We start from the raw sequence: 46,130 nt of genomic DNA, 5'->3' as shown, positions 1-46,130 counted from the left end.
GTCGGTGAGTTCATGTCGTCGCACCATACGAAGCCACTTCCCACCCGACCAAAAGATCCACCCAGCACACCAAGAGCCATCAGAAACGGCCTAGCGGAGTAGGACAGTTTGGCCTTGGACCTTAGCGTTCCGGTGGAGATCAGCTTGAACGAGACGAAGCGGGGTCTGTAGATGGTGGGATCGCGGAAGTGGGCACCCTCTGGGGAGACCCTTGTGTCGAAGTTGTTGACGTTGTAGGACAGGGTCCATCGGTCTCCGGAGGCCAGGGAGGGGTGGACGTGCGCGTTGTAGGAGAAGCACCTGCCGTCTTCTTCCTTACCTGCGGCCACGCAGTCCCCGAAGGGCACGGGGCCCCCTTCGGGCATCCGGTAGACCTCGTCATGACCTACCCATGATCCGAACGGCCCGTATGGGTCGCAGCCTTGCCACATTCTAATTTTTCCGCTGAATGCTTCGGTGCTGTCCTGGCTGACCAAGATGAAGTTGCCCTTGTGCGGGGTCACGCTGTATTCGTTAGCGATTCCGACCGTTGTGTCGTTCCCTTCTGTCTCGCCGTACATCCACGCGCCCTTTTCGGTGTTGAGATATTGCCACTTGCTGGCGTCGGCAATGTTGCTCCCCTTGACGCGGGCGACTCTCATCTTCTTGTTCAGCGGTGCGTCATTGACGCCGTATATGTACGTGTAGCCGTCGTCGCTTTGCTCGGGCGACATGACTGCAGCACCCCACTGCACGTCGGCTCTGGAGGGAAGGGGCGCTATGGACTCCGGAGACGATAGGTCGCCGGAGTCGAAGGTGGCGACCAGTGCCCGATAGAAGCCGAAGTCCCAGGCGCCGTCGCCGAACTTGTACCACTCGTGGAACACAACTTGCAGCTTTTTCTTTCCTCCCACTTCGGCCACGAGGGCGTCCCCCAGCCAGTACCAGTGGTTGTCTGCCGGCGGTGGCATGAGCGCAGTTGGATTGCTGGTCGTGCCGCCCGTGATCGTTTCCAGGTTGTCGCCGACTTGGCTGACGATCGAGCTGTTGATGAAGGGGGCGTTCGTGGGTCTTGTGCCGTCGGCCTTCAGGGGCCCCAGCCACGTGTCGGAGAACAGCCAGAGTCGGCGTCCGTCCGGGAGGGTGACGCTGTAGGTCGAGTCACCGCCGGTCCAACCGCGTGCGGTAGTCGAAGCGTATTTATTGAACATGTCCTGTGGATACGCCGCGGTTTCCACTTGCTTCGCTTCCACCAGGGCGGAGTCTTCACAGCTGCTGTACTTGACGGGGGCGGCAACTCCGCTAGGTGCACCGGCGCCCTGGTATGGGCTGCCGTCTGCTGCGAGCACATCGACGTAGAATTTGTCCTGCTCGATGATGCGCTGGCTATTGTAGAAGGCGTTGAGGTGCTCGCCACCCACTCGGTTTTGTTCCCGGTCGATGACTTCGACGGAGAAGTGCTTAGTGGCCGAGCTGCCGACGGATGAGCCTTGCCAGGTCGACTGGAAAGGGTACTCATCGCACTGTTTGGTGTTTCCCTGCGAATATCCCCTGCCCCAATATTCGCGACAATAGCGTGCAGACTTGTCGTTGTTGGCCTTCTTGGATGCGGCATTGGTGAGACGTTCCAAGGGCTTCCCGGTCTTCCGGGACCCCGGGATGGACTTGCCATCTGGCGAGATGGGGAGAGTGAGGCCTGACTGGTGCTGGGCCTTCCAAACGTGATTCGCTTCCTCTATCACATCTGGAGTGGCCTTCAGCCAGAACTGTGAGATGACGTCAGGGAAAACACATCCGTGGTAGTTAACCGAGGGGGACGAGTCGCAACGGAACCCGCTTTCCGGGCCGAAGATGAGACTGTCTGTATTCGCAGGGTTTCCCAGGACTTGAGATGTCAATGTGAAGTCGCCGTAGGCAATCCGTTCCGTGTCCGTGGCGGTGCCCGGCGGGAGGGTGAAGTCGATGTTGGTGCTGAGCCCACCAAATCGCGACCAGTCACCCAGAGTGAAAGTGTCCCCGGTCTCAGGTCCGGGTTTGCACGTGGTGTTGCTGTTCGTCGTGGAGCAGTCCGGGGCGAACCGGAGCCGCTTGGTCAGATCGGGGGGTGGCGTTGACACTACGGCCTGGTCGAGCATGACCCAGGCGCGGATTTTGCGATCTGCCGTTGCACTCGATCCCTGGTTGCCCATCCCCATCATGGACATGCGGAAGCTAACAGATCCCACAGTCTTGCAGCCGGACTGGTCGCATCGAACGTCTTCTGTGGTGAAGATCCCGACCTTGCACCAGGTGAAATGAGTGAGGGTTTCCTCGCCGCCTGTTGACGGCGCCATCGCGTCCCAACATTCGCTCATGTTCACCGAGTTTGCTGCACGGGTTCTTTGGGGGAGCGTCTTCACGTAGTCGGTGCGGCGCTTCGCCTCTGCCGGACTCTCTGGGCTGACATGCCCCCGCTTCTGGGCCCCTGGCTGAGGGGAGTAAGCGCCTTGGGGCATAGTGAATTGAGTTCTGGTGAACTCGCGCACATCGTCTGTCACGGCACTGGCCGGAAGAGCTGTCAACATCATTGTGGCGACCGTGACCAGCGCCGCGACCCAACGGTATCTTCGCAATCTCCATCCCTTCATCGCAGGCAGGTCGAGCACTGCCCTCGGTCCCGGCGTCAAGTGGCGCCTTTTAGCTGGCGCTTGACTGCATGTGGGGGGATGAAAAGATCATTCAGCGAGGCTGAGTCGGTGCATACGCGAACCCGTGCCGGTGCCAGATGTGGGGGAGTTCGGGACCCGGCGCCTCTGGAAACACCTAGCCACCTAGCGACGTACGGGTGTGCCGCAGGTAGGCGTGCTTTACAGATTACGTGTACAAGTCAAATTCGAAATGGCTGTACGTCAGCTTTGACTAGAACACGCGGGTTGGCTTGAAGTGGTCGCCCTGCCTCTCTCGCCGTCTGCCCACCGCGATTCGCTCGAGCGCTGTCGCGTTGGTCAGCATGCGGAGTACCTGCAGGTTGACGCCGAAGGCCGTCGTGCCGGAGCGCTGGGTGAACAAGGCATTTGGAGGACATCAGCTGAATCTCGCGCAGGTCGGTGCGGACCGTGCAGATGATGCGCTCGGGATCGGCCGACTCGGTGCAAGTGAGCGGCGGGGGCGTTGATCGGCCTGCTCGGCGACCCGAATGGGGCCGTCCGGGCCGAACTGGAGCCGGTGTTCCAAATGCCTGCACCAAAAGCGAGTTGGCGGAGACGACCTGTGCCCCGCCGTGCTGATCCGGGTGGTTTTTGACGGCATCTGAGGGACCTGGCGCCTGAGACGGCCGGTTCCGGCGTATCGGTCTTGGCGAAGGTTCATGGTGGGGCTGGCCTGCTGATGCCGGTGCGGCCACTGGGTGAGGAGCTCATCTGTATCTGCGGAGGCTAAGTTCGGGCAATTGGCAGGCTACGGTCCGGGATGGTGCGGGCAGGCGCTTCTCCGCGACGTACCCGTCGAAGGTGCAGGCCCGTGCCTGGGGTATCGAGCGAGAGGCGAGTCTGTGCATTCGTGGCCGTCGGGATCCGAGGGGAGCGCGGTCAGCTTTCGGGACTGGCACACACGTTGGTGGAACGCGAGGGTGGTCGCCCCGCGGACGCTGCGGGGTGACGAGTCCGCCCTGAGGAACCATGTTTTGCCGTACTGGGCGGACTGGCAGCTGAGGGACATCCAGCGCCTCGATGTGCAGATGTGGATTCGTCTGCTCTCCGACAAGGGGGTGGGGCCGTCCGCTGTTAAACGGTCTTACCAGCTGACGTCGTCGTTGCTGCGCGCGGCCGTCGACGATGACCTACTTGTGATCAGTCCATGCCGACGCATCACGCTGCCGCGCCTTCCGGCCCGCCCGCCGCAATGGTTCACGCCCAGTCAGGCGCAGAGTGTGCTGCGCTCACTCCCGTCGGCCTGGCGCACCATGTGCTTGCTGGGCTTCTACACCGGACTGCGCTGGGGCGAGCTCACCGGGCTCCGCTGTCGCAGCGTCGACCGTCATCGATCCCGCTTGCTTGTCGCTGACGTCAACACGGGCAACGGCGTCCAGCCGTACCCGAAGACGACGAAAAGCCGACGTGAAGTCCCGCTCCCGCCCTACGTCCTCGACGCCCTCGAGTGCCACATGCGCGGACTCGCTTCCGATGACCTGGTCTTCACCACACTCACCAAGGGCCGTGCCGGACGACCGTAGAACGACGGGAACTGGCGCCGCTACACCTGGTGGCCGGCCCTGGACAACGCCTACTACCTCGACGTTGCCGGTGAGCAGCGGCTCGTACCGCATTACTCGCCGCACACCATGCGCCATACGTGCGCCTCCTGGCTCGTCCAGACAGGGGTCTCGCTCTATGAGGTCCAGCACTTGCTCGGGCACGCGAACTACCAGACAACCGAGCGCTATGCGCATCTCCAGCCGGGAGCCCACGAAGCGGTACTTGATGCGTGGGAAAGCATGGATGCCCGCCTGACCCTCGTCGCGTAGTCCGTGGGTAAAGGGCTCTGGATACCGGACTCCACGACGAGGGGGAGCCTGCTGCCGTGCCCACTTTGGAGGGCGAATGTCAGGTGGCCCCCACTAGGTGCGGTGTGCAAGTGGCTGTCGGCTGTACCGGTGGGCCCCTCACTCTGGTTGCCCCCGTCCGTCGAGATCGACGGTGAGGTCCGTAGCCCGTTCGGTCCTGAGGGGCTGGTTAGACGTAGTCGCCTGACGCTCGTTTGACGCTCCAAGGGGGTTTCGGATAGGTGGATGGGGCCGAAAATGCGGTCTGACCTGGGGTTGTGTGATAGTCCGATATTGCGACATCTTTTCGATGACGCATCATGTTGAATGCGTCGCGATCCTTGAGCCCGCTGAGAAGGGCCGCTGACCTGCTGTTTCGTCGAGTGTGCATTATGTGCGCTGTGGGCGTTACGGGCGATATCTTGACGCACGAGCGACGCACGTGACGCACGTATGACGCACGGTTGGCGCACGCCCCTGATGGGTCATCAGGGGCGTGCTTTCGCAGGTCACGGTGCGCCAGACGCGGTCCGCAAAAACACCTCCTCGGCTCTCTCTTGGTGAAGCTCTGCCGGTTATGGCCGGCTTTGGGGTTCAGTGGGGGTGAGATTCGTAGGTGCTTCGGTTGCCCAGGAATGGTTCAAGAATCCTGTGGCCCAAGTGGGGTACGGGGAACACAACTTGTGGGCCCGTCAGGCCACCCGACCACTAGATGTAGTGATAGCTGCGAATCCTTCAGGCTACCCGCAGCCACTGACAAAGGTCGGCGTAACGACTCTGGCCTGGAGCTGCTTTGGGGGGATTGATCATGGCTCCGTAAGCTTCCGGCGCGTCGGGCACACAGGCGCTCGGTGAGGCTGCGGGCGGCCGCGGCCGGGGTGATGAGAAGCGACGGGAGATGTTGCCGACGGCCCCAGGGGCCTCGCGATCGTGGCGGTCACCACGGTGTAGAGGATCAGGTCGAGGCGCATCACCGGCAGGCCGGCTGCCCGTGCCGTCTCACGATCGAGGCTGACGGCGATCAGGCCCTTGCTCAGGAGCAGAACGACCGCCCGTGCAGGCCGGGTTGCGTGTCCGGTATGCCACCGTTACGCGCCAGTAAGTGGAGGAGGTGGCCTCACGTTCGTTCTCCCCAGACTTCCACCTGGGGTTGTATGGACCCGGTCAACTCCCCCAAACCACAAGGTCAGAGATGCAATTCACCACTCGTCCCACCCTCCAGGGGACATACGGCATGGTGTCCTCCACGCACTACCTCGCCTCCCAGTCCGCGATGGCGGTCCTGGAGGACGGCGGCAACGCCTACGACGCCGCCGTCGCCGCGGGCTTCGTCCTGCACGTGGTCGAGCCGCACCTCAACGGCCCCGCGGGCGAGGTGCCGATCATCCTCGCCCCGGCAGGCGGCGACGTGCGGGTGCTGTGCGGCCAGGGCGTCGCCCCGGCGGGCGCCACCGTCGCGCACTACAAGGACGAGCTCGGACTCGACCTCGTCCCCGGCACGGGCCCGCTCGCCGCCGCGGTGCCCGGCGCCTTCGACGCCTGGATGCTGCTTCTGAGGGACCACGGCACGAAGTCGCTCGCCGACGTCCTGAAGTACGCCATCGGGTACGCGGAGGACGGCCACGCCCCCGTCGAGCGCGTCGGCGAGACCGTCGAGACGGTACGCGAGCTCTTCGAGAGCGAATGGCCCTCGTCGGCCGAGGTCTACCTGGTCGACGGCAAGGCCCCGGCCCCCGGCGAGCTGCTGCGCAACCCGCGGCTCGCCGCCACCTGGAAGCGGGTCGTGGCGGAGGCCGAGGCGGCGGGCCCCGACCGCGCCGCGCAGATCGAGGCGGCCCGCCGCGTCTGGCGCGAGGGGTTCATCGCGGAGGCGCTCGTACGCCAGGCCGGGCAGCCCACCAAGGACACCAGCGGCGAGCGCCACACCGGCACCCTCACCCTCGCCGACCTGGCCTCCTGGGAAGCGACCTACGAGGCCCCGGCGACGTACGACTGGAACGGCTGGACGCTGTGCAAGGCGGGCGGCTGGAGCCAGGGCCCCGTCCTCCTCCAGCAGCTCGCCGTCCTCCCGCCCGAGCTGCCCGCCTACGGGTCCGCCGACTACGTCCACCTGCTCATCGAGGGCTGCAAGCTCGCCATGGCCGACCGCGAGGCCTGGTACGGCGACGCCGCGGACGTCCCCGTGGACGCGCTGCTGTCGGACGACTACAACGCCGCGCGGCGCGCCCTCGTCGACCCCGGCAAGGCCTCCCACGAGCTGCGGCCCGGCAGCCCCCTCGGCGCCGCGCCGCGCCTGAGCGCACACGCCACGGCGGTCGCCGCCGGAGAGCCCGGCTTCGACGCCATGGGGGTCGCGGGCGCGGGTGAGCCCACGGTCGCCAAGAGCCCCGCGTCCCCGGTGCCCGGCGAGCCCGACGTCGGCAGCGACGGCCTGACCCGCGGCGACACCTGCCACCTCGACATCGTCGACCGCTGGGGCAACATGGTCGCCGCGACGCCCTCCGGCGGCTGGCTCCAGTCCAACCCGGTCGTGCCCGAGCTCGGCTTCCCCCTCGGTACGCGCCTGCAGATGGCCTGGCTGGAGGAGGGCCTGCCGAACTCGCTCACCCCGGGCCGCCGCCCGCGCACCACGCTGACCCCGTCGCTCGCGCTGAAGGACGGCGTCCCGGTGCTGGCCTTCGGCACCCCCGGCGGCGACCAGCAGGACCAGTGGCAGCTGCACTTCTTCCTGGCGGTGGCGCTGCGCGGGGCGGTCCGCGGCGGGCTCGACCTCCAGGGCGCCATCGACGCCCCGAACTGGCACAACGACTCGTTCCCCGGCTCCTTCTTCCCGCGCGGCATGCGCCCCGGGTCGGTCACCGTCGAGTCCCGGATGGACGAGGAGGTCGTCGCCGAGCTGCGCCGCCGCGGACACGACGTGACCGTCGCCGACGCCTGGTCCGAGGGCCGCCTGTGCGCCGTCGCCCGCGACCCGCGCACCGGCGTCCTGTCGGCTGCGGCCAACCCGCGCGGCATGCAGGGCTACGCCGTCGGCCGCTGACCCACCGCCCCGGCCGGTGGAATCGCCGTTTTCATGGCGATTCCACTCGCCGTTCAGCGGGCCGGTGCGCGTTGTCAGTGCGGCATGTTTCCATGGAGACATGATCGAAACAGCAACAGAAAGCATCGACGACTTTCTGACCCGCAATGTCACCCACCAGCTCCTGACCGACGTGGAGCGGACCGTCCGCGCCGCGGCCGCCGCCGAGATCACGCCCCGCTTCCGGCAGCTCGCCGCCCACGAGATCGAGCAGAAGAGCGCCCCGCACGACCTCGTCACCGTCGCCGACAAGCGCGCCGAGGAGTATCTGACCCGCGAGCTGACCGCCCTGCTGCCCGGATCCGTCGTGGTCGGCGAGGAAGCGGTCGCCGCCGACCCGACGACGTACGAGGCGGTCCGCGGCGCCGACCCGGTCTGGATCGTCGACCCGGTCGACGGCACCCGCCAGTTCGTCCACGGCGACCCCGGCTTCTGCACCCTCATCGCCCTCGCGCTCGGCGGCGTGGTCCTCGCCTCCTGGACGCACGCGCCCGCGCTCGGCGAGTTCGCCGTGGCGGTCCGCGGCCGGGGCGCCCGGCTCGACAGCCGGCTCCTGCCCGCGGGCGCCCCCGTACCCGGCCGTGACCTGCGCGTCGCGACCTCCCACCCCGACTTCACCACCGACGAGCAGAAGCGGACCCTGCTGGGCCTGCGCACCGACGGGGTCGCCCCGCGGCCGTGCGGCTCGGCGGGCTTGGAGTACCTCGCCATCGCCCGCGGCGACCTCGACGCGGTCGCCTTCGGCTGGGAGCTGGCCTGGGACCACGCCGCGGGGCTGCTCCTGGTCGAGGAGACGGGCGGCGCGCACCTCACCCGCGACGGCGTCCCGTTCTCGATCACCGGGGGCAACGCGCTGCCGTTCACGGCGGCCCGCGACGCGGCGACGGCGCGCCGGATCGCCGGTCTCCTCGCGGACGGCGCCTGAGCGGGCGCACGGTACCCGCGCCAAGGGCTGCCCGCGGTACCCGCGCCAAGGGCTGCCCGCGCCGCGGCATATCCTGTGCGGGCAGTGGCCGCCGGCTGACGAAGGAGTCCGAAGGTGCCGTCGATGCTCGATGTCGTCGTCGTGGGTGCGGGACCGAACGGGCTGACTGCCGCGGTCGAACTGGCCAGGCGGGGCCTGTCCGTGGCCCTCTTCGAAGCCGAGCCCACCGTCGGCGGCGGCGCGCGCACCGAGGAGCTGACGCTGCCCGGCTTCCGCCACGACCCCTGCTCGGCGGCGCACCCGCTGGGCGTCAACTCCCCGGCGTTCAGGGCGATGCCGCTGGAGCAATACGGACTGCGCTGGGACCACCCCGAGCTGCCCATGGCCCACCCGTTCCCCGACGGCACGGCCGCCGTCCTCTCCCGCTCCGTCGCCGAGACCGCCGCCTCCTTCGGGCCGCGCGACGCGGGCGCGTACCGGCGCCTGATCGAGCCGCTCCTGCCGCGCTGGGACGCCCTCATGCGGGACTTCATGTCGCTGCCGCTCAGCGCCCTGCCCCGGGACCCCGTCACCCTCGGCCGGTTCGGGCTGCTCGGTCTTGTGCCCGCGACGTGGCTGATGCGCCGCTTCCGCGACGAGCGGGCGCCCGCCCTCTTCGCCGGGCTCGTCGCCCACACCATCGCCCCGCTCGGCGGCTTCGCGACGTCCGCGATCGGCCTCGTCTTCGCCCTCGCCGCGCACGCCCGCGGATGGCCCGTGGCCCACGGCGGCACCCAGTCCCTCTCCGACGCTCTCGCCGCGTACCTGAAGGACCTCGGCGGGGCGATCCACACCGACTACGAGGTGAAGCGGCTCGACGACCTGCCGCCCGCCCGCGCCTACGTCTTCGACACCTCGCCCACCGCGCTCGCCCGGATCGCGGGGCTCGGCCGCTACTACGACCGGTTCCGCTACGGACCCAGCGTCTTCAAGATCGACTACGCGCTCGAAGGCCCGGTGCCCTGGACCGCGAAGGAGGCCAGGACCGCGGGGACCGTGCAGGTCGGCCCGTACCGCTCCGACATCGGCAAGGCCCTGCACGCCGCCTCTGCCGACGGCCGGGCCCCCGAGACACCGTTCCTCATCACCGTGCAGCCGAGCGTCGTCGACCCGACCCGCGCACCCGCGGGCAAGCACACGTTCTGGGCGTACGGGCACGTCCCCAACGGCTGGGACGGGGACCTGACCGACGCCATCGAGCGGCAACTGGAGCGCTTCGCGCCGGGGTTCAGGGACCTCGTCCTCGCCCGCGCCACCGCGGGCCCGCCCCAGCTGGCCGTGCGCAACGCCAACTACGTGGGCGGTGACATCGCCTGCGGGTCGGTCGGCGGACTCCAACTGCTGCTGCGCCCCAAGCTCTCCCTCTCCCCGTACACGACCCCGCACCCGGCCGTCTTCATCTGCTCGTCGGCGACGCCGCCGGGGCCCGGCGTGCACGGCATGTCCGGGCACAACGCGGCGAAGGCCGTCTGGCGAAGGCTCCGGGCGGCATGAGCCCCCGTCTCGTCCTCGTCCGGGGCGACCTCACGAAGCAGGACGTGGACGCCGTGGTGAACGCGGCGAACTCCTCGCTGCTCGGCGGCGGCGGAGTCGACGGCGCCATCCACCGGAGCGGCGGCCCGGAGATCCTCGCCGCCTGCCGCGCACTGCGCGCCTCGCACTACGGCAAGGGGCTCGGGACGGGGCAGGCCGTCGCCACCACCGCGGGGCGCCTCCCGGCCCGGCACGTCATCCACACCGTCGGGCCCCGCTGGTCGGCCACCGAGGACCGGTCGGAGCTGCTCGCCTCCTGCTACCGGGAGTCACTGAAGGCCGCCGCCGGACTCGACGCCCGTACGGTGGCGTTCCCGGCGATCTCCACGGGCATCTACGGATGGCCGCTGGACGACGGCGCGCGGATCGCCGTCGAGACGGTCCGCGCGGCCGCCGCACCACCGGTCGAGGAGGTACGGTTCGTCGTCCTCGACGACCGGGGGTACGAGGCGTTCGCCCGGCACCTTCCCTGACCTGGTGCGGCGCCGGTCCGGCGCGGCCGCCCTCACCAGGCGACGGGCAGCTCCCGCAGGCCGTAGACGATGTTGTGCGGGGTGTACGCGAGGTCCGTCTCCGGCACGGCGAGACGCAGCGAGGGCACCCGGCGCAGCAGCGTCGCGAGGATCGACCGCAGTTCGACGCGGGCCAGCGTCTGGCCGAGGCACTGGTGCACGCCGAACCCGAACGCCAGGTGGCGGCGGGCGTCGCGGCCCAGAGCGAGGGTGTCGGCGTCGGCGCCGAACAGCTCCGGGTCCCGGTTCGCCGTGGACAGCATGCAGATGACGCCCTCGCCGGCCGGGACGGTGACCCCGCCCACCTCGACGTCCTCCGTCGCGGCCCGGGCGAGTCCCAGGTGGATGATCGTCAGATGGCGCAGCAGCTCCTCCACCGCGCCGGGGATCAGGGCCGGGTCCGCCCGCAGGCGTGCCGTCTGCTCGGGGTCGCCGAGCAGGGCGCGTACGGAGACGGCGGTCATGTTCGCCGTCGACTCGTGTCCCGTGACCAGGAGCAGGAAGCCGAGCGAGGCGACCTGTTGCGGGGTGAGATCGGGGCGGGCCGCGAGCCGGCTGAGGATGTCGTCGCCGGGTGCGCGGGTCTTCAGCCCGGCGAGGCGTTCCAGGTACGACGTCAACTCGGCGTGGGCGGCGCCGACTTCACTGTGTGAGGCGGTGTTGTCCAGCAAGGTGCGGCTGAGCGACTGGAAGCGGTCGTGGTCCGCGTAGGGCACACCCAGCATCATGCAGATCACCAGCGAGGGGATCGGCAGCGCGAAGTCCCGTACCAGGTCGGCGGGTTGGCCGCCCGCGAGCATCACGTCGAGCTGTTCGTCGACGATCCGGTCGATGCCGGGACGCAGCTCCTCCACGCGGCGCACCAGGAAGTCCTTGGCGACCATGCGGCGCAGACGCGCGTGCTCCGGGTCGTCCATGCGGATGAAGCTCGGGCGAGCGGTGGCCAGTTCACGCTGGCCGGGGGAGAGGAACGGGAAGCCGGGCGCCCGCGCGTCCGCGCTGAACCGGGCGTCGGACAGCACCGACCGCACCTCCTGATACCCCGTCACCAGCCAGCAGGGCGAGCCGTCGGGCAGCGCGGCCCGGGAGACCGGCGCCTGACCGGCCGCCTCGGTGTAGGCCGGGGGCGGCGTGAACGGACAGGCCCCGTACGGGGCGGGCAGGGTGAGCGGGGCAGGTGGGGCGGAGGTCATGACGGGGAAACGCCTTCCATGGGCCGGGCCGCGTCCGGAACCGGAGCGTCGGCGTCGGTAGGTGCGGGTGCGGGTGCGGGTGCGGGTGCGGTGAGGTGGATCGCGCCGCTGGGGCACAGCGCGGCGGCGAGGCGCAGCCGGTCCGTCACGGCAGGCCGGTCCTCGACGAGCGTGACCAGCCCGTCCTCGTCGTGCGCGAACACCTCGGGGGCGGTGGACACGCACTGGCCGGCGCTGCAGCAGCGCGCGGCGTCGATGCGCACGGTGGGCCCGCCTGCGGGCGTGTGCAGCGTGTTCAGCGTCGTGCACGCCATGGCGCACTGACCTACGAGGACGAGGAGTTCGAGCAGTTCGGGCGCGGTGAACAGCCCGGACAGCTCGTGCCACAACGGCTCCGGCAGCGGGGTGGCCACCGCGAGCAGGTCCACCGCGCGCAGCACGGCCGCCTCCCGCGTGCTCCAGTCGTACGCGGCCCGGTCCGCGGCCGTGTCCGGAGCGGGGAGCGGGGCGGCGGTCGCGGCGACGGCGGCCGGTGGGACGCCGAGGTCCCGTGCGTGGCCCTCGTGACGGGCGCGCACGTAGGGGCAGCGCAACCGGTGCGAGGTGCGCAGCATCACCAGCTCGCGCAGTCGCGGCTCCAACAGGCCCTCGTGCGTGAGGACCTGGGCGAGGTGCAGCCAGGCGCCGGCGAGCGGTGGATGGTGGGCGAGCGTACCGAAGAGGTTCTCGCGGCCCGGGCCGTCCCGGCGCGAGACGTGCAACAGCTCGCGCAGCGCGGGCGGCCACGCGTCCGGGGGCAGCGGGGCGATGCGCGGCGTCACCACGAGCACACCACCACCCCGGCGCTCGCCCCGCTCGCGAACCCGAACAGGCCGACCAGGTCGCCCCGTTGCAGGCGCCCCGACTCCAGCGCCGTGGCCAGCTGGAGTGGGATGGTGTTCGTGGCGACGTTGCCGTGTGTCGGGAACGTCGGCTGGATCCGGTCCACGTCCACGCCCACCCAGTCGCACGCCACCTTCGTGAACGCGACGGACGGCTGGTGGATGCAGACCAGGTCCAGGTCGGCCATGGAGACCCCGATGGAGCGCACGGCGGCCCGCAGCCGCTGCGGCAACCCCGCGAAGGACGCGACGAGCCGGGCCGAGTCGATGTGCAGGTGGCCCAGGGCGCGGTGGCGCGCGTACGGGTTCGGGAGGGTGGCGGCGGGCCAGCCCCACGAGTTGGCGAAGAAGCGCGAGCCGAGCACACCGGGCCGCTCGGACACCTCCATGAGCAGGGCGGACCCCATGTCACCGGTGCTGAGGCTGGGCAGCGCCGTCAGCACGTCGTCCTGGGCGTCGACCGACCACCGGCTCTCCCGGGTCGAGACCTCCGCCGTGGTGATCAGGACGCGCCGGTACTGGCCCGCCTTGATGAACGCGTCGGCGACCTCGATGGCGTTGAGGACACCGTTGCAGGCATTCTTGAGGTCGAACACCGGGCAGTTCAGGCCGAGTTTGTCCGCGACGACATGCGCGGTGGCGGGCTCCTCCAGGTCGGCGAGGATCCCCGTGAAGATGAGCAGATCGATGTCAGGGGCGGCGACGCCCGACCGTTCGAGGAGCGACCGGGCGGCGTGCGCGGCCAGGTCCGACGGCTGCTCGTCGGCGTCCGCCACGGTCCGCTCCAGCAACCCGTACATGTGCTGGAGGACGCCGCGGCCCAGGGTGACGTCCGGGCTGTGGGAGCGGAAGCGGTCCTCCGCCTCGCTGACGGTCTGGCGACCGGGCGGCACGTGCACGGCCGCATGGGAGAGGGTGCTGTACGCGGTCAAGTGGATGCGCTCTTTCGTACGGAGGGCACGGCGGGCGGCGTGACACGGCCGACGGCGTGGCGCGGCGGACGGCGTGACACGGGGGCGCTCATGCCGGGACGAACGCGAGCACGACGTTGTGCCCGCCGAATCCGAAGGAGTGGCTGACGGCGGCCCGCACCCGCTGCGCCCGGGGCTGCCCGGTCACGCAGTCGAGGGGGAAGGCGACGTTGTCCGGGGCCAGGTTGGCGATCGGCGGCACCGTGCCGTGGTGGATCGTCAGCGCGGTGACGGCCGCCTCGACGGCCCCGGCCGCGCCCAGGCTGTGACCCAGTACGCCCTTCGGCGCGGTCACGCTGGGACCGTGCGGCAGGACGCGGCCGATGAGTTCCGCCTCGGTCCGGTCGTTGAGCGGGGTGGACGTGCCGTGCGCGTCGACGTGGTCGACGTCGGCGGGGGAAAGACCCGCGTCCGTGAGGGCCGCGCGCAGTGCCGTCTCCGCGACGACGCCGCCCGGCGCGGGCGCCGTCGGGTGGTGGGCGTCGGTCGACTGGCCGGCCCCCGCGAGCAGCGCGTAACCGCGCCGGCCGCGGGCCCGGGCGTCCGCCGCACGCTCCAGGACACAGATCGCGGCGCCCTCCGCCATGACGAAGCCGTCCCGGTCGGCGGCGAACGGCCGTGACGCGGCGGCGGGTTCGCCGCACCGCGCCGACAGCGCGCCCATGCGCTGGAAGCCGGTGGTGACCACCGGGGTGACGGCGGCCTCCGAGCCGCCCGCGACGGCGATGTCGCAGGCTCCGCTCAGCAGCAGGTCGCGGGCGACGACCAGGGCGCCGGCCCCCGAGGCGCAGGCGGACTGGGTGGCCAGCGACGGGCCGCGCGCGGCGAGGTCGAGGGCCACCTCGCCCGCCGCCATGTTGGAGATCAGCATGGGTACGAGGGTGGGCGCGACCAGTTCGGGCCCGCCCTGGTGGAAGCGGAGCGTCTGGTCCTCCAGGTGCCCGGCGCCCGCGAGCCCCGAGCCGATGACCACGGCCACGCGCGCGCCGTCCCAGCCGTCCCCGGGGCTCAGCCCGGCGTCGCCGACGGCCTCCCGGGCGGCGAGCACCGCGAGCCGGGTGAACCGGCCCATCCGCCACGCCTTGCCGCCGCCGATCCGGCCCACGGCGGGCGGGAGTTCGGGGACCCGGCAGGAGAAGTCGACGGGGCAGCCCTTGAGTTCGACGTCGCGGGCGGCGACGGACGTGCCGCGCAGCAACCCGTCCCAGGTGGCCCGGCGACCTGCACCGGCCGGGGTGATGAGCCCGAGACCGGTGACGGCGACGGAACGCTCGGCTGCGGTCACCGGGCCGCTGCCGAGGTGTACTTGGCGGTCAGGGTGTCGGTCAGCCCGGCGACGGTCGTCGCCTTCGTGGCCTCGGCCTCGGTCACCGGTACGCCCAGGCGCTCCTGGAGGACGAGGGCGAGTTCGGCGAGGGCGAGGGAGTCGAGGTCGAGGCTCTCCAGCGTGGCGTCGGGGTGGACGCGGGCCGGGTCGATCTCGAACTTCTCGGTGAGTACGGAGGTGATGGCGGACCCCACGGGGGACTCTGCGGGCATGACGTGCCTTTCCGGGATGTTCTGGGGGGTATCGGGTGGCGGGTGGGTAGGGGAGAGCGGGCCAGGGATGCGGAGTGGGGTGTGTGCCGGGAAGCGTGGGGCGGGGGTGTGGCCCGAGGGCGTGTCCCGGGGTGTGTGGCTCGGTGGTGTGGCTCGCGGATGGGCCAGGTGTGGCACGGGGTCCGCGCGGCGGGCTCTGCGCTGCGGAAGCCCTGTTGAGGTGTCAGAGGCCGGCGGTGGCGGGCGCTGTCGGTGCCGGGGTTGTGCCGACCTACGTTGTGGCTGTGCTGGCCGTTGCCGGGGTTGTGCCGACCGGCGTCGTGGCTGTATTGGCCGCTGCCGCGGTTGTGTTGACCGGCGTTGTGGCTGTGTCGGCCGGTTCCGTGGTCGTGTTGACCGGCGTCGCGGCTGTGTCGACCGGTGCCGCCGCTGTGCCGACCGGCATTGCGGTTGTGTCGACCGGCGTCACCGCGGGCAGGTCCGGCCAGAGCAGTGTGGCGGAGGCCCAGGTCAGGCCCGCGCCGAAGGAGGTCAGCAACACCCGCTCCCCGACGGCCAGTTCACCGCGGGACGCGGCGTCGGCGAGAGCCAGTGGCAGGGACGCGGCGCCGGTGTTGCCGACCCGCTCGATATTGCTGACCTGCCGGGCGGCGGGCAGTCGCAGCCGCTCGCCGACCGCGTCGAGGATCCGGGCGTTGGCCTGGTGGGCGACGAACCGGTCCACGTCGTCCCCGGTCCAGCCGGTGCGGGCGAGCACCCGCCGCGACGACTCGGCCATCCGGACCACCGCGTGCTGGTACACGGCACGGCCGGCCATCCGGAAGTGCCGGTCGCCCGGGGCGCGGCGAAGGGGTTCGCCGGTTCCGGCGGGTCCGGCGGCGGCGCGTTCGGCCGCGCCGCCGCCGGGGACCTGGATCAACTCGTGCCCGCTGCCGTCGCTGCCGAGGTCGAAGGCGAGCAGGCTGCCCGGCTCGCCGTACGTGCCACGGCGCAGCAGCACGGCGCCCGCGCCGTCGGCGAAGACGACACCGGCGGAACGGTCCGCGGGGTCCACGAGCGTCGAGTAGACCTCGGCGGCGACCAGCAGCACCCGCCGTGCGTGCCCGGCGACGAGGGCGCCCGCCGCCGTGGCCAGGCCGTAGCCGAAGCCGCTGCACGCCGCCGCGACGTCCCAGGCGGCCACCGGTCCGAGGCCGAGCCGGGTCGCGAGGTGCGGCGCCATCGCGGGCATCGGCCGGTCCGGCGTCGAGGTGGCCACGAGGACGGTGTCCGGCTCGGGGCCGTCCAGGGCGCCCAGTACCCGTTCGGCGGCCTCGAACGCCAGGTCGCCGGTGCTGACCCCGGCCCCGGCCCAGTGGCGGGTGGCGATGCCGGTACGGCGCCGTACCCAGGCGTCGTCGACGCCCCAGGCGGCCGGAAGCTCGGCGTTCGAGACCCGGCGCGGCGGCACACAGCCCGCGAGCCCCTCAAGAACTGCGGCCGTGCGGCCGGAAGAAGCCCCTGCGGGTCGGTCGGCTACGGGCACTCGAACCTCGCTCTGTTCCTGGTGGCGGCCCGCGTGCGGCCGTCGGGGAAACGAATCAGCAGCACGACTGTAGGCACAGGAAAGGCCACCAGAAACCAGTCATATGGTCCCAACAGCGCGGCTCATTTGTTGTGTTGGCCCATTCCTCGCAGGTCAGGGGCGCGCGTTGTGCGCGGGGGGCGGGCGGACCCCATCCGCGCGCCCCTCTCGTGTCACCCGGAGGGGTGTGCGCCCCCCCGCGTGGCGAGCCGCGGCCCGCGCGCCGACCGAACGGCGCACCGCCGGGTCCGTACGGGTTGAGCGCCCCGGGGTGGACGAACGCCCCGTGCCTCAGGCGGAGTTCCGTCACCTCGGCGGCGGGTGGTGCGGGTGGTGCGGGTGAACAGGCCGTTCCCGGTGGCGCGGCCGGATCGAAGTGGGTGGCCGCCCGCATCGTGTCCGCCCTGCGCACCACCGAAGCCCCGGCACCAAAGCCCCACCCCCGCCGCCCCCGAAGCCCCGGCCCCGCCCCCGAAGCCCCTGGAACCCCCGAAGCCCCCGAAGGGGACGTCGAGGGCGGCTGACATCCATGTCGGATTCTCGCCAGCCGACCCGCTCACCATGGCCGATCCTTGAGCCATGCCCACCGACAAGGCACCCACCGAGACGGTTCGAGGAACCGCCGCCATGCACACCGACACCGAGCGGTGCGTACGCGCGATGCAGGCCAAGGACACCCGGTTCGACGGGGTCTTCTTCACCGCCGTGGTGACGACCCGCATCTACTGCCGCCCCGGCTGTCCGGTCGTGCCGCCCAAACCCCGGAACATGGTGTTCTACCCGAGCGCCGCCGCCTGCCAGCAAGCCGGGTTCCGAGCCTGCAAGCGCTGCCGACCCGACACCAGCCCCGGCTCCCCGGAGTGGAACCAGCGCGCCGACCTCACCGCCCGCGCCATGCGGCTCATCGCCGACGGGACCGTGGACCGCGAAGGCGTCCCCGGGCTCGCCCGCCGCCTCGGCTACAGCGCGCGCCAGATCGAGCGGCAGCTGCTCGCCGAGCTCGGCGCGGGACCGCTCGCGCTCGCCCGCGCCCAGCGCGCCCAGACCGCGCGGCTGCTCATCGAGACCACCGGGCTCCCCATGGCCGACATCGCGTTCGCCGCCGGGTTCGCCTCGATCCGCGCCTTCAACGACACCGTCCGCGAGGTCTTCGCCCTCGCCCCGGGCGAACTGCGCGCGCGAGCCCCCGAGGGCCTGCCGAGCGCGCCCGGCGCGATCACGCTCCGGCTGCCGTTCCGCGCGCCCCTCAACCCCGACAACCTCTTCGGGCACCTCGCGGCGACCGCCGTACCGGGCGTCGAGGAGTGGCGCGACGGCGCGTACCGACGCACGCTGCGCCTCCCCTACGGCCACGGCGTCGTGGCCCTGACGCCCGGCGCCCAGCACATCGGCTGCCGTCTGGTCCTCACCGACCAGCGTGATCTGACCGTCGCCATCAGCCGCTGCCGCCGCCTGCTGGACCTCGACGCCGACCCGGTCGCCGTGGACGCCCGGCTCCGCACCGACCCGCTGCTCGCGCCCCTCGTCGACAAAGCGCCGGGCCGCCGGGTGCCGCGCACCGTCGACGAGGCCGAGTTCGCCGTCCGGGCCGTGCTCGGGCAGCAGGTCTCCACCGCTGCCGCCCGCACCCACGCCGCCCGCCTCGTACGGGCCCACGGCGAACAGGTCGACGACCCCGAAGGCGGCCTCACCCACCTCTTCCCGTCACCGGCCGCGCTGGCCCGGCTCGACCCCGAGTCGCTTGCCCTGCCGCGCAGCCGCCGCACCACACTCACCACACTCGTACGCCGACTCGCCGACGGAGCACTGACGTTGGGCCCCGAAACCGCCTGGGACGAGGCGCGCGCCCGGCTCGCCGAACTGCCCGGCTTCGGCCCCTGGACCATCGAGGCCATCGCGATGCGCGCCCTCGGCGACCCCGACGCCTTCCTCCCCACCGACCTCGGGATGCGGCGCGCCGCACGGGGGTTGGGGATCCCGCACACCCCGGCAGCCCTCACCGCGCGCGCCGCGGCCTGGCGACCCTGGCGGGCCTACGCCGTCCAGTACCTGTGGGCCACCGAAAGCCACCCCATCAACTTCCTTCCCGCGTAAGGGGCGTAGGACCATGGAACCCAAGCGGCACACCGTCATCGACAGCCCGTACGGCCTGCTCACCCTCGTCGCCACCGGCGGGGCCCTGTCCGGCCTCTACATGACCGAGCAGCGCCACCGCCCCGCCGAGGAGACGTTCGGCGCGCGCGACGAACGCCCCTTCGGTGACGTCATCGACCAGCTGGAGACCTACTTCCAGGGGCAGTTGAAGGAGTTCGACCTCCCCCTCGCCCTGCACGGCACGCCCTTCCAGCGCGCCGTCTGGCAGCAGCTCCAGCGGATCCCGTACGGCGAGACCCGTACCTACGGCGAGCTCGCGGCGGCGCTCGGCAACCCGGCCGCCTCCCGCGCCGTGGGCCTCGCCAACGGCAAGAACCCCGTCGGCGTCATCGTGCCCTGCCACCGCGTCGTCGGCGCGGGCGGCGGCCTCACCGGGTACGGCGGCGGCCTGGAACGCAAGCGCCGCCTGCTCGACCTCGAACGCGGCACGGCCCTGTTCTAAGCCCCGTCGTCACCCCCCAAAAAACACCTAGACGCCGTCCTCCGCGTCCACCGGCTTCGGGATGAGCAGCGAGGCGAAGAGGGCCGCCACGATCAGGACCAGACCCGCCACGACCCCGGCGCTGTAGCCGCCGACGGACGACCCGTCGGCGGGGGCGACCGCGTCCATCACCGCGTAGAGGACGACGAAGCTGAGCCCCGCGCCCAGGTTGAAACAGCCCGCGTTGAGGCCCGGCAGGAAGCCCGGGTTCTCCTTGGGGGAGAGCAGGATGCCGAGGCCGTTGAGCATGATGTTGACCGTGCCCGCGTAGGTCGCGCCGAGGAGGATCGAGACCGCGAGGAGCAGGCCCGAGGAGTCCGTCTGCAGGGTCAGCAGGGCGAGTACGGTCGCGACCGCCGTGGCGGTGAGGCCGATGCGCAGCACGCGGCCGTAACCGAAGGACGCCGCGAGCCGCCCCGCGAGGGGGCCCATGGCGAGGCCCGCGAGCGCGTACGGCGTCAGCGTCCACCAGGTGGCGCCCTCGGCGCCGAGGCCGAGGCCCACCGCGGTGTCCTGGGCGAAGCCGGGCAGCAGCCCGTTCATGATGGCGAAGACGCCGGTCATCGTCAGCATCGTCGACAGCAGGATCGACCAGGTGGCACGCCGCTTCAGCAGATGCGTCGTGACCAGCGGGTGCGCGGCCCTGTTCTCCATGCGCCAGAACGCCCAGAAGGCGAGCGCCGCGACGACCAGCAGGCCGATGGTGAGCGGCCAGTTCGCGTCGGCCAGCTTGCCCGCCTCGTTGAAGGCGATCAGCAGCGCGCCGACGGAGACGACCAGGAGTGCGACGCCCGGCCAGTCCATGCGCGGACGCTCGGCCGCGCGCGAGTCGGGCGCCAGGAACCGTACGAGCAGCGCGGCGAGAGCCGCGAAGCCGGTCATGACCCAGAAGATCGAGGCGTAGCCGTGGTGCTCGGCCAGCGAGCCGCCCGCGAACGAGTCGACGCCCGCGATGCCGCCGTTGACCGCGGTGACCAGGCCGAGCAGTGTGCCGTACCGCTTCGGGTCCGGGACCTCGACGCGCAGCATGATCAGCGCGAGCGGGATGGTGGGGCCGGAGGCGCCCTGGACGACACGGCCGACGGCGAGCGTCCCGACGGAGCCGGCGAGCGCGGAGATCACACAGCCGACGGCCATCAGGACCATCATCCCGGTGAGCACCTTGCGCCGGCCGATCAGGTCGCCGAGGCGCGGCAGGAACAGCGAGAACAGTGCGGCGGCCGTGAAGAAGGCCGTCTGGGTGACGCCGACGGCGGAGGCGGTGGTGTGCAGCTCGGCCGCCATCGTGGTCAGCGCGGGGCTGAGCATCGACGCGTTGAGCTGGAAGGCGAAGCTGGCCGCGAGGAGCGCGACCATCAGGGCGCCGACCCTGACCGGGCGGCCCGTGCGGGACTCCTCGGCCGGGGCGTGGGGGGAGGCGGCTCCGCTCATGCTGCCGGGTCTCCGATGCGTACGAGGGCGTCTACGACGAGGTCCCAGAAGCGCCCGTGGTCCAGGTCGACGGCGACCTGGGTGTGGCAGTCGGCCGGCGCGGGGGGAGCGCAGGTCTGTCACTGTCATGCCGAGCGTGAGCGTGCCGCGCAGCTCGATGTCGACGGGCGCCTTGCGTACGGTCATGACGCCCGGGTCGATCACGTACGCGACGGCGCACGGGTCGTGCACGGGCGGGTGCTCGAAGCCCTGGTTCTCGCGGTACGCCTCGCGGAAGAACTCCAGGAGTTCGAGGACGAACGCGGCGGGCTTCGTGCCGACGGCCGCGATCTTCTTCTCCACCTCGGGCGTCGCGAGCGCCTGATGGGTGAGGTCGAGGCCGACCATCGTGACCGGCCACTTCTCGTTGAAGACGATGTGGGCGGCCTCGGGGTCGATGACGATGTTGAACTCGGCGACCGGGCTCCAGTTGCCCTCGTGGAAACCGCCGCCCATCAGCACGACCTCGCGGACGCGCTCCGCGATCCGGGGCTCCTTGCGCACGGCCAGGGCGATGTTGGTCAGGCCGGCCGTCGGCACGATCGTGATCTCGCCCGGCTCGTGCGCCATCACCGTGTCGATGATGAGGTCGACGGCGTGCCGCGGGTCGAGCTCGGTGGTCGCCTCGGCCAGCGCGGGCCCGTCGAGACCGGTCTCGCCGTGGATGTCCGCCGCGGTCTCGATGGGGCGGACCAGGGGGCGGGCGCAGCCGGCCGCGAAGGGGACCCCGGTGATGCCGGCGATCGCGGCCACCGACAGGGCGTTGCGGGTCACCTTCTCCAGGGTCTGGTTCCCGACGACGGTGGTCACGGCGACCAGGTCGATGTCGGGGTTGCCGTGCGCGAGAAGCATGGCGACCGCGTCGTCGTGCCCCGGGTCGCAGTCGAGAATGATCTTCCTGGCCAACGGAATGAGCCCCTTCGCTCCGGAGCACCGTCGCTCCGGCTGGAAAAACTGTCCATGGAAAGCTCACCTGCCGCCCCACCCGTTGTCAACGCGCGTAGATGACCAATTCGCGGTGGTCCGACTCGTGCGGACCTCCAAAGCGGAGGTGAACCTTCCGGTAGATCCTAGGCGCCGCCCGGCATCCCGTGGAGCGGACAGCCATGGGCAGCGGGCCCCTCCTGCGGTTAAGGTCGCAGCGGCGCGACTGCCTTGACGCGAGCAAGGCCCGAACAGCAAGGGGAGCAAGGTGGCGGACGCTGCACAGGCCGCGCGGCACGTGTTGATCGCGGCGGACAAGTTCAAGGGGTCGCTCACCGCGGTGCAGGTCGCCCAGCGGGTGACCGCGGGACTGCGCCGGGCCGCGCCCGACGTCGAGATCGCCTCCGTACCGGTCGCGGACGGCGGCGACGGAACGGTCGCCGCGGCGGTCGCCGCCGGCTTCGAGCGCCGCGAGGTGCGGGTGACCGGGCCGCTCGGCGAACCGGTGACCGCCGCGTACGCGCTGCGCGAGGGCACGGCGGTCGTGGAGATGGCGGAGGCGTCGGGCCTCCAGCTCCTGCCCGAGGGCGTCTTCGCCCCCCTCACCTCGACGACGTACGGCTCCGGTGAGGTCATCGCCGCCGCGCTCGACGCCGGGGCCCGCTCCATCGTCTTCGGCGTCGGCGGCAGCGCCACGACCGACGGCGGCGCCGGCATGCTGGCCGCGCTCGGCGCCCGCTTCCTCGACGCGGCGGGCGCACCCGTCGGGCCCGGCGGCGGCGCTCTCGCCGCGCTGGCCTCCGCCGACCTGTCCGGCCTCGACGCCCGCCTCGCCGACGTCGAGATCGTCCTCGCCAGCGACGTCGACAACCCGCTCACCGGGCCCAAGGGCGCGCCCGCCGTCTACGGCCCGCAGAAGGGCGCGAGCCCCGAGGACGTGGCCGAACTGGACGCCGCGCTCGCCCACTTCGCGAAGATCCTCGGCGAGTCCGTCGGCCCGAAGGCCCTGGAGCACGCCGCGGCACCGGGCGCGGGCGCCGCGGGCGGCATCGGCTACGGGGCCCTGGTCGGCCTCGGCGCGAGCTTCCGGCCCGGCATCGAGGTCATGCTCGACGTCCTCGGCTTCGGGCCCGCGCTCCAGGGGGCCACCCTCGTGATCACCGGTGAGGGCTCCCTCGACGAACAGACGCTGCACGGCAAGGCCCCCGCCGGGGTCGCCGCCGCCGCGCGCGCCGCGGGCGTCGAGGTCATCGCGGTCTGCGGCCGGCTGGCCCTCGACCCCGCGGCGCTCGGCCGCGCGGGGATCCGGCGTGCGTACGCCCTGACGGACGTGGAGCCGGACGTGGCCCGCTGCATCGCCGAGGCGGGGCCCATTTTGGAGGACGTGGCGGAGCGGATCGGGGTGGACTTCCTGACCTGAGCGGGTGCGTTCTCGCGCCGCTGGGGTTGGTGGTCGTCGCCGGGTGCGGGTCGCGTCGTGGCTGGTCGCGCAGTTCCCCGCGCCCCTGAGATGCGCACTGCGTGCGCCATCTCAGAGGGCGCGGGCGTGCGCCCTCATGGGGCTGCGGCGAAGCCGCATGCTCCAGGGGCGCGGGGAACTGCGCGAGAAGCCCCACCGGCCCGCAGCCGGACGGAGCCCCCCCCCGCGGCGAGCCGGGACCCCTCACCCCGGCGACAGCCGATACGCGTCCAGCGCCAGCGTCATCTCCATCAGGTCCCGGGGCCGCGACAACGACCGCGAGGTCAGCTGTTCCAGCCGCCGCAACCGGTTGAAGACCGTGTTGCGGTGGCAGTACAGGCGACCGGCCGCCCGCCCGGCGGACCCCTCGCAGGCCAGCCACGCGTCCAGCGTCTCCAGCAGCACGGCCCGGTCACCCGGTTCCAGGGCGAGCAGTTCGCCGAAGACCCCCGCCACCAGGCGCTGTGCCAGATCCGGCTGGCTGACCACGAGCGCCGTCGGCATGCGCTGGTCGAGGCGTACGACACCGGTCGTCTCCGGCGGGCAGGTGCGCAGGGCGAGTTCGGCCAGGCGGCGCGCGTGCCCCAGCTCGGTGAGGCCGGTGACGACCGGGCTGAGCCCACCGGGCCCCGGGCAGCGCCCGTCGAGCAGCGCCGCCAGTTCGTCGAGCGTCCGGCCCGCGCCGAGCGCGACCACGCCCACCTCGCAGTCCGCCCGCATCCGCCAGACGAACCGGAACCCCGGGTCCTGGATCCGCCGGTGGAACGCCTCCCGCCCGTCCCGCCGCTCCGCCCGCAGCACCACGACCGTGTACGGGCCGTGCTCCGGCAGATCGAGCCCGGCCGCCGCCCGCGCCGCGAGGCCCGGCGCGGGGCGGCCCTCCAGGAGCGCGTCGAGCAGGGCCTGCATCTGCTCGTCGGTGCGGCGCCGCAGCTCCAGCTCCGTCGCCCGGTACGCCTCCGACGCCGCCTCGGCCTGCGCGTCCACCGCCGCCCACACCATCGTCGCCGACCGCATCAGCGCGGAGAGCCGGTCGGGTTCGCCGCCCGCGCTCTCCATCAGGGCGTCCCACACGAGGTAACCCGCGTTGCGGTAGGCGTGCACGAGCAGATCGAGGGGGAGGCCCTGCCCGGCGCGGCGCCGGCCCGCCTCCTCCGCGTACGCCAGATCCCTGCGCGGTGACTCGCGGCGTGCCGAGATGGTCTCGATGCCGATCCGCATCGCCTCCTCGGCCTCCCGCCACTGGACGTCGTACGGCAGCACCCGCGCGTACACGTCGGAGAAGGCGAACAATTGCCGCAGATGCTCGTCGACCAGCTCGGGCACCCGCTCCAGCAGCGTCGTGCACGCCTCCTTCAGCAGCTTCCAGTCCTGCCCGGTGCGATGCCTGCGTCCACCCATCGCCCCTCCCAACAGCCCGTAAAGCGACGGCAAAGGACTCTTTCGCTTGTGCGGAGGATGTCATCCCGCGCCCGTCCCCGGCAGGCCCCTGACACGGGGTCTTGTGCGCGCGCACAACCGAGGCGGGCGGGCGCTGGGCCCACGCAGCGATTCCGCGGCCGCCCGTGGACGGGCCGCCCGCACGGTGCTGTCGTGAGCGCCACCGGTCCAGGAAGGGACACAGAGTGACCGATGCACAAGGGGAGGGCCTCGCCGTCGACGACGTGTCGGTCGGCTACGGCCCCGTACGCGCCCTGCGCGGTGTGACGATCGAGGTGCCCCGCGGCGCCGTCGTCACCGTGCTCGGCGGCAACGGCGCGGGCAAGACGACGCTGCTGCGCGCCGTCTCGCGCACGCTGGGATTTCACGGTGGGACGGTCACCTCCGGCGAGGTGCGGTTCGGCGGGCGCCGGACCAGCGGGCTCTCCGCCGACCGCGTCGTGGCCGCGGGGATCTGCCAAGTACCGGAAGGGCGAAGGGTGTTCGCCCGGATGACCGTCGCCGACAATCTGCGGGCCGGCGCGCTCGGCTCGACCGGGTCGCGCGCCGACAAGGCGGCGGCGCTGCGCCGCGTCCACGAGCTGTTCCCGGTCCTCGCGGAGCGGGCGGGGCAGCGCGCCGGGCTGCTGTCCGGCGGTGAGCAGCAGATGCTGGCGGTCGCCCGCGCCCTGATGGCGGGCCCGCGCCTGCTCCTGCTCGACGAGCCCTCGCTCGGCCTCGCCCCGCTGATGGCGGCCCGCATCGCCGACACGATCCGCGAGATCAACGCCCAGGGCGTCTCCGTCCTCCTCGTCGAGCAGAACGCGGCCCTCGCGCTGCGTCTCGCCTCGTACGCGTACGTCCTGGAGGTCGGCGAGATCACCCTGCACGGCCCCGCGGACGAACTGGCGGACTCCGACGAGGTGCGCCGCCGCTACCTGGGCGTCGTCGACGAGACAGCCGCCGAGGACGCCTCCGGCGGCGCCTCGCACGCACCGGTGCTGCGCCGCTGGGGAGGTGCCCGATGACCGCCGCGACCGCCACCCACGTACTGCCGCTGACAGTGCGGGACCTGACCGTACGGTTCGCCGGGCTCACCGCTCTCGACGCCATCAGCCTCACCGTCGAACCCGGCACGGTGCACGCCGTCATCGGGCCCAACGGCGCGGGCAAGTCGACCTGCTTCAACGTGCTGTCCGGCGTCTACCGGGCCACCTCGGGCAGCGTCCACCTCGGTGAACGGGAGCTCACCGGGCTGCCCCCGCACCGGATCGCCGGGCTCGGCGTGGCCCGCATCTTCCAGAACCTCGCCCTGCCGCCGCGCACCACGGTCGCCGACAGCCTGCTGCTCGGCCGCCACCGGCTGACCCGCACCGGCTTCCTCGCCGCCGGACTGCGCCTGCCCTCCGCAGTCCATGAGGAGCGGCTGCACCGCGAACGGGTGCGGGAGATAGCGGAGTTCGTCGGCATCGGCGACCAACTCGACACACCGACCGGCGCGTTGCCCTACGGCCAGCAGAAACTCGCCGAACTCGCCCGCGCCCTGTGCATGGAACCGAGCGTCCTGCTGCTCGACGAACCCGTCGCCGGAATGACCGCGGACGAGCGGCGCCGCACCTCCGCCGTCATCGCGGGCGTCCGCGACAGCCTCGGCATCTCCATCGTCCTCGTCGAACACGACATGGGAGTCGTCATGCGCCTCGCCGACGAGGTCACGGTCCTCGACTTCGGCCGCCGGATCGCCGGCGGGCCACCGGACCGCGTCCAGAACGACCCGGCGGTCGTCCAGGCATACCTGGGCGCGCCCGCCGAAGGCGACACGAACGGGGAGGCCTCCGCGTGACCACGTTCCTCGAACTCCTCCTCAACGGCATCTCGATGGGCTCCGTGTACGCGCTCATCGCCCTCGGCTTCGTCGTCATCTTCCGCGCCACCGAAGTGGTCAACTTCGCCCACGCCTCCCTGCTGCTCGCCGGCGGCTACGTCACCGCCTCGCTCCACGACGACATCGGCTTCTGGGCCGCGCTCGGCGTCGGCATCGCCGCGGCCGCGGTCGTCGGCGCCGCCGTGGAGTTCCTCGTGATGCGCCGCTACCGCGGGCACGACCACAGCGTCCTCGCCATCGTCACCATCGGCGTCGACATCCTGCTCACCACCGAACTCACCCGGCGCCTGGGCACCGACGTGCTCTCGATGGGCGACCCGTGGGGCGACTCCGTCCTCACCGTCGGCGGGGTCTCGGTCGCGCACACCCGGATCGCCGCGTTCGTCACCGCGGCCCTGCTCATCGCCGGCTTCCTGATCGTCTTCCGCTTCACGTCCTGGGGCGTCGCGATGCGCGCGGCCGCGGAGAGCAGCGAGACGGCCGCGCTGATGGGCGTACGGCTCGGCAGGGTCTCGCTCGGCGCCTGGGCCGTGGCCGGCGGGCTCGCCGCCGTCGCCGCGCTCTTCCTCTGCGTGTTCCCGACGCCCGGCCTGGAACGGGCCACCTCCCTCGCCGCGCTGAAGGCGTTCCCCGCCGCCATCCTCGGCGGGCTCGACTCCACCACGGGCGCGCTCGTCGGCGGCCTCGTGGTCGGTGTCACGGAGTCCCTCGCCACCGGCTACCAGAGCGAGCTCGCCTTCATGGGCCGGGGGCTCGGCGACCTCGCGCCCTACCTCGTGATGACCGTGATTCTCCTGCTGCGGCCCTCGGGGCTCTTCGGCACGAAGGAGCTCGCCCGTGTCTGACACCCTCGCCGCCACGAAGGCCACGGACCCCCCGACGCCTCGGACCCCCACCCGGACGCTGCTCACCCGCCGCCGCACCTACGCCGCGGCCGTCTGCGGGCTGCTGCTGCTCGCCCTGCCGTTCTACCTCGACCGGTTCTGGCTCCAGGCGGGCCTGTTCGCCATGGCCGCCGCGATCGGCGCCATCGGACTCAACCTCCTCACCGGCGCCACCGGGCAGCTCTCCATGGGCCACGCCTTCTTCCTCGCCGTCGGCGCCTACGGATACTGCGTCTTCGCGGGGGAGCGCGGCGAGGACCTCAACGGGCTCGGGCTGCCGCCGTGGCTCGCCGCCGTCCTCGCGGTGGCCGTCGCCGGGGTCGCGGGCGGCCTCTTCAGCCCCATCGCGGGCCGCCTCCAGGGCGCGTACCTCGGCATCGCGACGCTCGCCCTCATCTTCATCGGGCAGCACGTCCTGTTCAACGCCGAGGGCCTGACCGGGGGCGCCAACGGGCGCGACGTACCCGCCATGAGCCTGTTCGGGCTCACCTTCGACGACCAGGCGCTCACCGTCGCGGGCGTGCCGTTCGGCTCCGCCGAGAAACTCTGGTACTTGGGGCTGCTGCTCACGCTCGGCGGCGGCCTGTTCGCCCGCGGGGTGCTGCGCGGGCGGCCGGGCCGCGCCATGAACGCCATCCGCGACCACCGCATCGCCGCCGGCGTCCTCGGCGTGCCCGTGGCCCGCTACCGCGGCGCCGTCTTCGTCCTCTCGTCGATGTACGCGGGCCTCGCGGGCGTGCTGCTCGCGCTCGTCTTCCAGCGCACCGTGCCCGACTACTTCGGCATCACGCTCTCCCTGGAGTACCTCGCCATGATCGTCATCGGCGGGCTCGGGTCCGTGGCGGGCGCGGTCGTGGGCGCCGCGTTCGTCTCGCTGCTGCCCCAGATCCTCACCCGCTACAGCGACGCCCTGCCGCTCGTCTCCGCCCCCGGCACCGGAGGCGTCGCACCCGGCGAGGCATCCCGCTACCTCTACGGCGCCGCCGTCGTGGCGGTGGTCCTTTTCCTTCCGGGCGGCCTTGTGCAGCTTGCCGCCCGGCGTGTTCGGAAACACCCTCAGGAGGAGTCATGATCGCCCGTACTGGCCGCACTCGCACGCTCACGGTGACCGCCGTGGCCGCGCTGCTCGCGCTGACCGCCGCGTGCAGCTCCAAGGCCGAGGACGGGGGAGGGGACGACGACAAACAGAGCGCGGACGGGATAAAGACCGGCAAGGGCATCTCGGGCAAGACGATCGACCTCGGCGTCCTCACCGACATGACCGGCGTGTACGCGACACTCGGCAAGAGCGTCACGCAGGCTCAGCAGCTCTATGTGAAGCAGGTCAACGCCGACGGCGGGATCTGCGGTTACCAGCTGAAACTCACCGTCCGCGACCACGGCTACGACCCGCAGAAGGCCGTCGCCGGATACACCGAGCTCGCGCCCAAGGTGCTGGGGTTCACCCAGTTCATCGGGTCGCCGTTCGTCGCCGCCGTCGAGAAGCGCATCACCGACCAGGACAAGGCCCTCGTCCTGCCGCAGGCATGGTCGTCGAATCTGCTCGGCAGCCCCTATGTGCGGATCATCGGATCGACGTACGACATCGAGACGATCAACGCGATCGACTTCCTGTTGAAGGAGAAGGGGCTGAAGAAGGGCGACAAGCTCGGCCACGTCTACTTCGAGGGCGACTACGGCGAGAGCGCGCTCAAGGGCTCGAAGTTCATGGCCGAGGAGGCCGGGCTGACCGTCGTGGAGCAGAAGATCAAGCCGACCGACAACGACATGACGGCCCAGGTCGCCGCCCTGAAGAAGGCCGGCGTCAAGGGCATCGTGATCAGTGCGGGACCGCGCCAGGCGGCCTCGCTGGTCGGAGTCGCCGCCGCCGCGAAGCTGAACGTGCCGGTCATCGGCAACAACTCGGCGTACTCCCCGCAGCTCCTCGGCACCCAGGCGGCCCCGGCCCTGCTCGCCAACTACTACGTCGCGTCCCCGTCGCTGCCCATCGGCGCGGACACCCCGGAGGCCAAGAAGCTCGTCGCCGACTACAAGAAGGCGTACCCGAAGGACGGCCTCGACAACGGCGTCGTCGCCGGCTGGACCGCGGCCGGTGTCTTCGGCGAGGCCCTGAAGAAGGCGTGCGAGAACAAGGACCTCACCCGTGAGGGCGTCGACAAGGGCCTGCTCTCCCTGAGCGGCTACGACATGGGCTTCGGCGTCGACCAGGACTTCACCGACCCCAAGGCCCCGTCCTCCCACAAGTCGGTGATCCTGCGGCCCGACAAGACGGCCGTGGGCGGCCTGAAGGTGGTCCGCGCCCCGGGTGAGTCGACGGAGGCGAAGACCTACACCCCGACCAACTGACCGATACCACCCCGATGGGCCCGAGCCACCAGCCCGGGCCCATCGCTCTGCCCCGCCACGACGGCCGGGACCCGCCGTTCCCGGGCCGGCTGGGCCCCGCCAGGGGCGCGAGGAACGGCGCGCCCAGCCACGACGAACGCGCACCCGCCGTAGTCCGGATGCCCCCGGCGCCGAGGCGCCCCAGGGGCGCGGGGAACGGCGCGCCCAGCCACAACGAACCGGCACCCGCAGGCGGACAGACGCCCCCACGGCGCCAAGGCGCAAAAGGGATGGGCCCGAGCCAAATGGCTCGGGCCCATCCCTCACAGGTTCCGCCGGGCCACGGCTACGGCTGGGCCCGCGCCTCACGCCGGTTGTCCCGGAAGTTGTTCACCCGTCGCGCCGTCGCGAACAGGGGGATCACCGCGCCGAGGACGAGCTGCAGCGCACAGCCGGTCTGGAGCAGGAGCTGCCCGCCGGGGGCGTCGAACGCCCAGGCGGCCAGCAGACCCATGCTGAGCACGATCCACGAGAGCATCGCGACCGCGAGGCGCCCCCGCGGCTTCGGGTACTCGACACGGCTCACCATCAGCCACGCGGTGCCGATGATCGCCAGCAGCGTCGCCACGAACGGCAGCTCGAGCAGCACGATCGAGACGACGGTCAGCGCGCCGAAGGGAGACGGCATGCCCTGGAAGGTGCCGTCCTTGACGGTGACGCACGAGAACCGCGCAAGCCGCAGCACCACCGCCAGCAGCACCACGATGGCCCCCACCGCCGCGACTCTCTGGTGCGCGTCATTGGCGACCATGCCGTAGACGAGCACGAAGTACGCGGGCGCGAGGCCGAAGCTGATCAGGTCCGAGAGGTTGTCCAGCTCGGCGCCCATGGGCGAGGAGCGCAGCTTGCGGGCGACCAGACCGTCGAACAGGTCGAAGATCGCGGCGGCGAGCATGAGGATCACCGCGGTGGCGGCGCTGCTGCGGGCCATGCCCGAGTCGTTGCTGCCCTGGATGTGCGGGATCAGGATGCCGGTCGTCGTGAAGTAGACCGCCATGAAGCCGCACGTGGCGTTGCCGAGGGTCAGGGTGTCCGCTATCGACAGGCGCAGTGAGAGCGGCATCTCCTCCGCGTCGTCCGTCACCGCGTTGTCCGGCACGGACGCCCAGCCCGCCTGGGTCTCGGGGTCAGTCACGGTCAAGTCGAGTCACCCCTGCCACCGTCTTCTGGCCGACCTCCACGTCGATCTCCACGCCCTCCGGGAGGTAGATGTCGACGCGCGAACCGAAGCGGATCAGACCGATGCGCTCGCCCTGCTCGACCTTGGTGCCCCGGGGGATGTACGGCACGATGCGGCGGGCGACGGCGCCGGCGATCTGGATCATCTCGATGTCACCGAGGTCGGTGTCGAAGTGCCAGACGACGCGCTCGTTGTTCTCGCTCTCCTTGTTGAACGCCGGGACGTAACCGCCCGGGATGTGTTCGACGGAGGTCACGGTGCCGGCCAGGGGGGCGCGGTTGACGTGGACGTTCAGCGGGCTCATGAAGATCGCGACGCGGGTGCGGCCGTCCTTCCACGGCATGATGCTCTGCACCACACCGTCTGCCGGGGAGATGACCCGGCCCTGGGCGATCTCGCGCTCGGGGTCGCGGAAGAACCACAGCATCCCGGCCGCCAGAGCGGTGGCCGGGACGGCGAGTGCTGCCGCGTTCTTCGAACGACGCGATCGGGCCAGGCTCAGGGCAGCCGTGGCAACGGTCGGGAGAAGCCACGGCGATGCTCCGCGCGCAAGGCGACCACCGAGGAAGCCGTCGCGAGGTGCAGAGGTTTGGCTGTGGGGCATGGATGACCTTCGTAGCGGATGAGGCCGCGCTGGTTACGGGGGGACGGCGGCTTTTCCGAGGAATGCTATCGGTTGCGAGCCGCAACTGGGCAAGCCAGGAAGCCGAGTCGGCGGCCGAAGAGTGTTGACGGGGTGTGATCTTCCATGCGAAGAAAACACCCCGAAATAGGACATCTCGCCAGGCTCAGCCCTGGAATCGATACTCTTCGAGCAGTCGACGACCAATGATCATTTTCTGGATTTCGGCGGTACCTTCACCGATCAACAGCATGGGCGCCTCACGGTACAGGCGCTCGATCTCGTACTCCTTGGAGAACCCGTATCCACCGTGGATCCGGAACGCGTCCTCCACGACTTCTTTGCAGTATTCGGAGGCCAGGTACTTGGCCATTCCCGCTTCGAGGTCGTTTCGTTCCCCCGAGTCCTTTTTGCGTGCCGCGTTCACCATCATCGCATGCGCGGCCTCGACCTTGGTGGCCATCTCCGCCAGCTTGAACTGGATCGCCTGGTGCTGGGCGATGGGCTTGCCGAAAGTGTGACGTTGCTGGGCATAGGAGACGCCGAGTTCGAAAGCACGCTGCGCGACACCGCAGCCACGCGCCGCCACATTGACCCGGCCGACCTCCACGCCGTCCATCATTTGGTAAAACCCTCGGCCGGTCTGCCCGCCTAGTACACAATTGGCCGGAATGCGCAGGCCATCCATGATCAATTCGGTGGTGTCGACCCCCTTGTAACCCATCTTGTCGATCTTCCCGGGAATGGTGAGGCCAGGTCGGACCTCGCCGAAACCGGGCTCCTTCTCCACCAGGAAGGTCGTCATCGACTTGTGCGGGGCCGTGCCCTCGGGATGACCTTCATCACTGCGCGTGAGAACCGCCACAAGTGTTGACGTGCCGCCGTTGGTCAGCCACATCTTCTGACCGTTCAGGACGTACTTGTCGCCGTCCTTGACCGCCTTCGACGAGATCGCCGACACGTCCGAGCCGAGCGCGGGCTCCGACATCGAGAACGCGCCGCGCACCTCACCCAGCGCCATCCGCGGCAGGAAGTGGTCCCGCTGCTCCTGGGTGCCGTGCTGCTTGAGCATGTACGCCACGATGAAGTGGGTGTTGATGATGCCGGAGACCGACATCCAGCCCCGCGCGATCTCCTCCACGCACAGCGCGTACGTGAGCAGCGACTCGCCAAGACCCCCGTACTCCTCGGGGATCATGAGCCCGAACAGGCCCAACTCCTTGAGCCCGTCGACGATCTCCTGCGGATACTCGTCGCGGTGCTCGAGCTCGGTGGCGACCGGGATGATCTCCTTGTCGACGAAGTCCCGTACCGTGGACAGGATTTCCTGCTGGACGTCGGTGAGACCGGCGGTCCGGGCGAGTCGCGCCATGGCTACTTCTCCTGCTCCTTGAGCTGGGGGCGGCCGGGCTGCTCGCCGCCGCGCTCCTTGATGTAGGTCTCGGTCGGCACCATCACCTTGCGGCGGAAGACGCAGACGAGCGTGCCGTCCTGCTTGTAGCCCTTGGTCTCCACGTGGACGATGCCGCGGTCCGACTTGGACCTGGACGGTGTCTTGTCGAGGACCGTCGTCTCGCCGTAGATGGTGTCGCCGTGGAAGGTCGGTGCCACGTGCTTGAGCGACTCGACCTCCAGGTTGGCGATCGCCTTGCCGGAGACGTCCGGCACCGACATGCCCAGCAGCAGGGAGTAGATGTAGTTGCCGACGACGACGTTCTTGCCGAAGTCGGTCGTCCTCTCCGCGTAGTTGCTGTCCATGTGGAGCGGGTGGTGGTTCATCGTCAGCAGACAGAAGAGGTGGTCGTCGTACTCGGTGACCGTCTTCCCCGGCCAGTGCTTGTAGACGTCCCCGACGGTGAACTCTTCGTAAGTGCGGCCGAATTGCATGGTCCTACGCCTCCGGGGCCTCGAACGTGGACGTGCGGCGCATGCCGGCCGCGCGGCCCTTACCGGAGATGACGAGCGCCATCTTCCGGCTCGCCTCGTCGATCATCTCGTCGCCGAGCATCGCCGAGCCCTTCTTGCCGCCCGCCTCGGACGTGCAGTACTCGTACGCGTCCAGGATCAGCTCGGCGTGGTCGTAGTCCTCCTGCGAGGGCGAGAAGACCTCGTTGGCCGCCTCGACCTGGCCGGGGTGCAGCACCCACTTGCCGTCGAAGCCGAGGGCGGCGGCGCGGCCCGCGACCTCGCGGAAGCCGTCCACGTTCTTGATCTGGAGGTAGGGGCCGTCGATCGCCTGGAGGTCGTTGGCGCGGGCCGCCATCAGGATCTTCATCAGGATGTAGTGGTACGCGTCGGCGCCGTAGCCGGGCGGCTGCTCGCCGACGACCAGGGACTTCATGTTGATGGAGGCCATGAAGTCGGCCGGGCCGAAGATGATCGTCTCGATGCGCGGGGACGCCTGCGCGATCGCGTTCACGTTGTTCAGGCCTTGCGCGTTCTCGATCTGCGCCTCGATGCCGATCTTGCCGACCTCGAAGCCCATCGTCTTCTCGATCTGCGTGAGCAGCAGATCGAGGGCGACGACCTGGTCGGCACTCTGCACCTTCGGCAGCATGATGCAGTCCAGGTTCTGGCCCGCGCCCTCGACGACCGTCACGACGTCCCGGTACGTCCACTCGGTCGTCCAGTCGTTGACGCGCACGACCCGTGTCTTGCCCGTCCAGTCGCCCTCGTTGAGGAACTTGACGATGGTGTGCCGGGCGTCCGGCTTCGCGAGCGGCGCGCAGGCGTCCTCCAGGTCGAGGAAGACCTGGTCGGCCGCGAGGCCCTGGGCCTTCTCCAGGAAGCGCGGGTTCGAGCCGGGCACGGCCAGACACGAGCGGCGCGGGCGAAGGCGGTTGACCTGAGTCATGCGGGGACCTCCAGTGGGTCGAGCTTGTTCGCTAGCCGGATCTCGTCGACGATACGGCCGATGATCTCCGTGATGCCGAAGTCCTTGGGGGTGAAGACGGCGGCGACACCCGCCCGCTTCAGCTCCTCGGCGTCGGCGCCCGGGATGATGCCGCCGACGATCACGGGGATGTCGGGGGCGCCCGCCTCACGCAGGCGGGTGAGGACGTCCGGCACCAGCTCGGCGTGCGACCCGGAGAGGATCGACAGGCCGACGCAGTGCACGTCCTCGGCCAGTGCGGCGGAGACGATCTGTTCGGGGGTGAGCCGGATGCCCTGGTAGACCACCTCGAACCCGGCGTCGCGGGCCCGTACGGCGATCTGCTCGGCGCCGTTGGAGTGGCCGTCGAGGCCGGGCTTGCCGACGAGCAGGCGCAGCTTGCCGCCGAGCTCGTCCCCGGTGCGCCGGACCTTCTCGCGGACCAGCGCCAGCGGTGTGCCCTCCTCGGCGGTCACCGCGACCGGCGCGGAGGAGACCCCGGTGGGCGCCCGGAACTCGCCGAACACCTCGCGCAGTGCCTCGGACCACTCGCCGGTCGTGACGCCGGCGCGGGCGCATTCGAGGGTGGCCTCCATGAGGTTCTCGGTGCCGGCGGCCGCCTCCTTCAGGCGCTCCAGGGCCTGCCCGGTGGTCGGGTAGTGGAACGGGTCGCCCAGGCCCTGCCGGTCGCTCGACTCCTGACGCGTGGTGCGCCACTCGCCGATGGCCCGCACGACCCGCGCCTCCACCTGGTGGTCGACCGTCATGATCGCGGCGTCCAGGTCGGCGGTGAGCGGGTTCGGCTCGGTCGACTCGTAGATGTTGACGCCGACGATCTTCTCCTCGCCGCCCTCGATCCGGGCCCGGCGCTCGGCGTGCGAGGAGACGAGCTGCGACTTGAGGTAGCCGGACTCGACGGCGGCCATCGCGCCGCCCATCTCCTGGATCCGCTCGATCTCGGCGAGGGACTCGGTGACCAGCGCGTCGACCTTCTTCTCGACCACGTGCGAGCCCGCGAAGATGTCCTCGTACTCCAGCAGGTCGCTCTCGTGGGCGAGGACCTGCTGGATGCGCAGCGACCACTGCTGGTCCCAGGGCCGGGGCAGGCCCAACGCCTCGTTCCAGGCGGGGAGTTGGACGGCGCGGGCGCGGGCGTCCTTGGAGAGCGTGACAGCCAGCATCTCCAGCACGATCCGCTGGACGTTGTTCTCCGGCTGCGCCTCGGTCAGGCCGAGCGAGTTGACCTGCACGCCGTACCGGAAGCGGCGCTGCTTCGCGTTCTCGATGCCGTACCGCTCGCGCGTGATCTGGTCCCAGATCCGCCCGAACGCCCGCATCTTGCACATCTCCTCGATGAAGCGGACGCCCGCGTTCACGAAGAAGGAGATGCGGGCCACGACGTCCCCGAACTTCTCGGCGGGGACCTGCCCCGAGTCGCGTACGGCATCGAGAACGGCGACGGCGGTGGACATCGCGTAGGCGATCTCCTGGACCGGTGTGGCCCCCGCCTCCTGGAGGTGGTACGAGCAGATGTTGATCGGGTTCCACTTGGGGATGTGGGAGACCGTGTAGGCGATCATGTCGGTCGTCAGGCGGAGGGAGGGGCCCGGCGGGAAGACGTGCGTCCCGCGGGACAGGTACTCCTTGACGATGTCGTTCTGCGTCGTGCCCTGGAGCGCCGCGATGTCGAGGCCCTGCTCCTCGGCGACGACCTGGTAGAGCGCCAGAAGCCACATGGCGGTGGCGTTGATGGTCATCGAGGTGTTCATCTGGTCCAGGGGGATGTCCTGGAACAGGCGCCGCATGTCACCGAGGTGCGAGACCGGCACGCCGACCCGGCCGACCTCGCCGCGGGCGAGGACGTGGTCCGGGTCGTAGCCCGTCTGGGTCGGCAGGTCGAAGGCGACCGAAAGACCCGTCTGGCCCTTGGCGAGGTTGCGCCGGTACAGCTCGTTGGACGCCTCGGCCGTGGAGTGACCGGCGTAGGTGCGCATCAACCACGGCCGGTCCTTCTGACGCTCAGTCATCAGCGGTTGCTCCCCTGGGGGTTCAGACGTTCCGGAAGCGGTTGATGGCGTCGATGTGCTGGGCGCGCTTGTCGTGGTCGCGCACGCCGAGGCCCTCCTTCGGCGCGAGGGCGAGGACGCCGACCTTGCCCTGGTGGAGGTTGCGGTGCACGTCGTACGCGGCCTGGCCGGTGTCTTCGAGGGCGTACGTCTTCGAGAGCGTCGGGTGGATCTTGCCCTTGGCGATCAGGCGGTTCGCCTCCCACGCCTCGCGGTAGTTGGCGAAGTGCGAGCCGATGATCCGCTTCAGCGACATCCACAGGTAGCGGTTGTCGTACTCGTGCATGTAGCCGGAGGTGGAGGCGCAGGTGGTGATGGTGCCGCCCTTGCGCGTGACGTAGACGGAGGCGCCGAACGTCTCGCGGCCCGGGTGCTCGAAGACGATGTCGATGTCCTCGCCGCCGGTGAACTCGCGGATGCGCTTGCCGAAGCGCTTCCACTCCTTGGGGTCCTGGGTGTGCTCGTCCTTCCAGAACTTGTAGCCCTCGGCGTTGCGGTCGATGATCGCCTCGGCGCCCATCTTCCGGCAGATCTCCGCCTTCTGCTCGCTGCTCACGACGCAGATCGGGTTGGCGCCGCCGGCCAGCGCGAACTGGGTGGCGTAGCTGCCGAGGCCGCCGCTCGCGCCCCAGATCAGCACGTTGTCGCCCTGCTTCATGCCGGCGCCGTTGCGCGAGACCAGCTGGCGGTACGCGGTGGAGTTGACGAGGCCGGGAGCCGCCGCCTCCTCCCAGCTGAGGTGGTCGGGCTTGGGCATCAGCTGGTTGGACTTGACGAGGGCGATCTCCGCCAGGCCGCCGAAGTTGGTCTCGAAGCCCCAGATGCGCTGCTCGGGGTCGAGCATTGTGTCGTTGTGGCCGTCCGACGACTCCAGTTCGACGCTCAGGCAGTGCGCGACGACCTCGTCACCGGGGTTCCAGGCGTTGACGCCGGGACCGGTGCGCAGCACGACGCCCGCCAGGTCGGAGCCGATGATGTGGTACGGCAGGTCGTGGCGCTTGGTCAGCTCGCTGAGGCGGCCGTACCGCTCCAGGAAGCTGAAGGTGGAGACCGGTTCGAAGATCGAGGTCCACACGGAGTTGTAGTTGACCGAGGAGGCCATCACGGCCACCAGGGCCTCGCCCGGGCCGAGTTCGGGCACCGGCACGTCGTCCAGGTGGATCGACTTGCGCGGGTCCTTCTCGCGGGACTCCAGCCCGGCGAACATCTCCGTCTCGTCCTTGTGCACGGTGATCGCGCGGTACGAGTCGGGCAGCGGCAGGGCGGCGAAGTCGGCAGACGTGGCGGTCTGCGACTGAATCGCGTCCAGGATTTCCTTCACGATGGTGCCTCCGGCGAAGAGCGTCGAGGGGAACGCTGAGTCGGGGTTGGGTGGCTGCGGGTGGGTGGAGCGTGCCGTCGGTTCGGCGGGGTGGTGCGGTGGCAGCGCTTGGTGTGGCGCGGAAGGTTGCCTGTGACGCAGGCGTCCGGGCGCGCGGGCCACGGTCGGTCGCGGCTTGCGGGGACAGCCGGCGTACGGAAGTTCTCTGTACGCCGGCCGCCCGGACTCCTTCAACGTATGGCACACGGTGACAGGCCGCAAGGCACTGCGTGCCATCAATTTCGCTCAGGTGAAATATTTACGCGACAGGTGAGCGATGATCGATCATTGGAGGTCAGAGGCGTGTGGGACCGCACTGCAAGGGATCGATGATCGATCAAGGCGGGTCCGGGGGACTGTCCGGCGCATAAAGAAAGCCCCTCACCTGGCACGCAGTGCCAGGTGAGGGGCCGGAGTTCCGGGACGGCAGGATCTAGTGGTTGCGGAGGGCTTCCTCGATGGTGCGCATGACCTCGGGGAGCGGCGCGTCCGTGCGGGCCACCGCCACCAGTACCTCGCCTGAGTGCGAGACCTGGGCCGGCGGCTGGGCGGTGGCCGTGCGGCCGGCTCCGATGCCGCTGCCGAAGGTGCGGCGCACGATCGCGAAGGCGCGGTCGAGCTGGGCCTCCACGTCGCCCTGGCCGCCGGCCCGGAGCCAGCGGCGCAGCACGTGGTTGTGGGCGGTGACGACGGCGGAGGCGGCGACCTCGGCGAGCAGCGGGTCGTCGTTGCCGTCGTGGTGCGCCTGCTCGTCGAAGTGGCCGAGCAGATAGCGGGTGAAGAGGCGCTCGTAGCGGGCGACCGAGGAGATCTCGCGCTCGCGCAGCGTGGGCACCTCGCGGGTCAGCCGGTAGCGCTCCACGGCCACGGCGGGGGACGCGGCGTACATCTTCATGACTTCCTTGATGCCGCGGCACACGGTGTCGAGCGGGTGTTCGAGCGGTGGTGCCGCGTTCAGGACGGCCTCGGCGCGGACCAGGGTGTCGTCGTGGTCCGGGAAGATCGCCTCTTCCTTCGAACGGAAGTGGCGGAAGAAGGTGCGGCGCGCGACGCCGGCCTGTGCGGCGATCTCGTCGACCGTCGTCGCCTCGTACCCCTTCGTGGCGAAGAGTTCCATCGCCGCGGCGGCCAGCTCACGGCGCATCTTGAGCCGCTGGGCGGCCGCCCGGTTGCCGGCGGCGCTCTCCGGAGCGTCGGGCGTAGCGGGGGTGCGGGAGGGCTGGGCGGCCTTATGAGCGGGCGTCATGCCCCGAACGTACTGCATGTACGTTCCCGGACGCTCCCCGGTGAGCGGGCTGCCCGGTGCTCCGAGCAGCCCGCCCCAGCCGGCCCCGCTCTCCCCGTCCGGCTCAGCGCCGGGCATATTCGCGGAAGCCACGACCTGTCTTGCGGCCGAGGCAGCCCGCGGCCACCAGGTGTTCGAGCAGCGGAGCGGGGGCGAGGCCCGGGTCGCGGAACTCGCGGTGCAGCACCTTCTCGATGGCGAGGGAGACGTCGAGGCCGACCACGTCCAGCAGTTCGAACGGGCCCATCGGGTAGCCGCCGCCGAGCTTCATCGCGGCGTCGATGTCGTCGAGCGTGGCGTAGTGCTCCTGCACCATCTTGATCGCGTTGTTCAGGTACGGGAACAGCAAAGCGTTCACGATGAACCCGGCCCGGTCGCCGCAGTCCACCGGGTGCTTGCGGATGTCGAGGGTCAGAGCGCGGACGGTGGTGTGCACGTCGTCCGTGGTCAGCACGGTCCGCACCACCTCGACGAGCTTCATCGCCGGGGCCGGGTTGAAGAAGTGCATGCCGATCACGTCCTGCGGGCGCGAGGTGGCCCGGGCGAGCGCGACGACCGGCAGCGACGAGGTCGTGGTGGCCAGGATCGCGCCGGGCTTGCAGACCTTGTCGAACGTCGCGAACAGCTGCCGCTTGATCTCCAGGTCCTCGGCGACCGCCTCCAGCGCGAGATCGACGTCGGCGAACGCGTCGTAGGAGCCGGCGGGCGTGATCCGCCCGAGCGTCTGCGCGGCGGCCTCCGCCGTCATCCGGCCCTTGTCGACAGAGCGCGAAAGTGACTTGTTGATACGGGACTTGGCCTTCTCGGCCTTCTCCTCGCTGCGGGCGGCGAGGACGACGTCGTAACCGGCCTTCGCGAAGACCTCGGCGATACCGGAGGCCATCGTGCCGGAGCCCGCGACCCCGACGGAGCGGACCGGGCGGGTGGCGCCCGGCGCGTCCCCGGCCGACGGCGTCAGGGCGTCGCGCACCACGACGGAGCTGCCCGGCTCCTCGTACGTGTAGAAGCCGCGGCCCGCCTTGCGGCCGGTCAGGCCCGCCTCGCTGAGCTGCTTGAGGACCGGCGCGGGCGCGTGCAGCCGGTCCCGCGACTCCGCGTACATGGCGTCGAGCACGGTGCGCGCGGTGTCCACGCCGATCAGGTCGAGCAGGGCGAGAGGCCCCATGGGCAGCCCGCAGCCCAGCTTCATCGCGGCGTCGATGTCCTCGCGCGAGGCGTACTTGGCCTCGTACATGGCGGCGGCCTGGTTGAGGTAGCCGAACAGCAGGCCGTCGGCGACGAATCCGGGTCGGTCGCCCACCGCGACCGGCTCCTTGCCCAGTTCGAGCGCGAGATCGGTGACGGCGGCGATCGCGACGGGCGCGGTGAGCACGCTGGAGACCACCTCGACGAGCTTCATCGCGGGGGCCGGGTTGAAGAAGTGCAGTCCGAGGACGCGCTCGGGCCGGGCGGAGTCGGCCGCGAGCCGCGTCACGGACAGGGCGTTGGTGCCGGTGGCGAGGATGGCCTCGGGCCGCACGATCCCGTCCAGCGCCCGGAAGACCTGCTGCTTGATCTCGTACGACTCGGGGACGACCTCGATCACGAGGTCGGCGTCGGCCGCGGCCTGCAGATCCGTGAAGGTACGGAAGCGGGCGAGCAGCTCGGTGCGCTCCTGGCCGGTGAGGTGCTCGCGGCGCACCGCACGCGCCGTCGAGGACTCCAGTGCCACGACGGCCTGCGCGGTGGCGGTCTCGCTGATGTCGATGCCGATGACCTCGCGCCCGGCGCGGGCGAGGACCTCGGCGATGCCGGTGCCCATGGTGCCGAGGCCGACGACGGCCACGGTCGAGATGCGGGACAGGGGAGCGTCCATCCGGGAACTCCAGAAGTGAGGGTGACGACCGAGGGCGTACGCGCGAGCGCCGCCGGAGAGGCGTGCGGCGTGTGGCGTACGGAGAGGTGAACGTGGCGGGCCGGCAGAGGCCGCGCACGGAAAGCCGACAGGCCCTGTCCCGGAGCCATGCCGTCCTGCTCGAACTTCGGTAGCGCGTACCGAACCGACTGCACCCCCGACGGCTGCGTCACCAGGCCGGCGGAAGTGGTGCTGCGGGAAGTGTGCCCCGCTCAGATGAGATTAACCGGCGAGTAACGAGCGCGCCAGCCCCCGGCGTTGCCCAGTCTCTGTGATCTACGTCGCCGCAGGCCCGGCGCGTCTACCCTCGACTTCATGGACGAAGAGTCGCGAACGGTGACAGAACGCATCCGGAAGGAATCCGGCGGCACGCCCGCCTTCGACCAGCTCGCCGCCACGCGCGACATGGATGAGCTGGCCGCGGTGCTCACCGCACCGCAACAGCCGTTGTGGGCTCGGGAGTTGGCGGCCTACCGGCTCGGTGTCGCCGGTGACAGCCGCGCCTTCGAAGCCCTCGTCCTGCTCCTGAACCACCGCGATCCGGAACGCTGCGCGGCGGCGGCCCGGGCGCTGGCGGCGCTGGGCGACCCGCGCACGGCCCGCGCCGCGGCGGCCCTCGCCACCAACGAGCTGCGCGTCGCCTACGCCCTGCACCCCATCCGCCTGCTCACCCAGCTCAGGGCCCCCGAATCGGCCCCGGCCCTGATCACCACGCTCCGCCGCCGCCTTGCGCCGCACGACCCGTACCGCAAGGTGGCCCTCGCCTGTGTGGAGGGCCTCGGCAGCCTCGCGGACCCCCGCGCCCGCGACGTCCTCACGGAGGCGAGCACCCACCCGCGCCTGGCCATGGCGGCCGCGGCGGCACTGGCCCGCCTCCCCCAGAGATGAGGCGGAACAGCCTGGCCCGCCCCGTGAGCGGCCCGGTCAGCCCCGCGTGCCGAGCAGGCCGTGGAGCGCGGCGCCCCGCGACGCGGGCGGCGGGGACGATGCCGCCGCCTTCGTCCTCAGGGGCTTCGGGTCCGGCTGCTTCTTGCACACCGCGTCGGCCTCGGCGTCGCCGTCCCCGCGCGGCACCTCGCCGGACGTGAGGTAGGTCGCCAGGTGACGATCGAGGCAGGCGCTCCCGCTGAGCGTGATGCCGTGATTGCCGCCGCCCTCCTCGACCACCAGGCTCGATCCGCGCAGCAGGCGATGCATCGTGACACCGCCCTGGTACGGGGTCGCCCCGTCGTCCGTCGCCTGGAACAGCAGGACCGGAGGGAGCGAGGTGTTCGACACGCTCCTCGGGTGCAGCGTCCTCGTCGGCCAGAACGCGCAGGGCGCGTTGTACCAGGCGTTGTTCCACGTGGAGAACGGGGCCTCCTCGTGCACGCGCGCGTTGTCGTCGCGCCACTGGTTCCAGTCCCGCGGCCACCAGGCGTCCCGGCACTGCACGGCCGAGTAGACGCTGTAGCCGTTGTCCCCGGAGGCGTCGATCTCCGCGAAGTTCTCGTACGCCTCGACCAGTGGGTCCGCGTCCTTGGTCTTCACGTACGCCGAGAACGCGTCGGCCAGATAGGGCCAGTACCCGTTGTAGTAGCCGCCCGGCAGGAACGTGTCCTCCAGCTCGGCCGGGCCCACCTTCTTGCCCGCGGGCTTCTTCGCCAGCGCGTCGCGCATCGCGTACCACTTGGCCTCGACGCGGGCCGGGTCCTTGCCCAGTCCGTACGCCGCGTCGTGCTTGGCGACCCACGCCGAGAACGCCCGCTGCCGCTCGGTGAAGGCGCGGTCCTGCCGGAGATTGTCCTGGTACCAGACGCCCTCCGGGTCCACGATCGAGTCGAGGACGAGGCGCCGGACCCGCTCGGGGAAGTACTTCGCGTAGACCGCGCCCAGATAGGTGCCGTAGGAGTAGCCGAAGTAGTTGATCCGCCGCGCACCGAGCGCGGCCCGGATCGCGTCCATGTCCCTGACGGTGCTGACCGTGTCGATGAACGGCAGGACATCCGCGTACTTCTTGCCGCAGGCCCGCGCGAACGAGGCGGCGCGCTCGGTGTTGGCCCGCTCGATCGCCTCCTTCTTCGGCACACTCGGCGGGCGCACGGGTTTGAAGTAGCCGGGCTTGCAGTCCAGGGCGGGTCTGCTTCTGCCGACGCCGCGCGGGTCGAAGCCGATGACGTCGTACTGCGCGGCGACCTTCTTCGGCAGGCTCGACGCCACGAACCCCGCGAGCGTGAGCCCGCTGCCACCGGGCCCGCCCGGGTTCACCAGGAGCGGACCCTGGGACTTCTTCGCCGTGTGCGGGACCCGCGACAGAGCGAGGGTGATCTGCCGCCCCTGCGCGCGGTCGTGGTCCAGCGGCACCCGCAACGACGCGCACTGGAGCGTCGGGTACTCCTTCGTGCCGCACTTCTTCCAGCTGACGGCGGCGGCGCGCGGGACCGGCCGGGCCGACTCGGCGGCGGCGCCCGCGGCGCCGGTGGTCGTGGCGGCCGTGGAGGCGGCCAGTACGGCGGCTGCGGACAGGACGACTGCGCGTTTCTTCATGGGTCCTCCCAGGACGGAGGGTCAGGACCGCGGGTCCACGCTCCTGGCGGCATGTTCCCGTGCACAGTGGGGGAAAGAATCCGTTCTGTCAGAATTTGACCCGATCGCGCGCTCGATGCCGCCCGCTCGACACCCCATGAGCTGACGCGGCGTCACCCGGGCGCACCGCTCACAACAGGGTGAGCTGCGTCGGCGCGGACGTGTCGGGCGCCGCGCCCTGCTCCGGTACGCGCACGCGCCGCGGCAGCCCCGCGCGCGAGGGCCCGATCCCGTACTCCTCGGCCAGCTCGTGCACCTGCCGCGTCAGCCGCCGCTGGTACCACTTCGGGGCGTACGCGCCCTCCGCGTACAGCCGCTCGTAACGCCGCACCAGATACGGGTGGTGCTCGCCGAGCCAGCCCATGAACCACTCCCGCGCCCCCGGACGCAGATGCAGCACGAGCGGTGTCACGGACGTGGCCCCGGCCCGCGCGATCTCCCGCACCGTCGCCCGCAGCTGCTCCGGACGGTCGCCGAGGAACGGGATCACCGGCGCCATCAGCACGCCGCAGCCGATCCCCGCGTCGGTGAGGGCCCGCACGACATCGAGCCGGCGCTCGGGCGCGGGCGTGCCCGGCTCGACGGTGCGCCACAGCTCCTGGTCCATGAAGCCGACCGACACCGAGATGCCGACGTCCGTCACCTCGGCCGCCTGGCGCAGCAGATCGAGGTCGCGCAGGATCAGCGTGCCCTTGGTCAGGACGGAGAACGGGTTCGCGTGGTCGCGCAGTGCCTCGATGATGCCGGGCATCAACCGGTAGCGGCCCTCGGCCCGTTGGTAGCAGTCGACGTTCGTGCCCATCGCGATGTGGTCGCCCTGCCAGCGGTGCGAGGCGAGGTGGCGGCGCAGCAGCTCCGGCGCGTTCACCTTCACCACGATCTGGCTGTCGAAGCCGAGCCCGGTGTCCAGGTCCAGATAGCGGTGGGTGTTGCGGGCGAAGCAGTAGACGCACGCGTGCGTGCAGCCCCGGTAGGGGTTGACCGTCCATTCGAACGGCATCCGGGACGCCCCCGGCACCCGGTTCACGATCGACCGCGCCCGGATCTCGTGGAACGTCACTCCGCGGAACTCGGGGGTGTCGACAATGCGGGTCGTGACCGCCTCCGCGCCGAACAGCGCGGCGTCCGGCGCCCGGCCGTGTTCGGCCCGGTCGTCCGTGAGGTTCTCCCAGCGCATGACGCCTCCTCGGTAGCACTGACCCCACAATAGAACACATGTTCCCTTGATCGTGCGGCCCGCTCCGTACCCCGGTTTTGGCGGCTCGCACCCGGGGTGGTTGGCTTGGCGGCGCCCACAGGAACCAAGTGCTGGAGGATGAGCCATGGCGCAGGTCGAGGCCACCACGGAACGTGTCGTCGCCGCGAAGCCGGACGACGTGTTCGACGCCCTCGCCGACTACAACGGCACCCGGGCGAAGCTGCTGACCGAGCACTTCAGCGAGTACGAGGTGCGCGAGGGCGGCGACGGCGAGCCCACGGTCGTCCACTGGAAGCTCCAGGCCACCAGCAAGCGCATCCGCGACTGCCTGCTCGACGTCACCGAGCCCACCGACGGTGAGCTCGTGGAGAAGGACCGCAACTCCTCGATGGTGACGACCTGGCGCGTCACCCCCGCCGGCGAGGGCCGCTCGCGCGTCGTCGTGACGACCGTGTGGAACGGGGCGGGCGGCATCGGCGGATTCTTCGAGAAGACCTTCGCCCCCAAGGGCCTCGGCCGCATCTACGACGCCGTACTCGCCAAGCTCGCCGCCGAAGTGGAGAAGTGACGCGGCGCGCACCCTCTCGGACGCGAACCGAACACCGATCTGCCGCTCACCGATTCGAGTGGTTCTCGTTCCGCCTCCGTTGTACGCCGTGGGGCTCCGACCGGCGCATACGCCGGTCGAGCCGGTCCGATGTGCACCTCGTCGCGCTTGCCCCCGTTGTCGCGTAATGCGAGAAATGGGCCGCGTAAGGGCGACGAGGGGAGCAGTAGGTGGGCACGACGACGCTGGCGGCCGAACCCGCGGGGGAGCGGGAGGCGGTTCGGGGGCCGGCTCCGGCGGACGCCGCTCCGGCGGCGCAACAGGCCGCCGTACCAGAGCAGTTGCCCGGCGCGGAGCTCGGCCCGCGCCGCGTCCGGATGGTCTTCGTCGGCCTGATGCTGGCGCTGCTGCTCGCCGCGCTGGAGCAGATGATCGTCGCCACCGCGCTCCCGAAGATCGTCGGTGAGCTGCACGGCCTCGACAAGATGTCCTGGGCGATCACCGCCTACCTGCTGACCTCCACCATCGGCCTGCCGATCTACGGCAAGCTCGGCGATCTCTTCGGCCGCAAGGGCGTCTTCCAGTTCGCGATCGTCGTGTTCGTCATCGGCTCGGCCCTGGCCGGCCGGGCGCAGAGCATGGACCAGCTCATCGCGTTCCGCGCGGTCCAGGGCGTCGGCGCCGGCGGCCTCATGATCGGCGTGCAGGCGATCATCGGCGACATCGTTCCGCCCCGGGAGCGGGGC

General features: G+C 70.8%; 38 protein-coding genes and 1 pseudogene (1 of these 39 only partly in view). 17 read left to right on the top strand and 22 right to left on the bottom strand.

Annotated elements, in window-relative coordinates; genetic code table 11:
* Positions 1 to 2,333 (bottom strand): NucA/NucB deoxyribonuclease domain-containing protein (locus ACZ45E_RS23810; RefSeq protein ID WP_468223641.1); only part of this gene is annotated, 2,333 nt, incomplete at its 3' end.
* Positions 2,334 to 3,364: 1,031 nt separating this feature from the next.
* On the opposite strand from ACZ45E_RS23810, the gene ACZ45E_RS23805 reads away from it, so the two are divergent.
* Positions 3,365 to 4,189, top strand: coding sequence for a tyrosine-type recombinase/integrase (locus ACZ45E_RS23805; RefSeq protein ID WP_468223639.1), 825 nt, complete (start codon positions 3,365 to 3,367; stop codon positions 4,187 to 4,189).
* 108 nt (positions 4,190 to 4,297) lie between these two features.
* The gene (locus tag ACZ45E_RS23800) at positions 4,298 to 4,480 is read left to right on the top strand and encodes a tyrosine-type recombinase/integrase (RefSeq protein WP_468223636.1); all 183 of its coding nucleotides are present in this window, start codon (positions 4,298 to 4,300) and stop codon (positions 4,478 to 4,480) included.
* 824 nt (positions 4,481 to 5,304) lie between these two features.
* Here ACZ45E_RS23800 and ACZ45E_RS23795 read toward each other — a convergent pair.
* Positions 5,305 to 5,520, bottom strand: a complete 216-nt coding sequence (locus tag ACZ45E_RS23795) for a hypothetical protein (RefSeq protein ID WP_468223670.1) — start codon at positions 5,518 to 5,520, stop codon at positions 5,305 to 5,307.
* Positions 5,521 to 5,690: 170 nt separating this feature from the next.
* Here ACZ45E_RS23795 and ACZ45E_RS23790 point away from each other — a divergent pair, with 170 nt between their 5' ends.
* The 4 genes from ACZ45E_RS23790 (at position 5,691) to ACZ45E_RS23775 (ending at position 10,547) form a co-directional block, all read left to right on the top strand.
* Entirely contained in the window at positions 5,691 to 7,538 is a 1,848-nt protein-coding gene (locus ACZ45E_RS23790; RefSeq protein WP_468223634.1) for a gamma-glutamyltransferase family protein, read from the top strand.
* A gap of 100 nt (positions 7,539 to 7,638) precedes the next feature.
* A complete protein-coding gene (locus ACZ45E_RS23785; protein WP_468223632.1) occupies positions 7,639 to 8,502 on the top strand; it encodes an inositol monophosphatase family protein in 864 nt (287 codons plus the stop codon).
* Positions 8,503 to 8,625: 123 nt separating this feature from the next.
* Complete coding sequence (locus ACZ45E_RS23780) at positions 8,626 to 10,035, top strand: phytoene desaturase family protein (protein ID WP_468223668.1); 1,410 nt, start codon at positions 8,626 to 8,628, stop codon at positions 10,033 to 10,035.
* Positions 10,032 to 10,547, top strand: a complete 516-nt coding sequence (locus ACZ45E_RS23775; RefSeq protein ID WP_468223629.1) for an O-acetyl-ADP-ribose deacetylase — start codon at positions 10,032 to 10,034, stop codon at positions 10,545 to 10,547. Before ACZ45E_RS23780 ends, ACZ45E_RS23775 begins: the two co-directional genes overlap by 4 nt.
* A gap of 32 nt (positions 10,548 to 10,579) precedes the next feature.
* Here the strand turns inward: ACZ45E_RS23775 and ACZ45E_RS23770 are convergent, their stop codons facing one another.
* The 6 genes from ACZ45E_RS23770 to ACZ45E_RS23745 all read right to left on the bottom strand — a co-directional run bounded on the left by ACZ45E_RS23770 (position 10,580) and on the right by ACZ45E_RS23745 (position 16,695).
* Positions 10,580 to 11,779 carry a cytochrome P450 gene (locus ACZ45E_RS23770; protein ID WP_468223627.1) on the bottom strand — a complete coding sequence of 400 codons (1,200 nt, stop codon included), beginning with the start codon at positions 11,777 to 11,779 and terminating at the stop codon, positions 10,580 to 10,582.
* Positions 11,776 to 12,603: a 4Fe-4S domain-containing protein gene (locus ACZ45E_RS23765; RefSeq protein ID WP_468223624.1), complete on the bottom strand. Its 828-nt coding sequence runs from the start codon at positions 12,601 to 12,603 to the stop codon at positions 11,776 to 11,778. Before ACZ45E_RS23765 ends, ACZ45E_RS23770 begins: the two co-directional genes overlap by 4 nt.
* Positions 12,597 to 13,592, bottom strand: a complete 996-nt coding sequence (locus ACZ45E_RS23760; protein WP_468223621.1) for a 3-oxoacyl-ACP synthase III family protein — start codon at positions 13,590 to 13,592, stop codon at positions 12,597 to 12,599. The genes ACZ45E_RS23765 and ACZ45E_RS23760 overlap by 7 nt, the downstream gene beginning before the upstream one ends.
* An 88-nt stretch (positions 13,593 to 13,680) precedes the next feature.
* Positions 13,681 to 14,916 (bottom strand): beta-ketoacyl-[acyl-carrier-protein] synthase family protein, encoded by a 1,236-nt coding sequence (locus ACZ45E_RS23755; RefSeq protein WP_468223619.1) that lies wholly within the window; start codon positions 14,914 to 14,916, stop codon positions 13,681 to 13,683.
* A complete protein-coding gene (locus tag ACZ45E_RS23750) occupies positions 14,913 to 15,170 on the bottom strand; it encodes a phosphopantetheine-binding protein (protein ID WP_468223616.1) in 258 nt (85 codons plus the stop codon). The genes ACZ45E_RS23755 and ACZ45E_RS23750 overlap by 4 nt, the downstream gene beginning before the upstream one ends.
* A 271-nt stretch (positions 15,171 to 15,441) precedes the next feature.
* Positions 15,442 to 16,695 (bottom strand): beta-ketoacyl-ACP synthase 3, encoded by a 1,254-nt coding sequence (locus tag ACZ45E_RS23745; protein ID WP_468223614.1) that lies wholly within the window; start codon positions 16,693 to 16,695, stop codon positions 15,442 to 15,444.
* A gap of 666 nt (positions 16,696 to 17,361) precedes the next feature.
* On the opposite strand from ACZ45E_RS23745, the gene ACZ45E_RS23740 reads away from it, so the two are divergent.
* Both ACZ45E_RS23740 and ACZ45E_RS23735 read left to right on the top strand, forming a co-directional pair.
* The gene (locus ACZ45E_RS23740) at positions 17,362 to 18,828 is read left to right on the top strand and encodes an AlkA N-terminal domain-containing protein (protein WP_468223665.1); all 1,467 of its coding nucleotides are present in this window, start codon (positions 17,362 to 17,364) and stop codon (positions 18,826 to 18,828) included.
* A 13-nt stretch (positions 18,829 to 18,841) separates the two neighbouring features.
* Complete coding sequence (locus ACZ45E_RS23735; RefSeq protein ID WP_468223612.1) at positions 18,842 to 19,330, top strand: methylated-DNA--[protein]-cysteine S-methyltransferase; 489 nt, start codon at positions 18,842 to 18,844, stop codon at positions 19,328 to 19,330.
* A 27-nt stretch (positions 19,331 to 19,357) separates the two neighbouring features.
* Here ACZ45E_RS23735 and uriT read toward each other — a convergent pair whose 3' ends face one another.
* Both uriT and uriH read right to left on the bottom strand, forming a co-directional pair.
* On the bottom strand, positions 19,358 to 20,800 hold the full coding sequence (gene uriT / locus ACZ45E_RS23730; RefSeq protein WP_468223609.1) for a uridine transporter UriT: 1,443 nt from the start codon (positions 20,798 to 20,800) through the stop codon (positions 19,358 to 19,360).
* Positions 20,797 to 21,745, bottom strand: a pseudogene (gene uriH, locus ACZ45E_RS23725) (uridine-preferring nucleoside hydrolase UriH). The gene uriT and the pseudogene uriH overlap by 4 nt, the downstream one beginning before the upstream one ends.
* Before the next feature lie 286 nt (positions 21,746 to 22,031).
* Between uriH and ACZ45E_RS23720 the strand changes: the two are divergent.
* On the top strand, positions 22,032 to 23,183 hold the full coding sequence (locus ACZ45E_RS23720) for a glycerate kinase family protein (RefSeq protein ID WP_468223608.1): 1,152 nt from the start codon (positions 22,032 to 22,034) through the stop codon (positions 23,181 to 23,183).
* Positions 23,184 to 23,426: 243 nt separating this feature from the next.
* On the opposite strand, the gene ACZ45E_RS23715 is transcribed toward ACZ45E_RS23720, so the two are convergent.
* Positions 23,427 to 24,623 carry a PucR family transcriptional regulator gene (locus ACZ45E_RS23715; protein WP_468223607.1) on the bottom strand — a complete coding sequence of 399 codons (1,197 nt, stop codon included), beginning with the start codon at positions 24,621 to 24,623 and terminating at the stop codon, positions 23,427 to 23,429.
* Between the two features lie 224 nt (positions 24,624 to 24,847).
* On the opposite strand from ACZ45E_RS23715, the gene ACZ45E_RS23710 reads away from it, so the two are divergent.
* From ACZ45E_RS23710 to ACZ45E_RS23690, 5 genes are read left to right on the top strand one after another with little or no spacing between them, the layout of a single operon-like run.
* On the top strand, positions 24,848 to 25,669 hold the full coding sequence (locus ACZ45E_RS23710) for an ABC transporter ATP-binding protein (RefSeq protein WP_468223605.1): 822 nt from the start codon (positions 24,848 to 24,850) through the stop codon (positions 25,667 to 25,669).
* Positions 25,666 to 26,484, top strand: a complete 819-nt coding sequence (locus ACZ45E_RS23705; RefSeq protein WP_468223603.1) for an ABC transporter ATP-binding protein — start codon at positions 25,666 to 25,668, stop codon at positions 26,482 to 26,484. The genes ACZ45E_RS23710 and ACZ45E_RS23705 overlap by 4 nt, the downstream gene beginning before the upstream one ends.
* Positions 26,481 to 27,371 carry a branched-chain amino acid ABC transporter permease gene (locus tag ACZ45E_RS23700; RefSeq protein WP_468223601.1) on the top strand — a complete coding sequence of 297 codons (891 nt, stop codon included), beginning with the start codon at positions 26,481 to 26,483 and terminating at the stop codon, positions 27,369 to 27,371. Before ACZ45E_RS23705 ends, ACZ45E_RS23700 begins: the two co-directional genes overlap by 4 nt.
* Positions 27,364 to 28,482 (top strand): branched-chain amino acid ABC transporter permease, encoded by a 1,119-nt coding sequence (locus tag ACZ45E_RS23695; protein ID WP_468223599.1) that lies wholly within the window; start codon positions 27,364 to 27,366, stop codon positions 28,480 to 28,482. The genes ACZ45E_RS23700 and ACZ45E_RS23695 overlap by 8 nt, the downstream gene beginning before the upstream one ends.
* Positions 28,479 to 29,756 (top strand): ABC transporter substrate-binding protein, encoded by a 1,278-nt coding sequence (locus ACZ45E_RS23690; protein ID WP_468223598.1) that lies wholly within the window; start codon positions 28,479 to 28,481, stop codon positions 29,754 to 29,756. The genes ACZ45E_RS23695 and ACZ45E_RS23690 overlap by 4 nt, the downstream gene beginning before the upstream one ends.
* Before the next feature lie 325 nt (positions 29,757 to 30,081).
* Here ACZ45E_RS23690 and pssA read toward each other — a convergent pair whose 3' ends face one another.
* The 9 genes from pssA to ACZ45E_RS23645 form a co-directional block, all read right to left on the bottom strand.
* Positions 30,082 to 30,858 carry a CDP-diacylglycerol--serine O-phosphatidyltransferase gene (pssA, locus tag ACZ45E_RS23685; protein WP_468223662.1) on the bottom strand — a complete coding sequence of 259 codons (777 nt, stop codon included), beginning with the start codon at positions 30,856 to 30,858 and terminating at the stop codon, positions 30,082 to 30,084.
* Between the two features lie 64 nt (positions 30,859 to 30,922).
* The gene (locus ACZ45E_RS23680) at positions 30,923 to 31,579 is read right to left on the bottom strand and encodes a phosphatidylserine decarboxylase (protein ID WP_468223596.1); all 657 of its coding nucleotides are present in this window, start codon (positions 31,577 to 31,579) and stop codon (positions 30,923 to 30,925) included.
* A gap of 184 nt (positions 31,580 to 31,763) precedes the next feature.
* Positions 31,764 to 32,969: an acyl-CoA dehydrogenase family protein gene (locus tag ACZ45E_RS23675; protein ID WP_468223593.1), complete on the bottom strand. Its 1,206-nt coding sequence runs from the start codon at positions 32,967 to 32,969 to the stop codon at positions 31,764 to 31,766.
* Positions 32,970 to 32,971: 2 nt separating this feature from the next.
* Positions 32,972 to 33,484, bottom strand: a complete 513-nt coding sequence (locus tag ACZ45E_RS23670; RefSeq protein WP_468223591.1) for a MaoC family dehydratase — start codon at positions 33,482 to 33,484, stop codon at positions 32,972 to 32,974.
* 4 nt (positions 33,485 to 33,488) lie between these two features.
* The gene (locus tag ACZ45E_RS23665) at positions 33,489 to 34,451 is read right to left on the bottom strand and encodes an HpcH/HpaI aldolase/citrate lyase family protein (RefSeq protein ID WP_468223588.1); all 963 of its coding nucleotides are present in this window, start codon (positions 34,449 to 34,451) and stop codon (positions 33,489 to 33,491) included.
* Complete coding sequence (locus ACZ45E_RS23660) at positions 34,448 to 36,496, bottom strand: protein meaA (protein ID WP_468223587.1); 2,049 nt, start codon at positions 36,494 to 36,496, stop codon at positions 34,448 to 34,450. Before ACZ45E_RS23660 ends, ACZ45E_RS23665 begins: the two co-directional genes overlap by 4 nt.
* Positions 36,497 to 36,518: 22 nt before the next feature.
* A complete protein-coding gene (ccrA, locus tag ACZ45E_RS23655; protein WP_468223585.1) occupies positions 36,519 to 37,856 on the bottom strand; it encodes a crotonyl-CoA carboxylase/reductase in 1,338 nt (445 codons plus the stop codon).
* A gap of 472 nt (positions 37,857 to 38,328) precedes the next feature.
* Entirely contained in the window at positions 38,329 to 39,141 is an 813-nt protein-coding gene (locus ACZ45E_RS23650) for a TetR family transcriptional regulator (protein WP_468223584.1), read from the bottom strand.
* Positions 39,142 to 39,244: 103 nt separating this feature from the next.
* Complete coding sequence (locus ACZ45E_RS23645; protein WP_468223582.1) at positions 39,245 to 41,035, bottom strand: 3-hydroxyacyl-CoA dehydrogenase family protein; 1,791 nt, start codon at positions 41,033 to 41,035, stop codon at positions 39,245 to 39,247.
* A 354-nt stretch (positions 41,036 to 41,389) separates the two neighbouring features.
* Between ACZ45E_RS23645 and ACZ45E_RS23640 the strand changes: the two genes are divergently transcribed.
* Positions 41,390 to 41,962 carry an adenylosuccinate lyase gene (locus ACZ45E_RS23640; RefSeq protein ID WP_468223580.1) on the top strand — a complete coding sequence of 191 codons (573 nt, stop codon included), beginning with the start codon at positions 41,390 to 41,392 and terminating at the stop codon, positions 41,960 to 41,962.
* 36 nt (positions 41,963 to 41,998) lie between these two features.
* Here the strand turns inward: ACZ45E_RS23640 and ACZ45E_RS23635 are convergent, their stop codons facing one another.
* Both ACZ45E_RS23635 and ACZ45E_RS23630 read right to left on the bottom strand, forming a co-directional pair.
* Positions 41,999 to 43,600, bottom strand: a complete 1,602-nt coding sequence (locus ACZ45E_RS23635; protein WP_468223577.1) for an alpha/beta hydrolase — start codon at positions 43,598 to 43,600, stop codon at positions 41,999 to 42,001.
* A 169-nt stretch (positions 43,601 to 43,769) separates the two neighbouring features.
* The gene (locus ACZ45E_RS23630; protein ID WP_468223576.1) at positions 43,770 to 44,816 is read right to left on the bottom strand and encodes an Rv2578c family radical SAM protein; all 1,047 of its coding nucleotides are present in this window, start codon (positions 44,814 to 44,816) and stop codon (positions 43,770 to 43,772) included.
* 145 nt (positions 44,817 to 44,961) lie between these two features.
* Between ACZ45E_RS23630 and ACZ45E_RS23625 the strand changes: the two genes are divergently transcribed.
* Complete coding sequence (locus ACZ45E_RS23625; RefSeq protein ID WP_468223573.1) at positions 44,962 to 45,405, top strand: SRPBCC family protein; 444 nt, start codon at positions 44,962 to 44,964, stop codon at positions 45,403 to 45,405.
* Between the two features lie 209 nt (positions 45,406 to 45,614).
* Positions 45,615 to 46,130 carry the 5' end (the start) of an MFS transporter gene (locus ACZ45E_RS23620; RefSeq protein ID WP_468223570.1) on the top strand. Its footprint extends 1,914 nt past the window's final position, so 516 of the gene's 2,430 nt are visible here — the first part of the coding sequence; its start codon is at positions 45,615 to 45,617; the stop codon falls past the right edge of the window.

It is taken from the genome of Streptomyces sp. NPDC030991 (genome assembly GCF_055571235.1).
This window is presented reverse-complemented; position numbering and strand designations above follow the sequence as displayed.

Coding starts and splice junctions, on each gene's coding strand:
- ACZ45E_RS23625 (WP_468223573.1), top strand. CDS start 44,962: ATGGCGCAGGTCGAGGCCACCACGGAACGTGTCGTCGCCGCGAAGCCG.
- ACZ45E_RS23640 (WP_468223580.1), top strand. CDS start 41,390: ATGGACGAAGAGTCGCGAACGGTGACAGAACGCATCCGGAAGGAATCC.
- pssA (WP_468223662.1), bottom strand. CDS start 30,858: ATGCCGCTCTCACTGCGCCTGTCGATAGCGGACACCCTGACCCTCGGC.
- ACZ45E_RS23750 (WP_468223616.1), bottom strand. CDS start 15,170: ATGCCCGCAGAGTCCCCCGTGGGGTCCGCCATCACCTCCGTACTCACC.
- ACZ45E_RS23780 (WP_468223668.1), top strand. CDS start 8,626: ATGCTCGATGTCGTCGTCGTGGGTGCGGGACCGAACGGGCTGACTGCC.
- ACZ45E_RS23770 (WP_468223627.1), bottom strand. CDS start 11,779: ATGACCTCCGCCCCACCTGCCCCGCTCACCCTGCCCGCCCCGTACGGG.
- ACZ45E_RS23740 (WP_468223665.1), top strand. CDS start 17,362: ATGCACACCGACACCGAGCGGTGCGTACGCGCGATGCAGGCCAAGGAC.
- ACZ45E_RS23635 (WP_468223577.1), bottom strand. CDS start 43,600: ATGAAGAAACGCGCAGTCGTCCTGTCCGCAGCCGCCGTACTGGCCGCC.
- ACZ45E_RS23690 (WP_468223598.1), top strand. CDS start 28,479: ATGATCGCCCGTACTGGCCGCACTCGCACGCTCACGGTGACCGCCGTG.
- ACZ45E_RS23675 (WP_468223593.1), bottom strand. CDS start 32,969: ATGGCGCGACTCGCCCGGACCGCCGGTCTCACCGACGTCCAGCAGGAA.
- ACZ45E_RS23785 (WP_468223632.1), top strand. CDS start 7,639: ATGATCGAAACAGCAACAGAAAGCATCGACGACTTTCTGACCCGCAAT.
- ACZ45E_RS23680 (WP_468223596.1), bottom strand. CDS start 31,579: ATGCCCCACAGCCAAACCTCTGCACCTCGCGACGGCTTCCTCGGTGGT.
- ACZ45E_RS23645 (WP_468223582.1), bottom strand. CDS start 41,035: ATGGACGCTCCCCTGTCCCGCATCTCGACCGTGGCCGTCGTCGGCCTC.
- ACZ45E_RS23790 (WP_468223634.1), top strand. CDS start 5,691: ATGCAATTCACCACTCGTCCCACCCTCCAGGGGACATACGGCATGGTG.
- ACZ45E_RS23650 (WP_468223584.1), bottom strand. CDS start 39,141: ATGACGCCCGCTCATAAGGCCGCCCAGCCCTCCCGCACCCCCGCTACG.
- ACZ45E_RS23660 (WP_468223587.1), bottom strand. CDS start 36,496: ATGACTGAGCGTCAGAAGGACCGGCCGTGGTTGATGCGCACCTACGCC.
- ACZ45E_RS23715 (WP_468223607.1), bottom strand. CDS start 24,623: ATGGGTGGACGCAGGCATCGCACCGGGCAGGACTGGAAGCTGCTGAAG.
- uriT (WP_468223609.1), bottom strand. CDS start 20,800: ATGAGCGGAGCCGCCTCCCCCCACGCCCCGGCCGAGGAGTCCCGCACG.
- ACZ45E_RS23665 (WP_468223588.1), bottom strand. CDS start 34,451: ATGACTCAGGTCAACCGCCTTCGCCCGCGCCGCTCGTGTCTGGCCGTG.
- ACZ45E_RS23670 (WP_468223591.1), bottom strand. CDS start 33,484: ATGCAATTCGGCCGCACTTACGAAGAGTTCACCGTCGGGGACGTCTAC.
- ACZ45E_RS23630 (WP_468223576.1), bottom strand. CDS start 44,816: ATGCGCTGGGAGAACCTCACGGACGACCGGGCCGAACACGGCCGGGCG.
- ACZ45E_RS23775 (WP_468223629.1), top strand. CDS start 10,032: ATGAGCCCCCGTCTCGTCCTCGTCCGGGGCGACCTCACGAAGCAGGAC.
- ACZ45E_RS23735 (WP_468223612.1), top strand. CDS start 18,842: ATGGAACCCAAGCGGCACACCGTCATCGACAGCCCGTACGGCCTGCTC.
- ACZ45E_RS23705 (WP_468223603.1), top strand. CDS start 25,666: ATGACCGCCGCGACCGCCACCCACGTACTGCCGCTGACAGTGCGGGAC.
- ACZ45E_RS23800 (WP_468223636.1), top strand. CDS start 4,298: ATGCGCCATACGTGCGCCTCCTGGCTCGTCCAGACAGGGGTCTCGCTC.